This is a genomic window from Vibrio sp. V04_P4A5T148, assembly GCF_963875605.1.
Lineage (GTDB): Bacteria > Pseudomonadota > Gammaproteobacteria > Enterobacterales > Vibrionaceae > Vibrio > Vibrio anguillarum.
Genome location: NZ_CAWNMS010000019.1, coordinates 1 through 57,671 on the forward strand (window position 1 = coordinate 1; position 57,671 = coordinate 57,671).

Sequence of the window (57,671 nt, forward strand, 5' to 3'; positions counted from 1 at the left end):
TCAATGACCCTTTGAATAAGTGGCGCGTCCTGGAGGATTCGAACCTCCGACCGCCTGGTTCGTAGCCAGGTACTCTATCCAGCTGAGCTAAGGACGCGCAGAGTTAATGACAGTATCACTAACTTTAAATAAGTGGCGCGCTCAGGAGGATTCGAACCTCCGACCGCCTGGTTCGTAGCCAGGTACTCTATCCAGCTGAGCTATGAGCGCGCAAGATGTGAATTACATCACAAAAATTTTATTTCTGAACAAAAAAATTGACTCATGGTCAATAAATGGCGGTGAGGGAGGGATTCGAACCCTCGATACGGCTATAAACCGTATACTCCCTTAGCAGGGGAGCGCCTTCGGCCTCTCGGCCACCTCACCGCATTTTCACATTCAATCTTACGAAAGAATATGGCGCGTCCTGGAGGATTCGAACCTCCGACCGCCTGGTTCGTAGCCAGGTACTCTATCCAGCTGAGCTAAGGACGCACATTGTTCTTTATTTGGATGCTAAACCAAATAAGCAAGAATGGCGGTGAGGGAGGGATTCGAACCCTCGATACGGCTATAAACCGTATACTCCCTTAGCAGGGGAGCGCCTTCGGCCTCTCGGCCACCTCACCGTCTTGCGGAGGCACATATTACTTTTTACCAAAAATATGTCAAACACTTTCTTGGTAAAAGCGACAAAAATCAAATCAACCGTTGGCTATTTAATCAAAGCGCTGTGAAATTAAACTTTTCTGTCATATCAGTGACTTCAAAGCATAAAAAAGGCCAGCAAAATTCGCTAGCCTTCCTTGTGATAATTAGTAGTTGCTAGGTGCAACACTACCATTACCTTTTTCAGCTTGAATGCGCATGTAGATTTCTTCACGGTGGACAGAAACCTCTTTCGGTGCATTCACACCGATACGCACTTGGTTACCTTTTACACCAAGAACTGTTACTGTCACTTCATCACCGATCATTAGTGTTTCGCCAACGCGGCGAGTCAAAATTAGCATTCTTTGCTCCTTGAGTAATCTCTGTATTATATTGCAACTGCGCTATTATCCACTAAAAGTTATATTTTCGTAAACTATCTATTAGTGCGCTCTCACCCTAAAGAGACATGTTTTAGGTGAAAAGCTAATAGCTCATCTGACGTTATATAGGCCTCATGTAAAATATTGGCTGCCTTATCAACATGTTGTGGCTGCATAACTAGCATTAACGATTGTTTATCAACCGAAAGGGAACTCACTTCGATCCCTTGTTCTGCAAGTAATTCACATGAGCGTTCAACTAATTCCTGAGCCAGCAAACCTACCGTGGTCAATAAACTAACGGGTTCACTATTACGGATTTTGTCATTGAAAACCAGAGCTAATTTAGCACAAGCGTCTCGTTTTATAATGGCACCTGTCCATTCTGCATCTTCGATCACACTCCACACTTCCACACCGAGCATTTGGCACTGCTTGGCTAAACTCGGGAAATGATCATGTTGCACAGTAATAAGCGCCATGTCGCGTTGAATCGCAATGCCACATACTGCTTTATGACACTGCTCACCTTTGATTAGACTGCCTGCGTTTACATCAAAAGTAGACAATACGCGTAAAGGAACTTCATTTTCCCACGCATATTGCACACAAGGTAAATGCAGAACTTTAGCGCCTTTACGTGCCATTTCTTCCATTGACGGGAAATCAACGATCTCTAATTTTTGAGCTGTTGCAACCACACGTGGATCACATGTGTAAACACCATCCACATCAGTGAATATTTGACACTCATCGGCTTTAAGAGCTCCCGCTAGCGTCACAGCGCTAGTATCAGAACCTCCACGTCCTAAAGTGGTGATATCCCCATTCTCATTCACACCCTGAAAACCCGCTACCACCACAATATGATCTTGTGCCAGCAACTCGGTAATCGTTCGAGTATCAATCATTTTAATCGTCGCGTCATTGTGTTGATTATCGGTCACAATGTTCGCTTGAGCTCCGGTTAGTGAGCGAGCTGAATAGCCTAATTTATTGAGTGTCATCGCTAATAGCGCCATAGACACTTGCTCACCAGCAGAGAGCAAAACATCAAGTTCCCTTGCAGTTGGTACACTATCGATTTGTTGTGCTAAGCCCAACAGTCGATTGGTTTCTCCTGACATTGCAGAAACAACTACAACCACTTGATTACCATCATTCTTCGCCTTAATGATGTGTTCAGCGACGGTATGGATTCGTTCTATTGAACCCACCGAGGTTCCGCCAAACTTTTGCACGATAAGGGGCTTTTTCACCTATCTTCACCTTCCCAAGACCAAAGTCTCATTAGGACCAAATCGAAAGCAGAGCACTATGTTGAGTATCGATTCAGTAGTTACAAAAACAAAACCAAGCAGATAACTGGCTCGTATCCTATTGCGCCAATTAGACCACTTGGTTTGGTAAATAAAATTACGCCCAATCAAAAAACAGTGATTGAGCGTGACTTATTACAACGGTTTATAGATGCTCAGAAATCCAAGCATCTACGGAAGCTAAAGCGCTAGGCAAGGCATTAACATCCGTACCTCCCGCTTGAGCCATATCCGGACGGCCACCACCTTTACCACCCACTTGCAAGGCAACCATATTGACCAGCTCCCCTGCTTTAACTTTGGCGGTAAGATCTTTGGTCACACCCGCAATCAAACCCACTTTATCATCAGCCACATTACCCAGCATGATAATGCCACTGCCTAACTGATTTTTTAGCTCATCAACCATACCACGCAGCGCTTTGTTATCGGCGCCATTAAGTTGAGCAACTAGTACTTTCACACCCGCAATTTCTTTTACATTGCTGATCAGATTGGCACTTTCTTTCGCTGCAAGCTTATCTTTTAACTGCTGCAACTCTTTTTCCAAAGATTTCGCTTTAGCCGCCATTTCAGCCACTTTGACTTCATATTGAGCCTGCTGTTGATCCAATAGATCCAGCGCGCCTTCACCCGTCACCGCTTCAATACGACGAATGCCAGCAGCAATACCGCCTTCAGAAACTATTTTGAATAGGCCGATGTCACCGGTGTTACTTGCGTGAATACCACCACACAGTTCGGTTGAGAAATCACCCATCGACAATACACGAACTTCATCATCGTACTTTTCACCAAACAGTGCCATGGCACCTTTGGCTTTTGCCGATTCGATGTCCATGATATTGGTTTCAATCGTGTGGTTACGGCGAATTTGCGCGTTCACTAGGCGTTCCACTTCTTTTAGCTCTACGGGCGTCATTGCTTCTAAATGAGAGAAGTCAAAACGCAAGCTTTCCGCTTTTACCAATGAGCCTTTTTGCGCCACGTGCGAACCTAATACTTGGCGAAGTGCAGCATGCAACAAATGTGTGGCAGAGTGGTTCAGTGAAATTGCAGCGCGGCGCTTAGCATCAACAATGGCTTTCGCTTCATCGCCTTTGGCGAGTACGCCCTCGATGAGTTCACCGTGATGAGCAATGGCGTTGCCGAGTTTTTGTGTATCTTCAACTTTAAACAAGCCCGTGGCCGTTTGAATAACACCCGCATCACCACATTGACCACCGGATTCAGCGTAGAAAGGTGTTTCGCCCAAGATCAAAATCGCTTTATCACCCGCAGATAGAGTGTCAACTTCATTGCCGTCAACAAACATAGCGGCAATGCGGCTCTCGCCTTGTGTCGCGCTATAGCCACAGAAAGCGGTATTGGTATCAACTTTAATGATTGCATTGTAGTCAGTGCCAAATTGGCCCGCTTCACGCGCTCGTTGACGCTGCTCTTCCATCGCTTTTTCGAAACCTTGTTCGTCAATGGTCAGCTCACGTTCACGTGCAACATCATTAGTTAAATCAGCCGGAAAACCGTAGGTATCGTAAAGTTTAAAGACAGTTTCACCATCCAGTACGCTGTCCTCTAAATTATCGAGTGCATCATTGAGGATCGCCATACCGCGTTCAAGAGTGCGACCGAAGTTCTCTTCTTCAATGCGCAGCACTTTTTCTACAAGCGCTTGCTGCTTTTTCAGTTCTTCACCAGCCGTTCCCATCACTTGTGCTAATGGGCCAACCAGTTTGTGAAAGAAGGCACCTTGTGCGCCCAATTTATTACCATGACGCACCGCTCGACGAATAATCCGACGCAGTACATAGCCACGGCCTTCATTCGATGGCATCACACCATCCACAATCAAGAAAGCACAAGAACGGATGTGATCAGCAACAACGCGTAGCGATTGATTGGAAAGATCGTTATAACCCGTTACATCAGCGGCGGCTTTAATCAAGGCTTGAAACACATCAATTTCATAGTTTGAGTGAACACCCTGCATGATCGCAGAAATACGTTCAATACCCATACCGGTATCAACGGAAGGTTTTGGAAGTGGCTCCATCGTGCCATCGGCATGACGGTTAAACTGCATGAAGACGTTGTTCCAAATTTCAATGAAACGATCGCCATCTTCCTCTGCAGAACCTGGAGGACCACCCCAGATATGATCGCCATGATCATAGAAAATTTCAGTACAAGGACCACACGGACCCGTGTCACCCATTTGCCAGAAGTTGTCTGACTCATAAGCTTTACCACCCGGTTTATCGCCAATGCGAATAATGCGCTCAGCCGGAATGCCTACTTTTTTATTCCAGATATCAAATGCTTCATCATCGGTTTCATACACAGTAACCAGTAGACGATCAGCGGGCAACTTGAGTGTTACAGTAAGAAACTCCCACGCGTATGCAATAGCGTCTTCTTTGAAGTAATCACCAAAGCTGAAGTTACCCAACATTTCAAAAAAGGTATGGTGACGAGCGGTAAAACCAACGTTTTCCAGATCGTTATGCTTACCACCAGCTCGCACACAACGTTGCGCCGTTGTTGCACGTGTATAAGCACGCTTTTCTAAACCAAGAAAACAATCTTTAAATTGGTTCATTCCTGCATTTGTGAACAACAGGGTTGGGTCATTAGCTGGGACTAATGATGAACTATCAACAATTTGGTGTCCTTTACTTTCAAAGAACGAGAGGAACGCGCGGCGAACCTCATCAGTGCTCATAAACATGCAGCTCTTCCTGAAATACTCAAGTTAGAATTTTGCGTTATTGTAAAGCATGGACAAGAGTTCGACTAGTTTTCTTATAGAAAAGGCATGGCAGGAAATAAATTGCGGATCAGACGAAGAGTTAAGCTTCCGATGATGATAAAGCGTAGCTAATTTGCTCGAAGCTAAAGCCTCGATACTGCAAAAAACGCACTTGTTTGGCATGTTCTTTTGAACCTTTTTCCGCAGGTTCTCTGAATTTTTTTTCAGCCACCGCTTTTGCCAATTCAAACCAATCTTGAGGCTCTTGATATAAAGCGGTTTCAATATCATCGCTACTGACTCTTTTTTGGCTCAGCTCTTGTCGAATGCGCCGCTCACCATGACCTTTAGTGACATGTTGTCTTATTTGACTTGCGGCATAGCGCAGTTCATCCAAATAATGGTTCTCAAGGCAGTAACTCATTGTTTGAACGATAATTTCCGCATCATACCCTTTACTCATGAGCTTTTGCTGTAGCTCATGCTCGCTGTGATCTCGTCGGCTCAGTAATTGCAATGCGCACTCTTTGCACGATAACGTCGATTTGAATTTAGAGGAATACATACTGTCCCTATTAGTCATGGATAAAACAAAGCCCTGCATTGCAGGGCTTTGTTGAAATATAAACGTGGAGAAGATTACAACTCTTCTTCTTGAGGCATTTCGCTCAAAATAGGTTCTTCAACAATTAACTCGGCTGGATTGAGCAGCATTTCACGTAACTTAGTATCAAGAGCCATAGCTGCAGCTGGATTCTCTCTCAAGAATTTACAGGCGTTTGCTTTACCTTGACCAATTTTATCACCGTTATAGCTATACCAAGCACCCGCTTTCTCAACCAATTTATGTTTCACGCCAAGATCAACCAATTCACCTTCACGGTTAAAACCTTGTCCGTAAAGAATTTGAGTATCCGCTTGTTTAAAGGGAGCCGCGATTTTGTTCTTAACCACTTTAATACGCGTTTCGTTACCCACGACTTCGTCACCCTCTTTAATAGAGCCTGTACGACGAATATCTAAACGAACTGAAGCGTAGAATTTAAGGGCATTACCACCTGTTGTGGTTTCAGGGTTACCAAACATCACACCAATTTTCATACGGATCTGGTTAATGAAGATGCACATGCAGTTGGACTGTTTTAGGTTACCCGTTAACTTACGCATCGCTTGAGAAAGCATACGTGCTTGGAGGCCCATGTGGCTATCGCCCATTTCACCTTCAATTTCAGCTTTTGGTGTCAGTGCAGCCACAGAATCAATGACGATAACATCAATGGCACCAGAACGAGCCAAGGCATCACAAATTTCAAGCGCTTGTTCACCCGTATCAGGTTGTGAAACCAACAGCTCATCAATGTTGACACCCAGTTTTTTAGCATAAATTGGGTCAAGGGCATGTTCTGCATCGATAAAAGCACAGGTTTTACCCACTCGTTGTGCTGCTGCGATCAATTCCAGCGTTAAGGTTGTTTTTCCTGATGATTCAGGGCCGTAAACTTCAACGATACGTCCCATTGGTAAACCGCCAGCACCCAATGCAATATCCAAAGAAAGTGAACCGGTAGAAATGGTTTCAACATCCATTGTACGGTTGTCACCAAGGCGCATGATCGAACCTTTACCAAATTGCTTTTCAATTTGACCCAGTGCTGCGGCTAGCGCCTTCTGCTTATTTTCGTCCATTACTTTCTCCAAACTGTCGCTGTGGGTAGCGGCTCGTTAAATTTTTTATCGACTCTTTAGTCGCCAATTGGGGTTAATTATACTGTTGATTCATACAGTGTCTATAGCTGTGTCGAAAAAATTTCGACTAGGTTCAATTTGGCTGCGATAAAAAGTGACTCACCACTTGTAATGCATGAGTAATCGCCTGCTTGCGCACCTGTGCGCGATCGCCTTTAAAACAAAGCGTCTCAGCTCGTTCCCAGCCCTGCTTAGAAGCCCATGCAAAGCACACGGTTCCCACTGGTTTTTCTGCGCTACCGCCATCAGGACCAGCAATGCCACTGATCGCGACACCAATAGTGGCTTGGGAATGCAAAAGTGCCCCTTGCACCATTTCGCGCACCACGGGTTCGGAAACCGCGCCAAAATCCACCAGTGTCTGTGCTTTGACGCCGAGCATCTCTTGTTTAGCGAGGTTACTGTAGGTCACAAATGATCGTTCAAACCAAGCCGAACTTCCAGCAACCTCGGTAAGTGCAAATGCCACACCACCGCCAGTGCATGATTCAGCACTGGTGAGGATCTCTTTTTGTGCTAACAATTGCTGACCTAATTGCTCACTTAATGCAAAAATCGCCTTCATTACGCCTTCTCCAAAACCACGTTATTTTCGCTTGAACCTTTATAGCAGATTGAATCTCCAGAAAACAGAATGGGCACGCAAGCGTACCCATTCTCAATCGTTCGTCCGTTGTATTTAGATCTCAAACATCAAACTATCTGCGTCTAAGAATGGCCAACGAATGGTGTTCGGAGTGCTGCTCTCCCCACCAAAAAAGTAGCCCACTTGCGGCGTAGCAAAGGTTTTGTCGCCTCGTGTGAGTGGTTGTTCACTCAATGCTCTATGGGTTAATTTTGCTTCCCATAATTGCTCACTCTCCCAGCCGACTGGCGCGAGTTCCACTCGCACTTCCGCGCCAACAGGATTGACAGAGACCACTTCAAAAGGCAATGAAGCTTGGCTATTTTGTTTGTTCGATAGGCTCAACTCATGGCTGCGCACATACAACTTTCCTGATTGATTAATCGCGTGATCTTTCGGCGGTAAGATAAACGATTGGCCATTGACCCACTGCTCGTTATTCCAGTTGGCTTGGAATACATTCACATTGCCAAAAAAGTCAAAGACGAAGCGACTGTTCGGTTGAGCATAAAGCTGCACTGGCGAGTCGATCTGTTCGATGCGGCCATTGCTCATCACGACCACGCGATCAGAGAGTTCAAGTGCTTCATCTTGATCGTGGGTGACAAATACGCTCGTAAAACCGAGCTCTTCGTGCAAGCTGCGCAACCAGCGGCGCAATTCTTTACGCACTTTGGCATCCAGTGCGCCAAAAGGCTCATCCAGCAGTAGCACTTCCGGCTTTGTTGCAAGAGCGCGAGCCAAGGCGATGCGCTGCTTTTGCCCGCCGGACAGTTGTTCAGGATAGCGCTCAGCTAAATGGCCAAGTTGCACAATATCCAATAGCTGTTTGACTCTTTTGGTGATTTCCGCCGCCGCTGGTCTATGACGGCGATCCATCACTTGCAAACCAAACGCGACATTGTCAGCCACCGTCATATGACGAAAAAGTGCGTAGTTTTGGAACACAAAGCCAACTCGGCGCTCGCGAACGTGGACATGAGTCACATCGCGATCTCGAAAATGAATGGTTCCGCTATCGGCTCCTTCAAGGCCGGCAATAATGCGCAACAAAGTGGTTTTGCCTGAGCCTGAAGGACCAAGTAAGCCAATCATCTCGCCATCATCAATCTGTAACGAGAGCGGAGAGAGCGCTTGAAATTGACCAAATTGTTTGGAAATGTTGTCTAAACGTATACTCATACCGTCTCTTGCTCTCTGTTCGTTTTTGTCTGATTGTTGTGTTGACGCCATTCAACATAAGCTTTAAAAACTAGGGTTAATAATGCAATGAAAGCCAATAGCGAGGCGCTAGCAAACGCCGCTTCCGATTGATAATCTTCATACAGTAGCTGCACGTGTAGTGGTAAGGTATTGGTTTCACCACGAATATTGCCCGACACAACCGCTACTGCGCCAAATTCACCAATGGCACGCGCATTGGTTAAGATGACACCGTAAATCAGTGCCCACTTTATATTTGGTAAGGTGACGCGACGAAATAGTTGCCACCAAGATGCCCCCAAAATAACCGCCGCTTCTTCATCCGAGCGGCCTTGCTGCTGCATCAGCGGGATCAGCTCACGCGCGACAAACGGGCAAGTCACAAAAACCGTGACCAATAAAATTCCCGGCCAAGCAAACATCACTTGCAGATCGCGCTCAAACAACCACTCGCCCAACCAACCGCTGCTGCCGTAAAGCAGTAAATACAGAAGGCCTGCAACAACCGGTGATACGGCAAACGGAATATCAATTAAAGTGGTTAATATTTTTCTACCCGGAAATTCAAAACGAGTCACTGCCCAAGCCAATAACACGCCGAACACTAAGTTAATTGGCACCGTGAGTAGCGCAACTAGCAGTGTTAAACCAATGGCATGACGCGTATCGGATTCAATTAAATGACTAATATAAGTCGATAAACCACTGGCAAAGGCTTGTTTGAAAATGCTCACTAGCGGGATAATCAGCAACAATGCAACCCAAAACAGCGCAAAGCCAATCAAACTCCACTTCACCCAAGGTGCTTCACCGACTCGTAACGGTTGATGTACTTTCATCATCGGTTCCTTAACGTCCATGAATTCGACGCAGGTATGCGCCCTGCCATAGATTGATCAGTAGTAGCAGCGATAACGATGCCATCAATACTACCGAAGCAATGGCACTCGCCGCCGGAAAATCAAATTCTTGTAAGCGTACAAAAATCATTAATGAGGTAATTTCACTGACGTAAGGCATATTGCCCGCAATGAAAATCACTGCGCCAAACTCGCCCAAGCTGCGAGTAAATGAGAGTGCAATACCAACCAATAGTGCTGGACGAATCGAAGGCATGATCACTTTCCAAAATACGGCGCTGTCTGATGCGCCTAACGTCATACCCGCTTCTTCCTCTTCTTTGGATATCTCTTCCAAGACGGGTTGTACCGTGCGCACCACAAACGGAATACTGGTAAACGCCATCGCGACAACAATCCCCAAGGGGGTATAAGCCACTTTAATTCCAAGCTCGCCAAGTACGCTGCCCACCCAGCCATTGGATGAGTAAAGCGTCGCCAACGTGATGCCTGCAACGGCGGTAGGCAAAGCAAACGGTAAATCGACTAAAGCATCAAGAATACGTTTGCCATAAAAATCATAACGAACCAACACCCAAGCGAGCAATAATCCTAGCAAGCCATTAAACAATGAGGCGATGAGTGCCGCGCCCACCGTTACTTTGTAACTGGCCAGTACACGAGGGTCCGCCACCACCTGCCAATACTCGGTGAGCGACATTTGGCTCGTCTGCATAATCAAACCACTGGCGGGCAATAGCAGCACTAAGCTGACAAAAAACAGCGAAGTACCGAGGCTAATACCAAATCCGGGTAGCACCCTTTTATGGCGTGGGCGAGATAAAGAAGCGGTGAAGGAATGGCTCATAAACCCTCGAAACAAAACGGATGCGTAAGAAAACCACCCACACTCAGCGCAGGTGGCGATGACGAATTAACGACGTTGAAGTTGGTCAAGCTTCGCGCCATTGGCAAAATGAAGTTTCATGGCATTTTCCCACCCACCAGCAATGCTCTCAACTGTTAGCAATTCAACTTCAGGGAAGCGATCAGCAAATTCTGCGTTCACTTTTTCATCATGAACGCGGTAATTAAACCCAGCTAGCAAACGTTGTGCTTCTTCACTGTACAGATAAGCGAGATATTCGTTGGCTACCTCAAGCGTGCCTTTACGCTTGGCATTTTTTTCCACCACGGCCACGGGAAACTCGGCCAAGATAGAGGTCTTAGGTACCACAACTTGATATTCATCCACGCCATACTGCTGACGAATATTGTTCACTTCAGATTCAAACGTAATCAGCACATCGCCAATGCCACGTTCAACAAACGAAGTAGTCGCACCACGGCCACCAGTATCAAATACCGCGACATTAGCTAAAAATTGTTTGAGGAATTGATCCTGCTCGGCTTGGTTTTCTTTGCCAAAAGTCTTTTGTGCATAACCGACCGCGGCCAAATAGGTATAACGTGCATTACCTGAGGTTTTAGGATTGGGGAATACAGAAGCCACATCAGCTTTAGCGAGATCGCCCCAATCTTGAATATTTTTTGGATTCCCCTTGCGCACTAAAAATGCGGTCGTGGAGTAGTAAGGTGAGCTTGCATTGGGCAATTTTTCTTGCCAATTAGCATCGATAAGCTTGCCACGATCGTGCAGCACCTGAACATCCGTTACCTGATTGAATGTCACTACATCGGCGGCTAACCCCTGCAAAATTGAGCGAGCTTGCGCAGATGACCCACCGTGCGACTGTTTGATCTCCACTGTTTGGCCTGTCTTTTGTTGCCAGTGTTTTTCAAACACTGGGTTATAAGAAGCAAACAGCTCGCGAGCGATGTCGTACGATGAGTTGAGAATGGTTTGATCCGCGGCCGAAACATTCAACGATCCTACGGCTAATAAGCTGGCTAAGGCTGACTTGATGAACTTCATATATTGCTACTCCCTAATCACTACGGCCAAAATGGCGTCCTTGGCAATTAGAGTATGAGGAAAATGAATTATAACAAAGAGGATAACTAGAACTTTTTGGAATAAACTCTAGCAATAAATTGTATGCCAATTACCAGCACGACTTTATAGTAGTGTTCGGTAAGGTGGATACGTCATCTTACTCTTCCGACTAAAAAAATTAAGGACAACATGATGGCGGACTTTCCAACGATTGAAGCATATGTCGGGCAAACGCCTTTAGTTCGCTTGCAGCGACTGGCGGCTCACACCTCAAGCACCGTATTGGTCAAGCTAGAAGGCAATAACCCAGCAGGTTCAGTCAAAGATCGCCCAGCACTCAATATGATAGTGCAAGCAGAGCGTCGCCAAGAGCTCCAACCGGGCGATACCATCATTGAAGCGACCAGCGGCAACACGGGTATTGCGCTGGCAATGGCGGCCGCCATCAAAGGCTACAAAATGATTTTAATCATGCCAGATAATGCCACCCAAGAGCGTAAAGACGCGATGAAAGCGTATGGTTGTGAGCTCATTTTAGTCAGCAAAGAGCAAGGCATGGAAGGAGCGCGCGATTTAGCATTAAAAATGCAAAGTGAAGGCAAAGGAAAAGTACTCGATCAATTCAATAACCCCGACAACCCGCAAGCTCATTTTGATTCTACTGGCCCAGAAATTTGGCAACAAAGCCACGGGGAAATCACCCACTTTGTCTCAAGTATGGGCACAACGGGCACCATCATGGGCACTTCTCGCTATCTAAAAACGCAAAATCCAGAGATAAGCATTGTCGGTTTACAACCAGCAGAAGGCAGTGCAATTCCGGGCATTCGCCGCTGGCCTCAAGCTTATTTACCCGGCATTTTTGAATCATCACGTGTTGATGTGGTACTCGATATCGAAGAGCAAGATGCCATCAATACGGCTCGTGCTTTGGCAACTCAAGAAGGCATTTGCGCTGGCGTCAGCTCCGGAGGCGCCGTTTTCGCTGCGTTACAAATCGCGCAACAAAATCCCGGAGCGGTGGTTGTTGCCATCATTTGCGATCGAGGCGATCGTTATCTCTCATCCGGTCTTTTTTCTTAGATCAAATCTCCACCCCAACGGGCTAATCAGTGCTGACGCGCTCATCATTCTTTAGCCCTTGGCTTTGCTTCCACATCAGCATCCCTTGATTGCTCAGCAATAGCGAAGTTTGTTATCCTCTCCAACTATTTAAATGCATGTTCTGACGATTCTTTCTAACTCATGTCAGAGCTAAGGCCGCTGCCATTCCTGTAGTGTGGTCATTTTCACAGTCAGCCATTGATAATCGAGTGACGAATAACATGAGCAAATCCAGCGCATCTTCCGCCGAGTCTTCACCACAGCACACCCCGATGATGCGGCAATATCTGCAATTGAAAGCCGAAAACCCCGATATTCTGCTCTTTTATCGGATGGGCGATTTCTACGAGCTGTTTTACGATGACGCTAAACGCGCATCGCAATTGCTGGAAATATCACTCACCAAACGCGGTGCTTCTGCGGGTGAGCCTATTCCAATGGCGGGTGTTCCCTATCACGCCGTGGAAGGTTACTTAGCGAAATTGGTACAGCAGGGCGAATCCGTCGCGATTTGTGAACAAATTGGCGATCCTGCCACCAGCAAAGGCCCCGTTGAGCGTAAAGTGGTGCGGATTGTCACACCCGGTACGGTCACGGATGAAGCCTTGCTCTCTGAGCGAGTCGATAACTTAATTGCTGCCATCTACCACCACGATGGTCGCTTTGGCTACGCAACCTTAGACATCACTTCAGGGCGCTTCCAACTGAGTGAGCCAGAAACCGAAGAGGCGATGGCCGCCGAACTGCAACGCACCGCACCGCGAGAACTGCTCTTCCCTGAAGATTTCACGCCAGTCACTTTAATGGGCAATCGCAAAGGAAACCGTCGCCGCCCTATTTGGGAGTTTGAGTTAGAGACAGCAAAACAGCAGTTGAACCAACAATTTGGTACGCGTGATTTGGTCGGTTTTGGCGTAGAACAGGCTAAACTGGGCTTATGCGCCGCTGGCTGCTTGATTCAATACGTGAAAGATACGCAGCGTACTGCATTACCTCATATTCGTTCGCTGACGTTTGATCGCCAAGATCACTCGGTGATCTTAGATGCCGCCACACGCCGTAATTTAGAGATCACGCAGAACTTGTCCGGTGGCTTTGATAACACCTTAGCGGAAGTGCTCGATCATTGCGCCACCCCAATGGGCAGCCGCATGCTCAAACGCTGGTTACACCAACCGATGCGCTGTATTGATACGTTGAATCAACGCCTTGATGCGATCGGCGAGTTGAAACAGCTTGCTCTGTTTAGTGAATTACAACCTGTGCTGAAACAGATTGGCGATATTGAACGTATTCTTGCTCGTTTGGCATTGCGTTCCGCTCGCCCAAGAGACTTAGCACGCCTGCGACATGCGATGCAGCAATTGCCGCAGCTCAGTGAAATACTGCAACCCTTGTCGCAACCCCACTTAGTTCAGTTAACTCATCATGTACAGCCATTGGATGAGCTGTGCACACTGCTTGAGCGAGCGATCAAAGACAACCCACCAGTTGTGATTCGTGATGGTGGCGTGATTGCCGATGGCTACAGCGCCGAACTGGATGAATGGCGTGATCTAGCCAACGGCGCAACCGAATACTTGAATAAATTAGAAGCTGAAGAGCGCGAACGTCACGGCATTGATACGCTCAAAGTCGGCTACAACGCGATTCACGGTTTCTACATTCAAGTCAGCCGTGGCCAGAGTCACCTTGTTCCTCCCCACTATGTGCGCCGCCAAACGCTGAAAAATGCCGAGCGTTATATTATTGCCGAGCTAAAAGCGCATGAAGATAAAGTGCTCAACTCGAAATCAAAAGCACTAGCAGTGGAAAAGCAGCTTTGGGAAGAGTTATTTGACTTATTGTTGCCTCATTTAGAGCAGATGCAAAACCTTGCATCTTCGCTATCGCAGCTCGATGTGTTGCAAAACCTTGCCGAGCGCGCTGAAAGCTTAGACTACTGTCGCCCGACCTTGAGTAAAGAGCCAGCGATCCATATTCAAGCGGGCCGTCACCCTGTCGTTGAGCAAGTGATGAATGACCCCTTCATTGCCAACCCAATTGAGCTCAATCCGCAACGAAAAATGTTGATCATTACCGGGCCTAACATGGGCGGTAAATCGACCTACATGCGCCAAACTGCATTGATTACTTTATTAGCGCATATCGGTTGTTATGTGCCAGCAGAAGCAGCACACATCGGTTCGATTGACCGCATCTTCACCCGCATTGGTGCATCGGACGATCTCGCCTCTGGTCGCTCTACTTTCATGGTTGAAATGACCGAAACTGCCAACATTTTGCATAATGCGACACAAAATAGCTTGGTATTGATGGATGAAATTGGCCGCGGCACCAGTACCTATGATGGGTTATCACTGGCTTGGGCAAGTGCACAATGGCTCGCAAGCCAAATTGGCGCGCTAACGCTATTTGCCACTCATTATTTTGAACTGACCGAGCTGCCAAACCAGCTACCTCACTTAGCCAACGTGCATTTAGATGCCGTGGAACATGGCGATAGCATTGCCTTTATGCATGCGGTTCAAGAAGGGGCGGCAAGTAAATCTTACGGCCTAGCAGTGGCAGGTCTTGCTGGCGTGCCTAAAACAGTGATCAAAAACGCGCGCGCTAAACTGTCGCAGCTCGAGTTATTGAGCCAACAGCAGCCCAATGGCAGCAAAAGCTCAACCGTAGATATTGCTAATCAACTCAGTTTGATCCCAGACCCAAGCGAAGTCGAACAGGCATTAGCAGCTATTGATCCTGACGATCTAACGCCTCGCCAAGCATTAGAAGCGCTTTATCGCTTGAAGAAGCTAATGTAACAATCTGATATTAAAAATAAAAAAGGCATCGATTTTAAGTCGGTGCCTTTTGTGCTTTTATGCAATAGTTTTATAAATCAACGGTTTTATAAATCAATGGTTTTATGAATCAAGGTATTGTTGAGCCAACCTTTAGTCGTATTCAACATTAAACAGCGCTTCCATGTTCAAGCCTTGTTTAACCAAGATCTCTCTCAAACGACGTAGGCCTTCCACTTGAATTTGACGAACTCGTTCACGGGTTAAGTTAATTTCGCGGCCTACCTCTTCTAAGGTGGACGGTTCATAACCTAATAGCCCAAAACGGCGTGCAAGTACCTCTTTTTGTTTTGGGTTCAGTTCATCTAACCAATTCAGTAGTGATTCACGAATATCATCATCTTGCGTAGAAATTTCAGGATCAGAGTTGTTCGCATCTGGGATGATATCGAGTAGTGCTTTGTCACCATCGCCGCCAATCGGTGTATCAACAGAACTGATACGCTCGTTAAGACGCAGCATTTTACTGACATCTTCTACTGGCTTATCCAGTTGGAACGCAATTTCTTCTGCGGTAGGTTCATGATCTAACTTCTGCGATAGCTCGCGAGCCGTGCGAAGGTAGATATTCAACTCTTTAACGACGTGAATTGGCAAACGGATAGTGCGCGTTTGGTTCATTAATGCACGTTCAATGGTTTGACGGATCCACCAAGTAGCATAGGTTGAGAATCTAAAGCCACGTTCTGGATCAAATTTTTCTACCGCGCGGATCAAGCCTAAATTACCCTCTTCAATTAGATCGAGTAAAGCCAAGCCACGATTACCATAACGGCGAGAAATTTTAACGACCAAACGTAAGTTACTTTCGATCATGCGTTTACGAGCAGCTTCATCGCCTCTCAGTGAACGACGAGCATAAAGTACTTCTTCTTGAGCTGTTAATAATGGAGAAAAACCAATCTCGCTAAGATACATCTGTGTTGCATCTAAGCTTTTTGTTGACGCATCAAATCCTTCTTTGGCATCTTCGATTTGAACATCGTCATCGCTTTGGCTTTTAGTGGTGGTGAGTTCTTCATCAACCTCAATCGAATCCATGATCTCTTGGTCTTCAAACTCTTCGACTTTCGTTACTGCATTGCTGATACTCATAGCGCCTCCCCCTGGCGAGCTAGCAAGACATTACTACTTTCTAATGTCGCTACATGACTCTTTCAAGTATGTTTACGGTAAGTAGCGTTTTGGATTCACCGACTTACCTTGATAACGAATTTCAAAGTGTAAACGAACACTACTGGTTCCTGAGCTGCCCATGGTTGCTATTTTTTGGCCAGCTTTAACACTTTGTCCTTCTTTTACCAGTAACCGATCGTTATGAGCATAAGCACTGAGGTAGTTATCGTTATGTTTAACAATCACAAGATTGCCGTAACCTCTTAATGCATTTCCCGAATAGACAACGGTTCCTGCAGCAGTTGATAAAATGGATTGACCACGCTGTCCTGCGATATCGATCCCTTTATTTCCTTGATCGCCTGCTGAAAAGTTTTTAATTATTCTCCCTTGTGTCGGCCATAACCATTTTGAAACTTTATCATCTTTTGGTTTAGCAAAGGTTACATTAGCATTAACATTTTGCTTACCTTTTGAATCAACATACTCTTTTGATTTCGATTGTTCAACTACCTTAGGAGGATCTTTCTTTGCGACTTTGGTCGAAGAACTTGCGGCATTAGATCCACTATTTTGATTAGAGTTTTTACTCACTCCGTCTACAACCATTGGGGGGGAAACTAAGCCAGCCATTGCACTCGAAGGGGTTGCAGCCACAATGACTTCTGTTACACCACTACCACCGTAAGCAGGCGGCGTGTAATTGGGGATCCATAATTTGAGTTTTTGACCGGGATGAATGGTGTAAGGTTTTTTTAAATTATTGAAACGGATCAAGTCGTTTACATTTTTATCTGTGACGTAAGATATAAAATAGAGCGTATCGCCTTTTTGCACTTCGTAAAAACTGCCGCGATAACTACCACGAGGAATGGCATTATAGTCTTTATTGAGCCCAGAAACGGGTGCAGGAGTATGAGCAGCACATCCGATAAGGACGCTACTCATTAGCACCATTATTACTCTGTTTCTTAGGTTACTCATCATCACTAAGCTAAATCACCGGCAACTAAAGGAACAAAACGCACCATCTCAATGGTGTTAGAAATAAAATCATCGCCTTGGCGAACTATTTTCAATAACTGTTGCTCACTACTGCCGACAGGGATCACTAAACGGCCACCTTCCGCAAGCTGATCAAGCAGCGCATTTGGGACAAATTCGGCTGCCGCCGTAACAATGATCGCATCAAAAGGAGCTTTAGCATCCCAGCCCAACCAGCCATCACCATGCTTAGTGGAGACGTTATAAATATCAAGTTGCTTTAAACGACGCTTCGCGTCCCACTGCAATGACTTGATCCGTTCAATCGAATACACGTGCTCAACCAACTGGGCAAGCACAGCGGTTTGATAACCCGATCCTGTGCCAATTTCTAAGACCTTACTCTGCGGCTCAAGTTCTAAAAGCTGCGTCATTTTTGCCACAATGTAAGGTTGTGAAATCGTTTGTCCTTGGCCTATCGGCAAGGCATTGTTGTCATAGGCTTGATGCATCATCGCCTGAGAAACAAAGCTTTCTCTTGGCAAACAATGAATGGCATCCAAAACGGTTTGATCTTGGATACCATTCGCGATCAGAAATTCAATTAATCTGTCGGCATGTGGATTGGCCATTACCCTTTTCCCTTCAACCAGTTATCCATACTTGGCAGTGACTCATGAGCCGTGAGATCAACTTGCAACGGCGTCAAGGAGACATAGCCATGCTCAATCGCATAGAAATCAGTCCCTTGCCCTGCATCTTGCTCTTTACCCGGAGGACCTAACCAATAAATATCATGCCCACGAGGATCTTTCTGCTTAATCATACTTTCTGCGTGATGGCGAGCACCTAAACGCGTCACTTGAATACCCGCTAACTCCTCAAATGGACGATCTGGTACGTTCACATTCAATAATCGATTGGTTGGGATCGGGGCATTGAGATGCTGTTCGACCAACTGGCGCGCTATCTGCGCTGCCGTAGTAAAATTAGCCGTCCCGACCAGTGAAAACGCGATCGCTTGCACCCCAAGAAAGTGCCCTTCCATCGCCGCCGCAACCGTGCCCGAATAGAGCACGTCATCGCCCAAATTCGCACCATGATTGATGCCTGTCAGCACCAAATCAGGCAGATCATCTTTGAGCAGTTCATTGAGTGCAAAATGCACACAATCGGTTGGTGTGCCTTGCACTGAATAGGTATTGGGTGCAATGAGATCCACACGAAGCGGCTGCTCTAATGTCAGCGAATTGGAGGCTCCTGACCGATTACGATCCGGCGCGACAATCACGATCTCAGCGAGATCCGCCAGCGTGCGTGCTAGGGTATTTAAACCTTGCGCGTATACACCATCATCATTGCTTAATAAAATCTTCATCGAGTTTTTTCCTTAGAACTCGCGTTCAACCGCTATCTCTTCAACCAATTCGCGAATGACTGAGGTAGCAAAACTTCCTGCATCTAAATCAAAACGTAACGTCACATTGTCTTGTTCAACTGTCCAAGAAAGATTCTGAGGCTTAAGCATCACCGCCCTGCGCTCATGACGCATACGATTGCTGCGGATCAGTGCCATCAAGTCAGGTTCAGCATCAAGGTGAACTTGTTCTAAATCTAAAGCCTCACCTTGCGTCGGTAGTGCGTTATCGCCCGCCAAAGCAGCACTTATTTGCACTTCATTCAATGCCAGTTTGTTATTGAGATCGGTAAGATTCGCCAAGGTAACTAAGGTCGTTTTCTCTCCCTCAAGTGCGATATCTCCTTCGATAAATTGGTGTAACTTATCTTGCTCGATACGGGCAGAGACAATTTGGTTGAAAATCCACGAACGGGCCGCCGAAAGATACAAACTGCGCTGATTTTGGTTACGTGAACGCACGTTCTCTTTTCCCCAGCGACGCGCTTCACTGAGGTTATTGCCGTGATTGCCAAAACGTTGGCTACCAAAATAATTAGGCACACCGTGCGTGGCGATGTGCTCTAATCGCGTCACGACTTCGGCGGTGTCGGTGACTTCAGAAAGCGTGATTTCAAAATGATTGCCGACTAAATCTCCGGGGCGCAACTTTTTATTGTGACGCGTAGTTTCCAGAATTTCGATGCTCGGATATTGAGCCAAAAACTCGGTGAAATCTGGCGTCTCACCTTTTGGTAAATGTACACTGAGCCACTGCTGCGTAACCGCATGACGATCTTTCAGACCAGCCCAACTCACATCTTTTGATTTCACACCACATGCTTTAGCCAATTCATTGACCACAAAACTGGTATTTTCACCAGTTTTACGAATATGAACCATTAAGTGTTCACCACTTCCTGCTAGTTCGAATCCTAAGTCTTCAATCACTTTAAAGTGCTCTGGCTTGGCTTTTATTTTGGCTTTAGCGGCTGGTTTACCACAAAGGTAAGCCAATGAAGATAATATATCTGACATGTTTTCATCCGTCGCTGACGCGAGTTGGCGGTAATAATAAAAACAGCGACGCATGAGCCGCTATTGCGCGTTACTGAGCGTGCCATTCGTTGGCGGTAGTCCATCAATAACGTGTTTTTACATAGAAGGAGAGGCAAGTGAATTGCCATTACCTCTTCAATTTGCTGGGTCGTTTTATTAAGGCAATATTATGCTTTGATCAACCGTGCATTTAATCTGTAGTACATTTGATCAATAAGACAACCGCTTCGCAAGCAATACCTTCTTTGCGCCCAGTGAAACCAAGGCGCTCGGTTGTGGTTGCTTTGACGTTAATATTATCTAGCGTCGTTTCAAGATCTTGCGCAATGGCAGCGCACATCGCTTCAATATACGGCGCCATCTTCGGCGCTTGCGCGATAATGGTGACGTCGGCATTGCCTAAACGGTAGCCTTGCGCTTTCACACGGCGATAGACATCTTTCAATAATTCACGGCTATCTGCCCCTTTCCATTTATCATCGGTATCGGGGAAATGGCGGCCAATATCACCTGCGGCAATCGCGCCAAGCAGCGCATCACTTAAAGCATGCAAGGCGACATCACCATCGGAATGAGCAATTAAGCCTTGCTCATAAGGAACGGCAATTCCCCCAATGATGACTGGGCCTTCACCGCCAAACTTATGAACATCAAAACCGTGGCCAATTCTAATCATGGTTATTTCCTATTGCGGCTAGTGAGGAAGTACGACCTAAGTAAAACTCAGCTAAAGCGAGATCTTCGGGTTGCGTAATTTTTAGATTATCCGCCCGCCCAGCGACCAACGCTGGATGTAACCCTTGCCACTCCATTGCGGATGCTTCATCGGTGATGATGACTTGCTGATCTAACGCATCCGATAAAGCCTCAAAAAGCGGCTTGGCTCTAAACATCTGAGGGGTGAGTGCATGCCATAATGCGACGCGATCAACGGTATGATCAATGTTGTTTTCGCCATCAGCACGCTTCATTGTGTCTCGAACGGGTGCAGCTAAAATCGCACCTACAGGATGCTCTTTAGCCGTCGTAATCAATCGGTCAATATCTGCAAAAGTAAGACAAGGCCGCGCTGCATCATGCACGAGAACCCATTCACCTAGGGAATTAGCTAAAACATATTGCAGCGCCGAGAGCACTGAGTCGGCTCGCTCTTGACCACCGCTGACACGAATAACATTGGGGTTAGTGGCTAATGGCAGAGCAAAATAGTAAGGATCATCGTCACTGACGGCGACAACAACGCGATCAATATTAGGGTGCGCGAGCAGCGTCGCTATTGTGTGTTCGAGAACGGTTTTGTTGTGTATGGTTAAATACTGTTTCGGACGATCCGTTTGCATTCGGCTGCCAACACCAGCAGCCGGTACAATCGCGGTAAGAGAAAGCGTACTGTGCGGCATTTATTGACTATCCTCACCGACCAATCGATAGAAAGTTTCACCTGCTTTTATCATTCCTAATTCATGACGCGCTCGCTCTTCAATTGCGTCCAATCCTTGTCGTAAATCATCAATTTCGACGAACATTTCCGAATTTCGTAGCGTTAGGTTTTCGTTTACTTGTTGCTGCACGTCAATTTCATCGACAATGGTTCGATAATCAGCAATGCCATTTTTACCGAGCCACAAATCGTACTGTAATAAACCGAATAATAACGCCAATGTCACCGCAAAAAGTCGCATCACATCTATAACCATTCAAAACGCTCACTATGAAAGAGAACGTAAACGATAAACAAAGCGTGCTGTTTAAAAAAAGTGACGCTTTAACACAGCACGAAAATGATGGCTATTTATATCACAAGCCTTTATTTAACTCATCATTAGGAACGCAAATAAGCCGCCACCCAGAATTAAACGGTAAATGACAAACGGAGTCATACCCATTTTAGAAATCAGTTTTAAGAAGAAATGGATACAAATATAAGCACTTATAAAGGAGGTCAGGATACCCGTCATTAAGAAACCAAAATGCACAGGTTCGCCACTGGTCACCAGCTTTAACCCTAAATAACCACCCGCCAAAACAATGATAGGAATCGACATCAAGAAAGAAAAACGCGCGGCCGCTTCACGAGTAAAACCAAGATACAACGCCGCAGTGATGGTCGCTCCTGAGCGAGAAGTGCCGGGGATCACCGCAACCGCTTGTGCCAAACCGATCATCAACGATTTTTTCCAATCAGCTTGATATTCATCATCCACTAATGGAGCGTTTTTATCGACATACCACAGTAATAGACCAAAAATAATGGTTGTGGTTGCTATCACCCAAGCACTGCGTAGGTAGAGTTCAACAATATCTTTCATAAAAAAGCCGAAAATACAGGCAGGAATGGTTGCTAGTACGATCATCCATGCCAGTTTCGATTCTTTACTGCGCTCGCCTTTAAAAATCGAGGCAAAAAAAGCGCGCAGTAAAGTCACGACTTCTTTCCTAAAATAGATAACCACTGCAGCTAATGTGCCGACATGCACCGCCACATCAAAGGCAAGACCTTGATCTTCCCAACCTAAAATGGCTGAAGGCAAAATCAAATGGGCAGAGCTGGAGATAGGTAAAAATTCGGTTAAGCCTTGAATCAAAGCCAAAAAAAACGCTTCTAAATAACTCATTACTGACTCTTATTAATTAATGTCGAACCAAAGTTTGACAGGGGTGAGCGATTCTAAGTTGATCGCCTGTTGCCATATTTGACGCACACTACGACCATCATTGGGAACAATCCGTTCCGGTGACAAATCGTAAAGTGGTTGTATGACAAATGGATATTTAAAGATATCACTGCGTGGCAGTTCAGGATCTTGCGCTGAAATTTCTTCACCAAACAAGATGATATCGAGATCTAAGGTGCGATCTTGAAATTTTTTCGCCTGCGGGTCGCGCCCCCATCGAGATTCAATCGCTCGAAGTTGCGCCACGAAATCACTCAACGAAAGCCTTGTTTCCAGCGCAACGACTAAATTATAAAAGGCCGCACTATTGAACCCAACCGATGCACATTCATAAATGGTCGAGATCTGTAGATGATTTCCGATGGTCGACAATTCCTCGATGGCCACTTCGATATGTTTACGTCTTTCAATATTAGAACCGACGCCAACATAGACCGTCGTCATGCATGGCCTCGTTCAATGATAACGCCAACACTGGATGCCTGTGCTACCGCGCCGGGCTTTGCTAAGCGAATTTTGACCCAAGGAACGGAAAAACGCTGCATCAGAAGCTCTGCTACTTCTTCTGCAACACGCTCTACCAATAAAAAGCGACCATTTTCAATATGTGCGATCACCGCTTGACTCACTTGTGCGTAGTCTAATGCATCGCTCACATCATCACTTTTAGCTGCGGGTTGATTGTCGTGCGCCATTTCGATGTCGAGCACCAACTTCTGCTTAATCTCTTGTTCCCAATCATACACGCCAATGGTCGTAATTACCGTCAGCTGTTCAATAAAGACTTTGTCCATTTTTGCGTCTCTTCCTCTAGAGGTCGGATACCCTAATTACGTAAAAAATCGTACTATTTTGCCTAATCGCGATATCATATACCCAAACTGAGTCGAGATGCGAAATCCAAAACATTTTTTTGCTTTTCATCATGGTTAACAATGGCTTGTGAACTTGCTTTAGGGCATTTCCACTGCAGAGGTACTTATGACACCACTCGCACTGATAATGATCATTTCTGCCTATTTACTGGGTTCGATCTCAAGTGCGGTGTTGATCTGCCGTTTATTACGCCTGCCCGATCCTCGCAATATGGGCTCAAATAACCCCGGTGCAACTAACGTATTACGCATTGGTGGAAAAAAAGCCGCCATCGCGGTACTGCTGTGTGACATGCTCAAAGGTACTATTCCCGTATGGGGCAGCTACTATTTGGGGATTGACCCCATTCTATTGGGCCTAGTCGCCATCGCCGCTTGCCTTGGCCATATGTATCCTATTTTCTTTCATTTTAAAGGCGGAAAAGGTGTTGCAACAGCACTGGGAGCCATCGCACCGATCGGTTTAGATCTCACCGTACTTATCATATTGACTTGGGTCAGCGTTGCATTTTTATTTCGCTATTCATCCTTAGCGGCTTTGGTTACCGTGCTGCTCGCTCCGTTCTACACTTGGTTGATCAAACCACAATATACCTTACCGGTAGCAATGCTGTGCTGCCTTATCGTGTTTCGTCATCACCAAAATATTAAACGGTTATTGGCTGGCACAGAGCCGAAAGTGGGTGAGAAAAAAACACTTGGTTCTTGAGCTAGCTTGGATGATGGATAAACCCGCTTGCAAATAACGTCAATGACGAATAAGCAAAAGGCCTCTTACGAAGCCTTTTTTGATTAAGCATGACCCGGTAATTAGAGAAGACTAGCTAAGCGCTTTTTTCAAGAAACGGGTCAACATGGCGGTAACGTATTCAGGTTGCTCTAAGTTACTGATATGTCCAGCATTAGCAATAACCTCTAACTCACTGCCGTGAATGGCATCATTCATTAAGTAAGCCTCAAGAGGCGGACGAGGCATATCTTCAGCGCCAGCTGCAATCAGCACTGGCAACCTCAATTGCTCCACCTCTTCAATCATGTCACGACGACCGAAGATCATTTTCCCCAACCGAGCCACTTCCACCGCTTGTTGACCAGTAAGCGCCGATAAATGTTGCTTGAATCCAGCCACTAATGCCGGAGATTGCTGCTCGCCATCTTTTGCAAAAAACATCGGTACAACTGCATCAACAATCGGTGCTGGCACTTGCTGCATCGCCGCAATCGCATCGAGCATGGCAAAATATTTTGTATGGCTGACTTCAGGCTCTAGACCAACAAAGGTATCCATCATCACTAATGATTTCACGCGCGCAGGCGCAAGAACGGCTAACTCAGCCCCCCACATTCCGCCTACAGAAAGACCAATGATAGAAAACTGCTCAATCGATAAGTGGTCCATCAAAGCCAAAATATGCTGAGCATAATCTTTTAGTGTGTTCATGGATGACGGTGCGAAATCTGACTGACCATGCGCCCATAAATCAGGCACGATACAGCGGTAGTGTTGACTCAACGCTTCCACCTGAGGTGCCCACATTGCGCTATCCCACAGATAGCTGTGACCGAAAACAAGCACTTCACCTTGCCCTTGATCCAAATAACGCATCTGGCAATCATCAATAACAAATGTCTTCATTGTGAATCCAATATTAGTAAAGTAGGTTGGCATTGTAGCATTGATATGAGCGATAACAGCTCAGAGCAGAATGTAAGCAATGGCTAATTAAAATCAATACAGAACGCCACAGAAACGGAAGTACCAAAGAACAAAACGGCCTCTAAAAAGAGACCGTTGCGACACCCGCTAAATAATGGGTTTAAGTTGATCAATCGGCCAGCGAGGTGTTGCCTGCACCGCTAAATCGACTGTTTCACCATTTTTTAAACGCTGCATACCCGCATAAGCAATCATTGCACCGTTGTCGGTACAAAACTCAGTACGTGGGTAATACACTTCGCCACCAATTTTTTTCGCCAGTGCGCCAAGCTCTGCGCGTAACTGTTTATTGGCACTCACGCCACCGGCAATAACAATACGTTTCATGCCAGTTTGCTCAAGGGCTCGCTTGCACTTAATCACTAAAGTGCCACACACCGCCTCTTGAAAGGCATACGCAATATCTGCTCGGGTCTGATCATCATTCTCATTAGCTGCAATCGTATTGGCTGTAAATGTTTTTAAACCAGAGAAACTCATGTCTAACCCTGGTCGATCCGTCATCGGACGCGGAAACTTAAAACGCCCTGGCGTTCCTTTTTCAGCCAAACGAGCCAACAATGGACCCCCGGGATAATCAAGCCCCATCAGCTTCGCGGTTTTATCAAACGCCTCACCGGCCGCGTCATCAATAGACTCTCCGAGGATCTTATATTCACCAATCCCTTTCACCTCTACCATCATGGAATGACCACCGGAAACCAGTACGGCCACAAACGGAAACGGAGGCGGATTATCTTCAAGCATCGGAGCTAAAAGGTGCCCTTCCATATGGTGAACAGGCACCGCTGGCACATTCCACGCATAAGCCAAACTACGGCCAATCGTCGCGCCAACAAGCAGCGCACCCACTAAACCAGGACCTGCGGTGTAAGCCACGCCATCAATATCCGCTGGCGTCAAATTCGCTTCAGCCATCGCTGCTTTTATCAGTGGAATGGTCTTTTTAACATGGTCTCTAGAAGCAAGCTCCGGCACCACACCGCCGTAATCGGCGTGCAGTTTTACTTGGCTATACAATTGATGAGAAAGTAAGCCTTTCTCTTCGTCATAAATGGCGATTCCAGTCTCGTCACACGAGGTTTCAATACCAATAATGCGCATAATTCTCTCAGCACGCTTTCATCAACAATTGGAAATGGCCGCCATGTTACCCCGCCTTGGCTCCGTAAACAAATTTTGTACAGACTATAATCGACAAAGTGCTTTACAAAGCTATTGCGATCGGATTAAAATTCCGCACCATTTTTGATCAAGCTGATAACCGAGCAAACAGACAAGAAATCTTGTGGTTTAAGCCTCAAAATATCAGCGTTAACGAATAACCCCTGAGGTGAAAGGCATATGCCAATAGTTAAAGTACGTGAAAACGAACCGTTCGATGTTGCATTACGTCGTTTCAAGCGCTCTTGCGAAAAAGCAGGTATCCTTTCTGAAGTGCGTCGTCGTGAGCACTATGAAAAACCAACTACCGTTCGCAAACGCGCTAAAGCAGCAGCTCAAAAGCGTCACGCTAAGAAGCTAGCTCGCGAAAACGCACGTCGCGTTCGCCTGTACTAATAACCTTTTTCCATTAAGGAACAAGAGTTATGGCTCTAATTGATATCCTCAAAGAAGAGCAAAAATTAGCGATGAAAGCCAAGGATAAAGTACGCCTTGGCACTATTCGTTTAGCCTTATCCGCGATCAAACAACGAGAAGTCGACGAGCAGATCACTCTGAACGACGACGATATTCTTGCTGTGATGGTAAAAATGGTTAAACAGCGTCGCGACTCTGTCGCTCAATATGAAGCTGCCAATCGTCAAGATCTCGCAGATGCAGAGCAAGCAGAAATCACTATCCTTGAGGCATTTATGCCTCAGCCGTTGAGCGATGATGAAGTGAGCGCATTAATTGATGATGCGATCACCCAGTCCGCTGCTGCTGGCATGCAAGACATAGGGAAAGTGATGGCTGTCTTGAAACCGCAAATTCAAGGGCGTGCAGATATGGGTAAAGTCAGCGGATTAGTTCGAACTAAACTCGCTTAAATGCCCGCATCAAATTGCATCAAGCCGTGCTATCCTCTGGAGCGCACGGCTTGTTTGTATCTAATCATTCGTTTTAATCTTTTCTTTTAGGTTTTATGGCAGGACACATCCCTCGCAGTTTTATTGATGATCTCCTTGCTCGACTTGATATTGTCGACATCATAGACGCACGTGTGAAACTTAAGAAAAAAGGTAAGAACTACGGTGCTTGCTGCCCATTCCATAATGAAAAAACGCCCTCATTTAGTGTAAGCCAAGAAAAACAGTTCTATCACTGCTTTGGTTGTGGCGTGCATGGCAACGCCATCGACTTCATGATGGAATATGAACGCCTTGAATTCGTCGAGGCCATCGAAGAATTGGCTTCTTTTGTGGGGCTAGAAGTTCCCCGAGAGCAACGCTCTAGTGGCCATTTCTCATCAGCCCCTAAAGCCAATAGTGAAGAAAAACGCACCCTTTATGACTTAATGGGCAGCATTGCGCAGTTTTACCGCAACCAACTCAAAGTTCCGGGTAATCGTCATGCCATCGAGTATCTGAAAGATCGCGGTCTTTCTGGCGAAATCGTGCAGAAATTTGGTATTGGCTATATCGCTGACGAATGGGATTTAGTGCGCAAAAACTTCGGTCAGCAACAAGAAAGCCAAGAGATGCTCGTCACTGGCGGTATGTTGATCGAAAATGACAAAGGCAACCGCTACGATCGTTTTCGTGGACGTATTATGTTTCCCATTCGCGACCGCCGCGGACGAGTGATCGGCTTTGGTGGACGCGTTACGGGTGATGGAACGCCAAAATACCTGAACTCCCCAGAAACCCCCATTTTCCATAAAGGTAAAGAGCTGTATGGCCTATACGATGTCATGCAAGCCTATCGTGAACCCCCGCAAATATTAGTTGTTGAAGGTTATATGGATGTGGTGGCACTGGCGCAATATGGAGTGGACTACTCGGTTGCTTCGCTAGGAACCTCAACTACTGGCGATCACCTGCAACTGCTTTTTCGCCAAACCAATACGGTGGTCTGTTGCTATGATGGTGACCGAGCAGGACGAGAAGCGGCGTGGCGCGCACTGGAAAATGCGTTGAGTTATCTCAAAAGTGGCAATATTCTTAAATTTCTGTTTTTACCTGATGGTGAAGACCCAGATAGCTACATCAGAACCCATGGAAAAGCGGCCTTTGAACAGTTAGTGCAAGATGCTGAACCCTTATCCAAATACCTATTTACCAACCTACTGTCACAAGTTGATGTCGGTAATAACGAAGGGAAAGCAGCGCTTGAGGCGCTGGCATTACCACTGATTAATAAAGTGCCAGACACATCTCTACAAGCGCAATTGCTCAAAATATTAGGGCAAAAAACTGGGATTTATAAAAAGCCATCACTGCCAGAATCAGACAAACACCGCTCACAACCACACAAAGAGCTCAAACGCACACCGATGCGTGAAGTGATCGCTTTGCTTATTCAAAATCCAAGCTATGCTGAAATGGTACCTGATATTTCCAGCGTTCAATCCTTGCCCATACCCGGTTTAAGTTTATTAATTGAGGTACTTGAGAATTGTCAAGCGTACCCCAATATTACTACAGGCCAATTGCTTGAACACTGGCGCGGTAATAAAAACGAGACCCTTCTGTCTCGCCTCGCAAGTTGGGAAATTCCACTTGTTGAAGACAACCAAGAAGAACTATTTTTAGATTCATTGGACAAAATATTGGCTCAATGCATCGAAAAGCAAATTGAAAACCTGCAGGCAAAAGAAAGAAGCGTCGGTTTATCAGCCGAAGAGAGACGGGAGCTTCAAGACTTAATGAAAGACTTGAAAGCGTAACCCAGTTTAAATAGTCAGCAATGAATAAATTTGTTAGTATATGTGGTTTGCATTTCGCATACTAATTCCTTCACCAGATATGAAGTTGGATACCGTCTATGGATCAAAATCCGCAGTCACAGCTAAAACTACTTGTCATTAAAGGCAAAGAGCAAGGCTATCTGACCTACGCCGAAGTAAATGACCACCTACCAGCAGAAATCGTAGATTCCGAGCAGGTAGAAGATATCATTCAGATGATCAATGACATGGGCATTAAGGTGGTAGAAACTGCCCCTGATGCCGATGATCTTGCTCTAAATGATGACAACGCAATCACCGATGAGGATGCTGCCGAAGCTGCAGCCGCTGCATTATCCAGTGTAGAAAGCGAAATTGGTCGTACTACCGACCCTGTGCGCATGTATATGCGCGAAATGGGTACCGTAGAACTGCTGACTCGCGAAGGTGAAATTGATATCGCTAAGCGTATTGAAGATGGTATTAACCAAGTTCAACGCGCAGTGGCTGAATATCCAGGCACCATTCCATACATCTTAGAGCAATTTGACAAAGTTCTTGCTGAAGAACTTCGTTTAACAGACCTGATCTCAGGTTTTGTTGATCCTGACTCAGATGCAACGAACGCCCCAACAGCGACCCATATCGGTTCAGAGCTTGCTAGCGCTGACCTTGCTGATGAAGACGACCTCGATGATGACGACGATGACGACAGCGAAGATACTGACTCTGAAGAAGATGCAGGAATCGACCCTGAGCTTGCGCTAGAAAAATTCACCGAACTACGCAACAAGTATCAAAATCTTCAACTCGCGAAAAATGAGCATGGCTATGACAGCAATAAAGCCGCCCAAGCCACCGAGTTGATGTTGGATATTTTCCGTGAATTCCGACTCACGCCAAAGCAATTTGACTACCTAGTCAACAAGCTTCGCACCTCTATGGATCGTGTTCGTACTCAAGAACGTCTGATCATGAGAGCTGCGGTCGAATACGGTAAAATGCCTAAAAAATCATTCATTGCCTTATTCACTGGCAATGAATCAAGCGATGCATGGTTAGATGAAGTACTCGCTTCAGAAAAACCTTATGCAGAAAAAATCAGACAGCAAGAAGAAGACATTCGTCGTTCAATTCATAAATTGAAAATGATCGAAGAAGAAACGTCTTTGAATGTACAAAACATTAAAGACATCAGCCGTCGCATGTCTATCGGTGAAGCGAAAGCTCGTCGAGCGAAAAAAGAGATGGTTGAAGCAAACTTGCGTCTGGTTATTTCTATCGCGAAGAAATACACCAACCGTGGCCTGCAGTTCTTGGATCTTATCCAAGAAGGTAATATCGGCCTGATGAAAGCGGTAGATAAGTTTGAATACCGCCGTGGTTATAAGTTCTCAACTTACGCCACTTGGTGGATTCGCCAAGCTATCACACGTTCAATTGCAGACCAAGCACGTACTATTCGTATTCCAGTGCACATGATCGAAACGATCAACAAACTGAATCGAATCTCACGTCAGATGCTGCAAGAGATGGGCCGTGAGCCTCTGCCAGAAGAATTGGCAGAACGCATGCAAATGCCAGAAGATAAAATTCGTAAAGTACTGAAAATTGCTAAAGAGCCAATCTCTATGGAGACACCTATCGGTGACGACGAAGATTCGCATCTTGGTGACTTTATCGAGGATACAACCCTTGAACTACCACTTGATTCTGCTACGGCCACCAGCCTAAGAGCAGCGACTCGTGACGTTCTTGCTGGCCTAACCCCTCGTGAAGCGAAAGTACTGCGTATGCGTTTCGGTATTGATATGAATACAGACCATACGCTAGAAGAAGTTGGTAAGCAGTTTGACGTAACGCGTGAGCGTATCCGCCAAATTGAAGCGAAAGCACTGCGTAAACTGCGTCACCCAAGCCGCTCTGAAACATTGCGCAGCTTCCTAGACGAGTAATCGCAACCTATCCAATCTAAAAGGTGAGCACAAGCTCACCTTTTTTGTATCTCATGGTTTAAGTGGATAAAAACTAAGCGCATTTACCCTATTTTGCGGGTAGACACTCATAACTCCATCCCCTATAATCACACACCTAATTTGGCCCCTTAGCTCAGTGGTTAGAGCAGTCGACTCATAATCGATTGGTCCCCAGTTCAAGTCTGGGAGGGGCCACCACTTTCTCTACGATAACATCCATCAAAACCTACAAAGCCAATTAAATCAATACGTACCAAATTATTCAGCATTCATAGTCTCTTGTGACATCAATGGTTTAATGTACCATCGAATGTACTAACGGCTAAATATCGACTGTTCTGGTGGTACATCATGGCGAAAAGAATAGCCCCTTAGCTAACACTCAAGCCAAACAAGCTAAAGAATCTAGAGTCCATCCTATCCAACATGGGGTGAGCGCCTATAGGATTATTGGCTTGTGACTAAATCGAATAATCGAAAACGATGATCTCTTCGAGCAAAGGACGAAAGACATCCTTTAGCACGTTATGCTCTGGATGAGGTAGGTAATTTTGGCGTGCTTGCTCATCGGTAAATGTCATTAAAACGCTGTGGGTATAACCTTGGTTTTTACCTTCTGGGCTGTCGTTCACGCCCCACTCAACAGCGGAGACCCCCTCAATTTTCTCTGGCATGGCTTCAAACAGCGACTTGAGCTGTTGGATGTCGGCAGGCTGAGTTTGTGGTTTGAATTTGATTAATAAGATATGGCGGATCATTGTTCGCTCCGTTTCTGGCCGTAGAATTTCTTTTCATAAAGAGGGATAACGCTGGCTCACTGGTGCTAAAGCTGCTGTGCTTAAAACAATAAAGCGGCACTCAAGATTTGAAGCGCCGCTTTATTGATTAAATGGGCTACAACCCTAACCAATATTGACCGATGAACCACCAATAATTACGCCACCACAGTCAACGGCATCGCCTACTCGCGCGGCGGGCTTGCCATCAATCATAACGCTACCCGAGCCGCCTTTAATTGCACGTGGATGGCTTGGGTTTTTCGGTTTGTCATGAGGCTCTAGCGGGTCGCCCTGCCTTGCCACCGCTTTGCCATCAATTTTTACCGTCGGTGACCCAGCGGTGATCGGCGTCGGAGGAAAACCATCATGATCGGATCCGATATCTCCTACTAATGCACCATTTGCCATTGATTTGCTCCTTATCAGATTCGTTGATTAAGCTTGTTGCGATGTTGCTTTTACTTTAGGGGTTTAGGTAGTTTATGCTTTTGCCGTGTAGGCTATGAATTTGCCATTAACTTCGATGAATTGCGCAACACAGAAAGGCGACGTATTCATCAAAACCACAGTAAGACCAATAGCGCACCACCATAAGTACAGACGAATTAGAACAAATCAATCGAGGTTTCATCCAAAAATAGATTAGGCTTAATGTCTTTTACAAATTCAGCTACTTGTTTATCCATTTCAGCCTGTTCTTGCTCAGTAACGAGAATTTCAAACACAGGTTCACCATTTTCATCAGCTAAAGGAATCCCATCTTTATCATGTACAGGCTCCTGAGTAATTAAACGCGCTAATTTTTCTTCGCCACCTAATGCTCCTGTTAACCGGTTGTAGAAATAGGCCTTTTTAGGGTCTGGTTGAAGAATGACATTACCATCACGGTCTTTTTCACCTACTCGATAGGCAAGGTATAGCGTTCTCGCCGCTTCCGCATAACCTAATTCGATCGCTTTATTAATCCATTTCATAGCTTCATCATAACCAATGGTATTGATCCGATAATAAAGTGTTTCCATTGCCGGTGCATAGCCTTGATTGGCGGCTAACTTGAGGTATTTAATTTCATCCTCGACAGATATATTACTAAATCGACTCACATAAAGAACGGCATTTAAACTACCGAGCTCAAAAGCTTCGATATATTTTTTATCAATAAGATAACGCCCTAAAAATGGAATATAATTGCGCCATTGGTTTGTAAAAAACTGTAGTTGCAATAGCGCCTTCCCATTTCCTTTTTCAACTTCTTTCTTCCAGCCCTTTATCGCCAAGTCGTACCATTTTTTATCACAAGGCCACCCCAAATAACCACAAGGATGGTTAACGTAATACTCATACTCAGATAACACCCCCATTGCCCATGGGTCGCCCATCTCTGCCGCTTTTAAAAAAGTATCTCCAGCCTCAAAGTGCTGGCGATTTTTGTACTGGGTAACGCCCAACCAAAACGTCGCATAAGCACTGCCAGAATCCGATTGCTGCTGAAAAATTTGCTGCGCTTGTTGATACTCTTTTTGATTAAACAAGCGAATGCCCTGTTCAACAGATTCCATCGCCCAAACGGCGCTATGTAATAGAATCAGGCAGATAAAGATAATTTTTTTCATGTTTATTTCTCTGGTAACCAGTTAACAAGTCGATAGCCCTTGGTTTTTAGGTATTCAAGCTGCGCCTTATCACTAGCAGGCAGTGCGGTATAGTCGGTACTTAAACGAGCACGGCGTGCTGAGCTCAGGGTGTTTTTTACTAGAATCTTACTATCTTTAGTCAGCCAATTAATATTTCTACGGAAGTCATTATACTGATCCCCAAGGTCTCTCATATATTTACCTTTATCTTGATCATTTGGATTCTCATACGGTTGAGAAAAACCTTTGCTAAAGAAATCGCGTAAACTTAATACATTTTTTGCATAACGCGGCCACTGCTCCGCTTTATCTAATTGAGTAGGATCTGCTAGCCCCATGCGCTGCAGCGCATTTTCAAAACGGCGCATACCACTTTGATTAGCCTTTTCTCCCCCTAACCAGAGTAATATTTGGTTGATCGCCTTACGCTGATTTTCATTACGAGTAGCCGCTCTCAGTCTCGATGCATCTCCCCAAAAAGGAATATCATTGTAATGGACCAGTACCGACAATAGCTTAGCTAACGTTTCAGCGGGCATATTGGCGATCCATTGTTGGTTTTCTCGCTGATGCTCCTTCGAAAGTAAAAAGTTCGCCACAAAATAAGCATTATCTTTATCACTGGCTTGCTTTTCCATATTGCTGATGATGTTAAAAGGTAACATCATCACTTGCCCAACCGTAAGACCAAAAGCTGCCGCCACGGTCAATATTGTGTTAAACGCAGCAAAGGTATTCACCTCTCCTGATTCATCAAAAAATTCAAAACGTTGGAAGCCCGAATTTTGCATCACCGCGAGTAAAGCGGCGAAAAAATCGTTCGCAGCCGCTGGGTTAAGTTCGGTGGCAAACTTACCCCCAATTCCCAGCCCGGTACTGGCACCCAGCGCCGTGATAAAAATAAAGCGGCCATTTTGAAAAGTGCATTGCAACACACCATCATAGCCAATGCCTAGGCTCATTTTAAAATCTTGGCTGACTTTAAACAGGTTTTGCGGTGGCGATTTTTGATCTTTTGTCCAATCGTATTTGCAGCTCAGCATACCGCCCGCTTCAAGCCCAGCAAAAGCAGAGGCTTCCGCTTTAATACCAGCTCCAATCGCATTGTCATTGCTGCCGCGTGTACCCAATGATGATACAGCGTAAGAGCTGTAATCCGCTCTATTCGGTACCGTCCCCTTGATGCCAAGCGGCTTGACTTGTTGGGCTCCAAATCCTGCACGAGCTTCTTCGATATTGCCAATATTCAGCTCCGTCCCCAACTTAAGGCTGGCTCCTAATACGCCATAGACTTTGCCCTCAATCACTAAGACGGCCGTGCCTATGTTTTTGATTCGACGTTCGTTACTCTCTCTGACACGATACGGAATATCTAATGGTAAGGATCCCGAATTAGGGAATCGTATCGTGAAGCAGCGCTCAGCACTGGCTAATGAAAAACCAGCATTCAGATCGATTTTCACTAGCGTAGAGGAATCGGCTTTGATCAGTTCATGATCAACTTTTGCCTCAGCGCTGTAAACATAACGGGCAAACTGTACACCACCGCTGGTTTCGTAAGCAGTATTAATGCCAAACATTTCATTTTCAAAACGTTTTGTTTGCCAAGGAAACACAATGTCTTCAACGTTAGCCCAAGTTGCGGTTTGCTCAAACTTCAGACTTTTCAATACCGATTCACTGCCCAGTGCCTTTTTGAGTCCTGCCGTGATTTTGCCTTTCTCCCGTGCAGCTAATGTCGCTAGGTTTAACGAAATCACCGAAGTACATTTTTTATTTTCAGCCACATTGGAAGAAAGCACTGGGCTATCAGACAATATATAAAGCGCGGTCTTTGGATCGGAAGAGAGGGCACATTCCACTACGGTTCGCTGATTAATACCACTATTGGCAAAAATCTGGTTATTGAGGTTTTGAGGTTGCCAGTGAGTTTCGCGGACCAATACCGTACGGGATGAATCATCCATAACAGGAACATCGCCGATAAAGGTAATGTCTCTTTTCAAGTAATCCCAGCGGGGGGCTTTGACCTTTGCTAAGAGACTTTCACGACGTTGCTGCGCCGCTTCCGCGTAGCGCAATAAACTTTTAACATATTGAGCGTACTGCGCATTCTCCCCCAACCGCTCAGCAAAATTTTCTACTCGCAGCGCGACCTCTTGCAGTAAAAGCAAGTTCAGTACATAAACGCAATAATATCCCATTGCACTATCAATGGGCGTCTGCCGCTCAATGCTATTCAACAGCTTTTGTAAATCAGCAATACTGGCGCGCTGCTCTTTAATCGCAATCCTTACTTGCTCTACCTGCTCCCAGCCTTTAAAGAGTTCATCTTCCGTTAAGCACTGCTCTTTAAGTACCGTTCCGGTCTGATTAAGCTGGTATACCGCAGCATAAAAATCACGATTCTGCAGTCGGTTATCACTCTTAGTACTAGTGAAAAAGGCGCTAGGGTTCCAATAGTCTCTTTGACTCATTAGACGATTTAAAACCGTATGCGCAGTGCCTTGCCAATACTGATAACTTTCATACGCGGTTTTTAATGAGGGTATCGCGGTAGAAATGGTTAAATCTGCACTGTCGATATCGTCACATAACCCAAGCTTTTTACGTTCTTTTTTGATGGTTTCTAATGCTTTATAAATTTCAAGATCAACGTTTGAGGTGTAATAGGCATGCTTATCAGAAAATTGGTAATGTTTACCTTGCTCCTCAAGGCTCGTTTTGGCAGCAAAATCCATCGCCTCTTTTTCAAAGCGTTGAATGCTTTTTTCGAGCTGCTTTATCAGAGACTTCTGTAATTTTTTGAGTTGTGCAACTCGGTGATTCTCAGCTCCGGCAATCGCATCTTTAGTTAACATTATTTCTCCCATCATTCCTCCGATGGGAAGCCAGTTTGAACCTTGGGAACGTTGTTCAATATCACGTAATGCGTCTTCATATCGTTCTTCAATTTTTTGCTGACGTGAATTGATACTACTGAGCCCTATACGCTCATTGTCTAAAGGAAATTGCAGGACATCGTTTTGGTAACAGTAGGATAAGGCCATGTGTTCCAACAGCGCTTCTCGGTAATCCTTGGCTTTTTGCTCATCAATATGCTTTAAAAACGCTTCATGGGCGATGCTATTGAATTGATCCATCACCCCCAGTTTAGTGAGCTGTTTAAGAACGGTTTCTTTATCCCCTTGCAAAGCGGCCTTACAACGCTGGTTATCTTCAAGCACATATTTTTTGGCCTCTTCGGTAAGTAATATCAGCATCTGCTTTCTGGTATTCGGATGCTCAGGAACATATAAAGCATCGACAAATTGCGGAACACTGCATTCAGAGAGAGTAAGCCGATCATTGGATAAGATTTGCTTAGCCTCTCGCTCACCACTAGCCAAATCGTAGACTTCCGGTAAAACCAAAGTATTACCGTTGTAAATGAGATCAATATCTTTGATCTGTTGGGCATTCAACCGCTGTAAAGTCTTGATATCGGTATTGTAACGTTTGGCTAATACAGAGAGCGTATCTCCGGGTTGAATTATATGGGAGCTCATTGCAATAATTCCTCAATAAGTGCGCTAGGAAGTGAAAGCGGAGTTTGCTGGCTATTGAAACGGGTATGTTGAACGTTCTCCATCCCGTACTCCTGAGAAATAAGCGGTGATAAATAAGCCGAACGAGCAGCGCCTAAAACAGCATTAGTGACCGCCTCATCACCATATTTTACGATAACTGATAGAGTGTAAGGAGAATAAAAGCGCAGCAGAAATAAACGCCCATCCGCGCTTAGCGCGGTAATGTTATTCTGCAATGAGGTGACAATATCGTTGAGCTCTTGGTTATCAGAATATACGAATATCACGGCGCTCGTTGCCCAAGTTTGGTCATTTTCCCACAACTGCCACAAAGGATCATCTGGTGTCACTTTGACCCAGATGGGGCTGTTTTCCAATTGTGGTTGCCACTCCGTTCCCAAATAAAGAGGCCCCCACTCGTTATTGTCTTGTGTACAAATTTGTTTGGCATCGGTCACTCTAAGTGCATCAACCACAAGCAAATATTGGTTATCATCGCTCTTCATCAGACACACTCACAATTAGGTTTTGGACAACTGCCATCAGCCTTCTTTTGACATAGCTCTGTGATGGGTAAATCTAATGTAGCCAACGCTGGTAATAGGCTGGTCATTGATGCAGAAATTGGAGCAAGCAATATTTCATCCGGCGCACTTGGCGCTGCCAACCCCATAGGCAACGCCGCTACAACACCGCCATAACCCGAGCCACTGCCTGCGCTGCCGCCGGAGTTAAGGTTGATCGCAGGCCCGACTAGGTGCACGCCGCCGCCATCCACTTTGATAAAACTGCCCGCAGCTTTGATGGTGATCTCATTACCCGCATCTAACACCAACTTATTGCCTGCTTTAAGGTGCACTTCATTACCTGAGTCAAAAACCGTTTTTTCACCGATTTTTTGGTGCAGTGAACCACCCACATCAAGGCTACGATCTAACGCTATTTTCTGACGGCTTTCGCCCTCGACCGTTAGGTGTTGGTTATTTTTAATGTGGCTGAACTGGTCGTTATCCACTGTCAGGTGTTTATCGTGTTTGATGTGTGTGGTGGCATCATTAAGCACTAGCGCTTCATAGTCTTTTTGCGCGTGCAGGTAGATTTTCTCTTGCCCTGCTTGATCTTCAAAACTCAGCTCATTAAAGCCTTCACCTTGATGCGTTTCACTGCGCAGTACGGTTTTGGTTTTGTTATCTGGCAGTGTGTAGGGCGCTTTATTGGTGGCGTGATAAGCGCGGCCCGTGACGATGGGTTGATCCGGATCGCCATTTAAAAAATCGACAATCACTTCATGGCCAATTCTTGGGATAGCCATCATGCCATATTGGCTGCCAGCCCAACCTTGCGACACCCTCACCCAACATGAACTGTGCTCATCGCCGTTGGAATATCTGTCCCATGGGAAATGCAGTTTAACGCGGCCATACTCATCGCAGAAGATCTCTTCGCCATCGGGGCCAACCACATGGGCGATGCATGGGCCATCCACTTGCGGCTTCGTGTACGGTGTTGCGCGCCACGTTACATCGGCCGGGATCAAGGTAAATTGGTTACTGTAGGTTGTTGCACCGCTACCGCCAGACTCTTCTAATGCTTGCGGCTGCTGGCCTTGATGGTTTACTTGCACCACAACCCAATCTCGGTTCGCGCTGTCGTCTAAATGCTCGACCAAATCAAACAGGGTTCCGGCTTGCAAACGCGCTTCATTGCTTTGACCTTGTGCAGTACGCGCCTGCCTTCTTAGGTACTCTAAACGAATTTGGTTAAACGCTTTACCGCTCTCATCGTCTTTAAATCGACCCGGGAAATCAAAATGTTCATAGTGGGTCTGCTGGTAATCCATCGCGGTGCCGAGTGCACTTTGCTTAAAACCGTAAGTCGGTTTTTTAAAGCTGTAATCCGCCAATTGGCTTTCCGCCACTTGCGATTGCGTATGACTGATTAAGTTGGAAATGTAAGGCGTGTCAGCGATACCACCGGACAGCACATTGTAAGGGATCGGTGTATCGAGCTTCGTTAAGCTTTGGCTATCATCACTGAAAAAGAGTATGTGTTTACCTTCTTCATGCAGGAGGTGATAGACCAAGCCCTCTTCGGCGGCTAAGCGGTGTAAAAAGTGGATATCGGTTTCACGGTACTGTACGCAGAATTCGCGCTGAAGACATTCTCGTTTAAGTGCGAAGGCATAGTCGTCAATGCCCATCTCTTGCAGCACAATGGAAAGAATTTCAGGTACGGTTTTAAGCTGGAAGATGCGGCTATTTTGGCGCAGCGACAAGCGCTCTAATGCAGGCACTAAAGTGAGTGAGTAAAAGGTGTGATGATGACCAATATCGCCTTTACTAAACTGGCGTACGATGCCATGCACGCGCTGCACCACCCCGCCATTACGAAAAACCGTTAGCTGAGCCGTTTTGTCGACGACATCGATTGCACTCAAAGTTGATTGACGGCTTGCTAGCTCAATGTGGTAACGAAACCCATAACAAGGCTCGCCATTGGCCAGCACACTCTCCGATAAGGATTCTTGTCCTTGGTATTCTCGCACCACAAATGCATCGTCGGCGAGCCCGTCAACCTTTAACGTAAAATTCAGCGTGGCCATCTTCCATCCTCTTTACACTAGAAACAGCAAAGCCTTAAGCAAGTCACACTCATTGAATGCACTTTGCTTAAGGCTAAAAAAGGTAGCTGGCCTGATTGGCTTTGCTTACGCAACATCAGCCAGCCACCCAAATCAAAGCTTACGCTTCTACTGGTTTGCGCCAGTCATCTGAACCTGAAGTACCCGCGTTCACGTGATCCCACAGGATTTTACGGTAAGACATAGAAACCGTAACGTTTTGCGTGAAGTCGCCATTCGCAGGATCTTGGCAGTGTGGCATTTCGCAATGAATATCGACGATAGACGCGCTTTCAAGTTTAGTGGTGAAGAAGTTCTCTTGTTTACCTTCGATAGAAGTGCGGTACCATTTTAACTCAACCGATTTCATCTTCTCGCCAGACGCCAACGCGTTATAAAGAAGAGGAACCGCTTTATTTAGCGCAACGGTGAATTTGAATGGTTTGTGAACACGTTGACCAGAAGGCTGACCTGATTGTGGGTCAGTCGGTACTGTCACAACGTGGTCAAACATTTGAACCAACATTTGATCTTCATGACCTTCAACGAAAGCATCGCCGATAGAGTCAGTAGAAAGAGCGCCTGCAGTGATGAGACCCTGAGTTTCGCCTTCGATAGAGATATAACATGGAGTTGGCATGACTTAATCCTTATTCAGTAAGAAAAAGCGATGGAAATTGCATCGCGTTATGTAATGTTTCTTAAAGCAAAGGGGATGCCAAAACAAAAATAGTTAAATTTCAATAAATTAGATTATAAGCTTTCATTTTCGAGCAAGAACTTGCTCGTCCGGGTAGAAACTTGCTCGTATCAAGCAAGTTTTCGCTGCGATTTCGCAATACGTCACTCTGTATTGCTTTTCCTAATCTAGCCACAATCTGCGGTAGATAACCTTAGCCACCTCAACTAGAATGCGGATTGAACACATTTTTACTTTGGTTGTATGCTCAAACTATCCAACACTATTGAACTGGCAGACTGGGAAATCGAACTTACTGCGATTCGTGCAGCCGGAAATGGCGGGCAAAACGTCAATAAAGTCTCCAGTGCGATCCACTTACGTTTTGACATCAGACGCTCAACGTTACCGGACATCTACAAACAAAAATTACTCGAAAGACCAGATTCCAGAATGACCAAAGAGGGCGTTATTGTCCTCAAAGCGCAATCTCACCGCACCCAAGAGCTGAATAAAGAAGATGCACTCAAACGCCTCAAAGAAATTATTCTTTCTGCGATGGTGATAGAAAAACCGCGCCGGGCAACCAAACCGACAAAAAGCTCTCAACGTCGGCGAGTTGACGAGAAAAAACGGATAGCGGCCAATAAATCATTGCGCGGTAAAGTCTCTTTTTAAATGAATGGATTGGCAGCAAGGCAAAATAAAGAAGAAAAGAAATAAGCAACCTCGCGCTAAAAACAGCAACGGGAGCACGAAGCTCCCGTCTATTCCAGATCAGCAAAACAAAGGTTCAATTGACATTTTTATATTTTTTACAGCCATTACAAGCTAACACCAAAAATGTCGCATCAACACAAATTTGCTTCATTTTGTGAGCAATAAATTATTTAGTTTTACTAAAAAATCATTGTTGCATCCAAGATTCTAATTTATCTCCAGTTTGAGACGGATTTCATTAAACTGTAAAAAAACAGCCATCAATTACTCACTTAATCGCAGCCAGATTGTCATCTTCCCTCTCTAGCATAAGCACAAAGCATAAAATGCGAGGTTGCTATGCTCACGATAAGCCCTTTTAAATTACCGAGAAAAACGCCGTTTGGACTAGGCGAACACTTCACTGAGTGGGCGACAGGCCTAACTCGTTTAGATAAGTTTTATGCACAACGCCCACCCCATTGCGATACCGCAACATTTTTGCGTTTTACGTTAGAGGTATTGGGTATTGACTACCAAGTGGTGAAAGGATCATTAGCTCAAGTTCCCACTCAAGGCGCGACAGTCGTTGTTGCAAATCACCCACTTGGTTGTGTGGAAGGCGTTATTCTGGCTGAGATGCTGCTTTCAATTCGCTCAGACGTGCAGATATTAGCCAGTCACTATTTAAAAACCGTACCAGAGTTAGATTCGCTGTTCATTGGTGTGGATGTTTTTGAAGACAAAGCCGCGCAAAAAGCGAATATGCAAGCCTTGAGAGCTGCCAATAAACACCTTGCTCAAGAAGGGCTGCTATTGATGTTTCCTGCGGGCGAAGTGTCACAATTGGTTGATAGTAAAACGCAGAAACTGGAAGACAAACAGTGGAGCCGTTCAGTCAGCCGACTGATACAAAAGCATCAAGCGACGGCGTTACCTGTGTTCATCAACGGGCAAAATTCGAAACGCTTTTACATGGCCGGAAAAATCCACCCGCTACTAAGAACGTTAATGTTGGGCCGTGAACTGCTCAATAAAAAGCATCAGCGTATCGAAATTGCTATCGGAGATGCGATCAATCATAAAGAAATCCAACATCTGTGTGATGAGACGCTGGTCAGCTATTTAAGGCTCAACACCTACCTTTTAAGTCACATCACCCCAACCAAGCGCAATAAAACCAATGATGAGCCGTTACAACCCATTGCACAGCGGCTCCCCCTAAGCGCTTTGTTACACGATATTGAGCAGCTTTCTTTTTCTGATCATCTATTAAGGCATAACGAATTCGATGTGTATTGTACCAGCGCAGAAAACATCCCCTCGTTACTGCACGAAATAGGACGAGTGCGAGAGCACAATTTCAGGCTAGTAGGTGAAGGCACCGGCACCGAGCTCGATATCGATCAATACGATCGCAACTATCTGCATCTATTCATTTGGGATCGCGAAGCGCAGAAATTGGTCGGAGCTTACCGTTTAGGCTTAGTCGACCGTATTGTGCCGATAAGCGGTATTGCAGGTTTGTACTCACGAACGCTGTTTCAGTATGACCACCGCTTTCTCAATACCATAGGTAATGCAATTGAAATGGGGCGTTCAGTCGTCGACATTGAGTATCAAAAAAGTATGGCTCCGCTATTGCTGCTTTGGAAGGGAATCGCAACCTATGTGCACCGAAACCCGCACTATACGCACCTATTTGGACCCGTAAGTATCAGCAATGATTACAGTGAAAGTGCGCGCCGTTTATTAGCCGACACAATGACGCAGCACTACTACAATAACCAACACGCCCATTTGGTTGAGGCAAGTAACCCACTCCCCAAGCAACAAGCTCCTTGGAATGCCAGTTTGCTGAGTGCATTGGCTGATTTACAGCTGCTTTCAAAAGTGATTGCCCGGTTGGATGAAGGGAAAAGTGTACCGGTACTACTGCGTCAATACCTCGGTTTAAATGGAAAGTTAGTCAGTTTTAACGTAGACCCTGATTTTAATGATTCGTTAGATGGCTTGATTGTGGTCGATTTACGCAACGTTCCGGTGCGCAGCTTAAGCCGCTACATGGGCACCAAAGAAGCATACGAATACCTCACCCATCACGCGCTTTAACCCTGTGGTTCGGGTTGTTTATACCTCCTCTTTTTAAGGGGAGGTATCCCTATAACACACTCCCCCAACCTAGCACTCCTTTTGAAGAAAACAGAGCTGAGTTTCGCATATTGGATAGCACTATCAGGGGCGCTTTCAAATTAAAAATGGCTTACTCCCAACGCTCACAAAACTAATTCCCTCCCCTAAAAGGGGGAGGAATAGAACCGTTATGAGTTTCTACTTTAGAAGCATTAAGTGGCAGAAGCGGGTTTGTGCCGAGTCGCTTGTTTACATCACCTCGGCCAAGTGTTTGAGCAAAGAAAAACGATGGGACTTAACCTTGGTGGAAAGTATTACTTAAATTATGATAAATAGTTCAAACTCTTAGCCAGCAAGGCCTAGAGCTACATTAATCAGTAGTCATATTTTTAGTCATAAAAAACACAAAAGCATGGTCGATTTGCAGGCAAATAAGTCATAATTTTGGCTGTTTTACCCTATGTTTTTAGTATCTCAAGTTAGCTAGAAACTAAATTCCTCAAGTTATTTGAAAGCTTTTCTATAACCACTTCTCGAGAACCCCCCCAATCATTCGACAAATACTCGATTACACTTTTAACATTCGAAGGGAATAGGATGCTCCCATCAACTTTTGCAAATGGGCCGTCCGTTTCTAACAGAACCCTATCAGTTGGCAACCAATGAATCACTTTCCTTGCTCTAGCTGAAGTTAACATGGCAGGCCCGATTGAAAAGTAACAACCAAGGTCGATTGCTTTTGATACCTGTTTCTTTGTCGCTAAAAACCAGTGAAGGATGGGGGTGCCAGCTTTTGGGTGCTCATTTAAACACCCCAAAACCATATCGACTGCATTTAGGCTATGAATAGTTAATATCTTGTCGTTGTAAGATTCACACTTTTTAAGGATGTGGTTAAAGACATATAACTGATCATCAATATGTTCTTTAAACCCTTTTGAACCATCAAGACCAATCTCACCAATATACCGAGTTTCCCCGATCAACTTATCAAACAGAGCAAGCTCATTTTTCCGGTGGTGAGCTAACTGTGGGTGCAACCCTAAGGCTGTTCTGCAGTGCCTTATTCCACGAGTTAGATTACAAGTACCTTCGAATGCCGAAGGTACTGTAGTAACTGATAAGACATAGGCCCCAGTATTAACGATGTCTTTTAGGATTAAGTCATGATCGGGGTAAAGATCGACATGACAATGCATATCCATCATTAGACTTTATTCGCCTTGAGAAACGTTTCTACTTCTTTCAATCCTCGTTTAATTGTAGATTCCAGTTTTCTTCTCGTGGCTTGATCATCAGGTAATGAACCATTTTGCCTTATCCAGCCCTTGTAGTCTTTGGTTTCCTCCAGCCTGATAATCGCAGTCTGCACCGCGTGCAGATCATCCCTAGTATCTTTCTCTTTATGGACAAATTTTAAGTTCTGGCTGACATATAGCGCATCTTTAGTGAACCCTGCATGATAAACCGAAGAGCGTCTGATTAAGCAAGGAACACAGTGACCGCATTGCATATGCTTGCGGTGCCAATGACTACAGGACACGCTTAATGGTATTGCTTTGGCAACTGCCGCTTGATCAACACATTCCGCTAACATTTCACCTTTCGTTTTGAATTGGTATGGGTTAATAAATTTTACGTGGAAGCCTGCGTCTTTTAAGAGCTCTTCAAGACGGTTTAAAAAATACGGGTGGGTAGTTCGAGTGCTGTGACTTCCGATTCTTCGTCTTGTAAGCGGGGGATTGATAGAGATATATCCATTCTCTGGCACAATAATTGTTGAAATACTGTCATCATCATTAACGTTTCTTAGAGCTGATATACCCAGAACAGCCATAGCTAAAAAATTGAAACTTCTTCCACGCATCGTGACATCAGTTTTACCTTTTAGGCGTGGCATTAAACTAGGAGAAATACTATAAGAAAGCTCACCATACTTCGATTTTAGAAGTTTCTTAATATTTTTTTGCTTAACACCATCGCCACGGTACGCATGGCTTAGCAACAATGGTTTATATTTAGATTGACCGTTTAATATATCTATTGCTCCAACCGCACTATCTAATCCACCAGAGAAGAGACAGACTGAGTTTAGCCCTTTAAGGCTATTCAGCTTAGCTTTGGATTTATTGCTAACAATAGGTTTTGGCATTTGAAGCAATGTTTTAGAAAACGTAAACTTCCACTGATCGCCTGTTAAGAAGTTCAAAATGGAACTCAAACGATCCGATAACATGTTCCACAAGTTATCGTCGGTGACCGGAATATGAAGGTGCATTACCCTTGACCACGCATCAGCTGCATTGCCTCTACGTTCAAAAGTCTCTGCAGCCGTAACCGCGCTGGCTATCGTTATCAAATCTATAGCGTCTGCATCTACACTAATACCAAGTTCACGTACTCGTTTTAGTAAACTACCAGAAGCCCTACTATGCTTAGAGCTATCATGTGGGTGCGTATTAAAAAGCTGAACTGGGTGACAAGTTTCTGAGTAATCAGGAAGCTGAGATGGGTCATTGTTAAAATAGAAATTAACCATTGAACGTCTCCCATTCATCTACAGTCTGTGATATCGCATCAATTTGTATCTTAGTGATATTGTCTTGCGATATATTCCCTCCATTGGCACTCGTCACTTTTTCTACTTTAGATTGAGTTATCACTTTTATTAGGTCCCTTAATTCTTCTTCCATTCTGTGATGTTTACTTGGGTGTTCAGCATGAAACCAAGCCTTACCCATGCCATTTACTACATCTTGAAAAATAAGATCAGTTAAGTAGCACGAGATAGCTTCTTGAACGACTTCATCCGTAAACATGGACTCATCAAATGTGTCTTCTTCGGGTAAGACTTCTGCTAATGCGAAATCTAGAGCCAATCGTACAGAGTTAGCATCACCATTTTCAGGCGTTAAATGCTCGCTGATACGGTCGATTGCTTGGTCGGTAGATAGCCCATTAAGATCGGAAAGAGAGAGAGTTCTATCATTAACTCTAACGCTATCACCTTGCATCATTCCTAATAAGCCGGAACCCGCTGTGATCCCGCTTGCTAATCGGCGACTTGTTCCTGAGCCTCCGCCGGAGCTTTTTGCATACTTCTTAAGAGAACCTCTTAAATTAGAGCTATTTCCACCTGGTTTTGCGTAATCTCCGAATGCTCTTCTTGCACCCGTCAGACGATTTGGTGATGGGATATTTGGAATAGGTCCCGGAATCTGTTCTTGCACCTGTCCATTATCGACTTCCTGCGATGGTTCATTGCTTTCCGGCGCTTGCTGGTCAGCTCCTCCGTCTTGACCACTTCCGTCACCAACTCCCACTTGCACTGGATTGCCTTGCTCTGCCCATGGGGGCAAAAGTGGACTCTTATTATTCGGCCCAGTACTTGATGCTGAAGTTCCCATTATTTAGTTCCCTCTAAATCTTTTATCATTGATGCTAACCATGGTTTTTTTGGAGCCTTCTTCACGAAGGCCAGGAAATTAGCCTTACATCTCTCATCTTGCATAGCAAGCTGTCTAGCTCCATATAACCCAGGTGTTTTTAACTTCCAATCTTCAACTTTGCGCAGTTCTTCGATGAGGCTATCCATCACTGAAATGTATTCTTCACTTGCTGTAAGCTCTATTAACTCAGCACTTGCTTTGCTAGAAGAAACTTTTTGTTTTAATAACCCTTCTAGCATCTTTTGTGCAGCGCCAGACATAACAGTATTAAATGAGCCCATCGGAATGTTTTGTCTGCTTAGATATGCTGCGGCAGTTAAATCAACACCTGTGAACTGAGGTTTTAATCGAGACCATTTCTGTAAAAAGCGTAAATCTTTCTTCCACTCATCAGGCAACTTATTTACGTCAAATTCGTTATCTGTATTTTCTAGTTCAGCTATTAGGGCTGGCTCACCATTCTCAGTATCGATAAGTTCATATAACCTATTCGTTGCTTGGATGCCCATGCAACGTTCAAAAATCACTAACTTAGTTATTGTTTTTTCATCGAGTTGCATACCTCTGCGAAGAGCTGTCTTTTTCCTCATCCTAACTTGATTCAGTAACCGCTTAACGATTCTAGGATTACCGTTAATATTTGCCGACTCCGCCAGTAATGAGGCCATTTGCTCTGCAATCTTGAACTCTTCTCTTAGTTCAGCAACATAATCAAGTTCACATCCTTCCAGCAAGTCATCCACAGAAACCTGCTCCTGCTTCCAAGAAAACTTAAGCGAATCTTCTAGCCCTTGTCTTAAACGGTCGAACTCTTTTTCAGGGATTTTTCTATCTTGTGCAATTAGCATCATCAGATATGCCCTAACCTCAGCAACGCCGGGTTTTGGAACATGCACAGGGATCTGTATAAGCTTATCTAAGTAGTCGGTTTGATGACGTGCTGATGCACCTTTATGAAAATGTGGAATTGCCAAGCGGATCATGTCTGGATCAGCCGCAACAACAAATGCCGTGTTAGGCATAAATAAGAACAGTCTAATCGCTTCTAGCGTGGATATTGTATTTTCAGGTAAACATCTGTCTAGGTTATCAACATAGACGATGACGGGCTTTTCGAAAGCCTCTAATAACGCCATGTACGATTTTCTGAACTCTCTAATCTCTTTTGGAGGTGAGAATTTCTTCTGGGCTTTGATAAGTCCTTTAGCTTTTTTACTTACTTTGCCAAGTTCTTCGGCATCTTTCTGGAGGTCTTTAAGATCTAAATCGTCATTTTCATCATCAGTGGCATCACTGGCCCATCCAAAAATATTTTGAATTGCGCCAAAAGTTGGCATTCCAGATATCGCGGCAGCGCCTTCAGCCATTAAGCCCATGAACCTTACTTTGTCGATTCGTTTTGCAAAATCGAGCGCCTTGGTCAGTAGCGCTTCATCATCTTTTGCAGTTTCAACGAGCTGTGCAGCTATAGTTTCTAATAATGCGGCTTTTGCATCGTCGTAACCCTGAAATGTCCATGCGTCAAATTGGATTTGGATATAGTCTTGTTCTTCCTGTTCTAACGCTTTAGCCGTTAACTCTAAAATTGTAGACTTACCCGCGCCCCAATCACCAAATACACCAACAGATATAGGCATTAACTCTTTCTCAGTAATAAGATCTTTTATTGATTCTGCAATCTCATTAAAGTTAAGAAAGTCAACTTTTGATTCTTTATCTGACCACATTTGCTGTCCTTGCTTTTTATCCTACTTATTTTGCTTTTAGCATGTATAAATTAGGACGGTTTTATTGTTATTTAATTTTTAGGAGGTTATTACTAAGTCACCCATCTTTGCGGATACAACTTGTAAGCTTAATTAGACAGCAGTATCAATGACCTGCTTACTGGCTCTAGCAATTACCCATTCCTCTAAACTATTGGATCAAAGTACACTACTTTGAACGTGACTATTAATCTTTTTGCGACATTATTCACAAGGTTATAGTGCCGAAAGTGCCCTAAATTCACTAACACGACCATCCCATCATAGTTACATTGCTTCTTGAAGAATAACGTCTCTCATTTGATTCTAATAACTTTGGGTTTGAAATCCTGTAGCAAACGAGCTTTGTCGTCGATATCCAGGAGGTTAAACATCGCCATCTGCTGCATGGTTTGTTCTGCGTATAGCTTATCTAGCTTTTCATTGGCCTCGTCAAGTGCTGAACGGTACTTCTCTTTCAGGGCCTTCTCTTTGGCTTTTTCTTCTCGTAGCCTTTCTAAGTCCGTTTTAACCGAGCGCTTCCTGATATCACGCTTAGCAATAGCAAGCTTTTGCTCTTCAATCGCATCCATCACTTCAGGATAGCGATAAGCGGAACCAAGGCTTAAGCCAGCCTCTTCTTGAACTGACTTTACGTTAATTTTGTACTTACCAGAGAGGCGCTCAGGCTTCTGATCAATAAGGCGCTGTAAAGCACCCAATAATTTTTTCCTGGTTACTTCAGGATTTCGAGTTTTGGTCATAAATCACACCTTTGAAGAAATGAGCCCGCAGCTCTCATTACCCTGTAATTGGTATCGTTCAAAATCCAGGCCCATGTCTGCCATGATCTTTTCTGCAGCTTGTATACGTACCGTATGGAAAGCGACAATATCCGGTGACAAAGCATTCTGAGTCTGCAAAGTTTCCAAAATTGTAACACTTTCCGCTCTGGCAGCCTGCGCATATGCCGAGCTTTCGACGATTGACCAGTCACAATCCGAACATTCGGATAGCTCGATACCAATCCTCATACTGCACATACGATTGATACAGTACATACCAGGCGCCAATGCGTGAATATGCTTTCTGCCCGACTTAATCTCTTTCTCAAAATATTCGGGCGATATATCTCTTCCGGAGAGACTCTCTGAAAACATGTTTTTCCCTTGGCCACCCCCCATCTTGATACCATTCATAGCCTTTTGCGTAAGGGCTGAATATAGCCGACCTTGTTGCCTAGCTTTTTCTTTTTCCAAGTCATGATGCATCTTACTGAAAGAGCTGGCATTTCGAGCATAATACATGGTCATGGCTATTGAGTAATGGCTAAATTGTTGTTTCAGCTGAGGGTAATCCGCCAGTTGCATCCCAACTAGGTAGTATGCCAAAGAGCGCCTGAGCTGATGTGGGGTAAGGTGCCATTTATCACCGATATTGAATGTTTTTTCAGGATCGCTACGCCGGAGCATTTCAAGGTCGTCTGAATTCAATTCAACAGAAAAACTATGCTCCTGATTGGAAAATAACCGCCTTAGGGATCTAAGAACATCTCCTGAACTGTGGACACTTCGAGGCTTCCTGAAGTGAGTTAAACCATTCAACAACCAGACTTTACTGCCTTGATTCTCAAGCCAAGTACGAACCGGCCTATTAAGTACGTTCAGAAGGTCATACGCAAGATGCCCATTGCGCGTCGTTACATACACATCATTTTGTCCTTGATAACCTGGTGTGATTTTCTGCTGCTTAGTATGAAAAAGATGTATAGGCAGACCATCCAGTTCAATCGTCTGTGCGCCAAACTCTGGGGTGATTTGTAGTAATTCATTACTTCGCATACCGCTCAGACAAAGCACCAAATACCTACATTTACTATCAAGCTTCCTACAAAAATCCTTCACTTCATGATGAGAGCCAAACCGTATATTCCCAATTACTTCGGCAGGGAACGGTTCATAGAAATCAGTTCTAAGTGTTGGATTGCTTTTCTTCCATATGTCATCCCATAGTTCGTTTTTTCCATAGTCGACTAATGGAACCTTATGCCTTTTTAGCTCAGAAACGAATTCAAAATACTTTTTGTCAGCATTATTAAATAGTTGGCCAACACCACATTGTCCGTGGCGTAGCTTCTGGATCATCCTTCTGGCCTGAGATATTTCGTATTTTAAAGCAACTAGAACAACTTCCTCTAACTGCCTTTTATATTTGTGCCAGTACTGTATTTCTTCGGTGAAAGCGTTTAATGCTGACAGGTAAATTCTCAAAGGTATTACCGGGTGCTGTTCTTTCGCCGGCTGTTTTACATTGAGCTTTCGTAGCGTTAATCGCTCAGACAAATTAACATTGAAAGGTAAAAAATCGGCTAAATCGTTGAGGCTGTTAATCACGCCAATATCAAGTTCTCGGGGAATAAAAGCACCTGTTTTAATGAGGCTCTTCAACGTTTCAATCGTCAGGCCTTCAAACGAGGATGTACCCGATTCGTGTAATGAATAAGCAAGTTTTTTCAAACAATCAATCTTGGAGCGTACCGAATTGATGCGATAGGCATCACGTGAGTGGTATATATAAGCAAGTGCAACTGCTTTAAGTTCCTGGATAAGTCGAATGGGTACCGCACAATCTGGAAATCTAAAATTCACCAGCGTTAGTTCCGTCCCAACTTTGTGGGGTTCAAAGTCCCAAACATCATCGTCAAATAACGAAATAGACGTGCCGTCTAGTTCGAAGGATACGGCTTCCAGCCCTAAGTCTTTCCATAGTCCATGTCGCGCTAAATAACGCAATCGTTCCACAGATGCGTCAATCGTATTGGTGCTTGTTAATTGCTTACTTCCAATAATCATCCTAAATTCCTTTTACGCCAAGAGAAGATAGTTCCAGATTATCCCAGAGCATATGTCGACCTTCAGCATCAAGCCTAAACTGGGCCTGTTGGACGATATCGGGAGAAACAGTGCTAGAAATAACCTTTTTATAAAGCTCAACCGTCTTACCCAAGTTTCTTGAAAAACGTTCCGGATAGTAAAGCCAACTCTCTTCCATGCATTCTAAAAAGGACAACAGCCGATATAGCGGCTCTACATCATTGACCAGTTTTGCGTGCTGGCATTTGATACAGCTTTCATAATCGAAGCATGTTTGACTGTCGGCAAGTTTACTCTTTTCACTCTGCTCCTTCTGCTGAAAACACGCGACACCAACACCATTCAAGTTTGCCTTACTGCCTATCAACTCATCAAACTTGATAACTGGTACACCCAACTCAGAGGCTAACTCGGCTTTCGATTGTTCCAGGGAAGCCCCTGAGCTCATTTTTTCAATAACAGCCAGCCCTTGTGACATGATCAGTTGATTGTCATAGCTGTTACCTTCACTGTAATGCTTGAGCACTGTGCGGTATTGATTATTTAATATCTGTGAAACGTGCAATTCAGTTCTATTCGCTTTTCTCCTTGCAAGCTTTGCAGCGGTTTCCCTAAACCGGCTGGACGTCAAATTTGCAAAAAACTGCCCGACATGAATCCCATAGTCGCCTAATTGCCCCAAGTTAGGCGCTAAACCTTCCCACTGGCTGGCCTCTCTTTCACTACCCAAAGGCAATAGATAATGTATCTTTGATACGTTTTTACGCTGCCGAGTTATTGCATACGCCGCCAAACGTTCTAAGAACTTTTCGTATTTAGTATCAATAATGAAGCTGCCTTGATTTCCATTTTCGTAGTGAAAATCAACTCTTAAGGTCCCATCCTCCAAGCTCTTTTTTAACGGCAGAATTATGTGCTTCAGATTCACGCCTTCTGAGCTATTTTTCGGGTGAGCAACAATGATGGCATGCAATATAGCAAAGCTAAGTGTCGTCACTCGTCTGTTGCAAAATCGACGTATAACCCTTTTGTTCTTTATAACCGTTCTGTTTACCAGCTTCACCTCATCGAATTCGATATAGCCTTTTGAGCTTGTCTCTATAAAGTGAGCATGGATACCCATTAGATATGGGATGGATTTGAATACTCCGTCTGACATTAACAGAAGGCGGCCGGATAGCTGGGTATTAATAAGCAATGCCGAATTTAAAGCTCGCTGCTCACCATCTCTATCTAACCAATAAAGAAATTTGTCATTTGTTCTAGTGGCATATTTAAGGGATAGGGCCAATAGTGTTTCGATGAACTGTAAAGATTTCTTATGCACCTCCCCACCAACGAGCGACAGCACTTCCTTGTTTGCTCTTCGTTTGAGCGCGGTCAGTCTGTAATACTCAGCACTTTTATCTTCTATCCAAGTAACCGGGTGGCACAAGTCTAACAACTGGCTTGTATTAAACGCGGTAAAGTAACTGAGGAGGTAATACCCGCACGCCATGGCTTGGTTAAATGCGGTGTCGACATTCATCATCGCGTCCTTGGCCCGTCCCTTTTTATTCTGAGCCTTTACTGGAACATCAAAAAACGCCTGTTTTATTTCAACGGATATCACGCAGGGAGGCGATTCACTTAACAGTGGAATAGCTAACTGAAAAAAGTAAGAAGATAATCGGTTCAGGATTATTGGCAGTTCCCGCTCTGAATAGGCTTCATAGGACTTAGGCTTTCCGGAGCGAAACCGTCGCAGTTGTTTCCCCCACTGAAAAGCATTTTCACCACACCATGTTAAGGCTTGCTCAGTTGTAGAAAATATATAACCTGCCGTTCGCTCTTTTAATCCCGTTTCTTGCCCTTCTGACATCTGCCATATAGGTGCGGAAGCATTGCCAAGCAAAACAAGCTCCCATAGATGGCGGTGATATTGTCTCCAGGTGGTTTCAGAGAAAGGGTATAAGCTATTTTGGTCGCACCATACCAGATATTGTTTGAACTTTAGAAAACTGTTATACAGTGTCGCATGGGCCGTTTGGCGATCTAGTTCCTGCTTAAAAGCATAGGCATATCTGGTGACTTGCGGTTGTCTATCCTGCTTTTTCTTTGTCAGATCACATAAATAATGCGCCAGTCCTTGCAGGTCAACTGATGTGACGAAATTGTCGATTAGTAATTCATAGCTCCAGGTAGGAAAGGTTGTAACCGCACTATCTTCTGGTCGCCTTAACCGTGAACCGCTTAAACTACTTTTCGCCATCAGATCCACCGAACAACTGGAAAATGTCACTCATGTGATCCGCATGCTCCAGCATCAAGGCATTGGATTCGATGAACTCGACATACTTAAAGGTTGAAGTAAAACTGTTATGGCCCATCAGTTCTTGAAGTATTGAAGCAGCAGCCCGCAGGCTACCTTTCTCCTCCCAAAGCTTATGAAGCGTGTAGGTTGCATAAGTTGATCTCAAGTCATGAATGGCATAGTTAAAATCTCTGTACCGCCCAGAAATCACCTTTCGTATGTCTGAAAATGACTTCTCTATCGTATTGGAATTAAACGGTTTACCCTGGCGGCTAATAAATAGCTTTCGCTCGTCATTTTTACCCTTTGCGGTATATTTTTGTCGGGAGGGGGACCATAAGTATTGATAGAGTTTAAACATCAGCGATGCCGGGAATTCGACATAACGCTGTTTACTGAACTTTGTTTTCACCCCATTTTTCGGCCCTATAGACACTGGAATTGCATATGAACTATCCGGATTAAAAATGATCGACTCAGGTATGGTGAGAACCTCTTGCAACCTCATTCCTGTGGCCAATCCAACCTCAAAGATTAGCGCCTTATCTTCTGGGATTTCTTTTATGTGCTCTAAAAATGCCTCAAGGTGCTCTTGAGTTAAAGGCGATAGTGTCCGAGTTACATGTTTCTTTTGTTCCCTGGGAAGCTTTTTCATTAAATTAGTCGTCTGTACACTAATAACCCGTTGGGAATGAGCCAGCATCCCCGACTGACGCAGAGACACGATTTCAAAATCAAACGGCTTGTTCCTTTCTGAAAACTCGATGAGGTTGTTCCGACCAAGAAACTTGTAAAAGTTTACAATGACTCTTAAGTACGTCTTGGCTGTGGATATTGCAATATCATCCGACTGGATAGCGCTGACGAGGAAATCTGCGAACCTAAATGTTTGCTTGCGGCTTTTTGAATGGGGAAACTGCCAGTAGTTTAAGTTGTTCTGATGAAGAAACCTAAAATAAAGAAGTAGCGCTTTTGCATCCGTTGCAGTGCTTTTAGCCTGCTCTTCATCTTTCTTCCAGAAGAGATATAGGCATACGGGTTTGACAAGTGAACCATCTGGATCAACCAACACATGGACGGCAATCTCTTCTTGGTTTTCACGTGCAGCAAGCTTTAAGGTTTCTTCGCCAGTTTCTTTGTCTATGGATAGAGACAGTTCGGGATCTCTATAGACATTCACTTCACGGATACAAAAATCGTTATCAATCATGGTGACTGAAATTTCTCCTCATTTGACTTACTGCAGTAGCATACTAAGTCATATTAATTTGAAAATACAATCACCAAGGTTAAGGGGCTACTCCATCAGCCCAAGGATAGAAACTTTATTGTCTTCCGACAATATGCGCTCTAACCACCTTGTATCACTCAACCGTTACCGCTTTGGCGAGGTTACGAGGTTGGTCGACATCCGTACCTTTGATTAAAGCAACATAATAAGAAAGAAGCTGCATTGGAATGGTGTAGTAGATCGGCGCGGTAATTTCACTCACGTGTGGCATGGTGATGATTTTCATTGTTTCATCAGCCGCAAAGCCAGCGTCTTGATCGGCAAACACATACAGCAAACCGCCACGAGCACGTACTTCTTCAATGTTCGATTTTAGCTTCTCTAACAGCTCGTTATTTGGCGCGACCACGACAACGGGCATGTCAGCATCAATCAGTGCTAATGGGCCGTGCTTTAATTCGCCTGCCGCGTATGCTTCAGCATGAATGTAAGAGATTTCCTTCAGCTTTAATGATGCTTCAAGCGCGATAGGGTAAAACTCACCACGACCTAGGAATAGAGTGTGGTGTTTATCTGCGAAATCTTCAGCCAGTGCTTCAATCTGCTTTTCATAGGCAAGGGCTGCATTAATTTGCGCAGGCAGTGCATGCAGTGCTTCAACAATTTCCGCCTCTTTTTCTTTATTAATGCACTGCTTTTGTTTACCAAGAGCGGTCACTAATATTAGCAAGGTTGCAAGCTGAGTAGTGAAGGCTTTGGTTGACGCCACACCAATTTCTGTTCCAGCGCGAGTCATGAATGCAAAGTCAGATTCACGAACCAGTGAAGAACCCGCTACGTTACAAATAGTCATCGCGGCCATGTAACCTTTTTCTTTCGCCAAGCGCAAAGCGGCTAAGGTATCTGCCGTTTCACCGGATTGAGAAAGCGTGATCAACAAGCTATTTGGACGAGTGACAAATTTGCGATAGCGAAATTCAGAGGCAATTTCCACATCGCAACTCACGCCTGCCAATGCTTCAAACCAATAACGCGCTGTCATGCCTGCGTTGTACGACGTTCCGCAAGCGACGATTTGTACATGTTCCACTTGGCTAAGAATTTCGGCAGCGTTCACGCCAATGCTTTCTGTCACTACGCTGTCTTTGGTGATGCGGCCTTCCATGGTGTTAATCAATGCCGTTGGCTGTTCAAAGATCTCTTTTTGCATGAAATGACGATATTTACCTTTATCGCCAGCGTCGTGCTCTGCGTTAGATTCGCTAATTTCACGCGTCACCTGTTCGCCGTTTGCAGCAAAAACCGTCACATCGCGGCGCGTAACTTCCGCGACATCACCCTCTTCAAGATACATAAAGCGGCGTGTAACATTCAGCAAAGCTAATTGGTCTGAAGCTAAGAAATTCTCACCGACACCAAAACCGATCACGATCGGGCTACCAGAGCGAGCAACCACAACACGGCTTGGATCTTTGCGATCAAGCACCACAGTACCGTAAGCACCCTCGAGTTGTTTAACCGTTTTTTGCACCGCTTCAAGCAGTGAACTGGACGTGCGCAGTTCCCACTCAACAAGGTGAGCAATCACTTCAGTATCGGTTTGCGATTCAAAAAGGTAGCCGCGTTCACGCAGAACATCACGTAGCGTTTCATGGTTTTCGATAATGCCGTTATGCACAACCGCAATATCGCCCGACATGTGTGGGTGAGCATTAATTTCGGAAGGTTCACCGTGTGTCGCCCAGCGCGTGTGCGCAATGCCTGTGCCTCCGGCAACATGTTGCTTTTCGACTGCATCGGCTAGCTCTTGCACTTTGCCTAAACGACGAACGCGCGTTAATTGACTCGCACTATCCACCACAGCAACACCGGCTGAATCATAGCCGCGATATTCCAAGCGGCGTAGTCCTTCCACTAAAATTTCAGCCACATCTCGTTGTGCTACTGCACCGACAATTCCACACATAAGGTTTTTACTCCATTTTAGATTTATGCTTCATCCCTAAAGCCGCAAGCGAAGGCCTTTATTTAGGAATGGTTGAATAGGGGTTAATTAAGCTCGGATCACTCGCACTTGGTGCGATTCAATCAATGCGGCATCTTGAACGGTTAGATCGTTATCGGTCACTAACACGTCGATATGCTCCCAAGCGAGCTCAAGGTTGGGAATTTTTCGGCCAACTTTGTCTGATTCGATCATCACGATCACTTCTCGTGAGACTTCGGCCATCACTTTGCTCAGGCCAATCAGTTCATTGAAGGTGGTGGTGCCACGTTCAAGATCAATACCGTCAGCGCCAATAAACAGTTGGTCAAAATCGTAAGAACGCAGTACCGATTCAGCCACTTTGCCCTGAAAGGACTCGGAATGGGTATCCCAAGTACCGCCCGTCATTAATAGTGTCGGTTCACTTTCTAGTTCATTAAGGGCGTTCGCTACGTGCAATGAGTTGGTCATCACAACCAAACCGCGTTTATCATTCAGTTGCTGAATTAATGCTGCCGTAGTACTACCACAGTCAATAACGATGCGATTGTGGTCTCGAATTAACTTAGCCGCCGCTTTAGCCAGCTTTATCTTTCGATTCGAAACTTTAGGATTAAACTCATCATTGACCACCTCTTTAGGCAGTGCAATCGCACCGCCGTAACGGCGTAAGAGTTGACCGTTTTTCTCTAAAGAGGCCAAATCCTTTCTAATCGTCACCTCTGAGGTTTCAAACTGAGCAGAGAGTGCATCAACACTGACCTCACCCTGTTCATTCACAAGGTTAGCGATGGTGTGTCTTCTCAGTTGTGTATTTCGTTTCGACATTTATATTTTTCTTAAAGATTACGAATCGAAAGCAATAATAATCGAATCGAAACTTTACTGTCTATTTATTTCGATC

At 44.9% G+C, this 57,671-nt stretch carries 49 protein-coding genes and 6 tRNA genes; 10 read left to right on the forward strand and 45 right to left on the reverse strand.

Annotation, left to right across the window (positions count from 1 at the left end):
* Positions 1–20 precede the first annotated feature (20 nt).
* The 15 genes from AACT18_RS01650 to cysP all read right to left on the reverse strand — a co-directional run bounded on the left by AACT18_RS01650 (position 21) and on the right by cysP (position 11,433).
* Positions 21–97 (reverse strand) — tRNA-Arg (locus AACT18_RS01650).
* Positions 98–133: 36 nt separating this feature from the next.
* A tRNA-Arg gene (locus AACT18_RS01655) sits at positions 134–210 on the reverse strand.
* A gap of 66 nt (positions 211–276) precedes the next feature.
* Positions 277–369, reverse strand: a tRNA-Ser gene (locus tag AACT18_RS01660).
* 31 nt (positions 370–400) lie between these two features.
* Positions 401–477 (reverse strand) — tRNA-Arg (locus tag AACT18_RS01665).
* A 41-nt stretch (positions 478–518) separates the two neighbouring features.
* Positions 519–611: transfer RNA gene (locus AACT18_RS01670), tRNA-Ser, on the reverse strand.
* A 186-nt stretch (positions 612–797) separates the two neighbouring features.
* Positions 798–995 carry a carbon storage regulator CsrA gene (gene csrA / locus AACT18_RS01675; protein WP_010320440.1) on the reverse strand — a complete coding sequence of 66 codons (198 nt, stop codon included), beginning with the start codon at positions 993–995 and terminating at the stop codon, positions 798–800.
* 92 nt (positions 996–1,087) lie between these two features.
* Positions 1,088–2,275: an aspartate kinase gene (locus AACT18_RS01680; protein WP_094125528.1), complete on the reverse strand. Its 1,188-nt coding sequence runs from the start codon at positions 2,273–2,275 to the stop codon at positions 1,088–1,090.
* Positions 2,276–2,480: 205 nt separating this feature from the next.
* Positions 2,481–5,063 carry an alanine--tRNA ligase gene (alaS, locus tag AACT18_RS01685; RefSeq protein WP_094125529.1) on the reverse strand — a complete coding sequence of 861 codons (2,583 nt, stop codon included), beginning with the start codon at positions 5,061–5,063 and terminating at the stop codon, positions 2,481–2,483.
* A gap of 121 nt (positions 5,064–5,184) precedes the next feature.
* The gene (gene recX / locus AACT18_RS01690) at positions 5,185–5,688 is read right to left on the reverse strand and encodes a recombination regulator RecX (RefSeq protein WP_081265451.1); all 504 of its coding nucleotides are present in this window, start codon (positions 5,686–5,688) and stop codon (positions 5,185–5,187) included.
* Positions 5,689–5,723: 35 nt separating this feature from the next.
* Positions 5,724–6,770 carry a recombinase RecA gene (gene recA / locus AACT18_RS01695; protein ID WP_010320444.1) on the reverse strand — a complete coding sequence of 349 codons (1,047 nt, stop codon included), beginning with the start codon at positions 6,768–6,770 and terminating at the stop codon, positions 5,724–5,726.
* Positions 6,771–6,903: 133 nt separating this feature from the next.
* Positions 6,904–7,395, reverse strand: coding sequence for a nicotinamide-nucleotide amidase (gene pncC / locus AACT18_RS01700; protein ID WP_013857707.1), 492 nt, complete (start codon positions 7,393–7,395; stop codon positions 6,904–6,906).
* A gap of 114 nt (positions 7,396–7,509) precedes the next feature.
* A complete protein-coding gene (locus tag AACT18_RS01705; protein ID WP_094125530.1) occupies positions 7,510–8,637 on the reverse strand; it encodes a sulfate/molybdate ABC transporter ATP-binding protein in 1,128 nt (375 codons plus the stop codon).
* Positions 8,634–9,497, reverse strand: a complete 864-nt coding sequence (gene cysW / locus AACT18_RS01710; RefSeq protein WP_094125531.1) for a sulfate ABC transporter permease subunit CysW — start codon at positions 9,495–9,497, stop codon at positions 8,634–8,636. Before cysW ends, AACT18_RS01705 begins: the two co-directional genes overlap by 4 nt.
* Before the next feature lie 10 nt (positions 9,498–9,507).
* The gene (gene cysT, locus AACT18_RS01715; RefSeq protein ID WP_017046719.1) at positions 9,508–10,365 is read right to left on the reverse strand and encodes a sulfate/thiosulfate ABC transporter permease CysT; all 858 of its coding nucleotides are present in this window, start codon (positions 10,363–10,365) and stop codon (positions 9,508–9,510) included.
* Between the two features lie 66 nt (positions 10,366–10,431).
* Positions 10,432–11,433 (reverse strand): thiosulfate ABC transporter substrate-binding protein CysP, encoded by a 1,002-nt coding sequence (gene cysP, locus AACT18_RS01720; protein WP_010320449.1) that lies wholly within the window; start codon positions 11,431–11,433, stop codon positions 10,432–10,434.
* 213 nt (positions 11,434–11,646) lie between these two features.
* On the opposite strand from cysP, the gene cysM reads away from it, so the two are divergent.
* Positions 11,647–12,537, forward strand: coding sequence for a cysteine synthase CysM (gene cysM, locus AACT18_RS01725; RefSeq protein WP_026027976.1), 891 nt, complete (start codon positions 11,647–11,649; stop codon positions 12,535–12,537).
* Between the two features lie 242 nt (positions 12,538–12,779).
* Positions 12,780–15,368: a DNA mismatch repair protein MutS gene (gene mutS / locus AACT18_RS01730; protein WP_094125532.1), complete on the forward strand. Its 2,589-nt coding sequence runs from the start codon at positions 12,780–12,782 to the stop codon at positions 15,366–15,368.
* A gap of 132 nt (positions 15,369–15,500) precedes the next feature.
* Here the strand turns inward: mutS and rpoS are convergent, their stop codons facing one another.
* The 11 genes from rpoS to folB form a co-directional block, all read right to left on the reverse strand.
* The gene (gene rpoS, locus AACT18_RS01735; RefSeq protein ID WP_017047531.1) at positions 15,501–16,502 is read right to left on the reverse strand and encodes an RNA polymerase sigma factor RpoS; all 1,002 of its coding nucleotides are present in this window, start codon (positions 16,500–16,502) and stop codon (positions 15,501–15,503) included.
* A gap of 72 nt (positions 16,503–16,574) precedes the next feature.
* Complete coding sequence (gene nlpD, locus AACT18_RS01740) at positions 16,575–17,507, reverse strand: murein hydrolase activator NlpD (RefSeq protein WP_176428374.1); 933 nt, start codon at positions 17,505–17,507, stop codon at positions 16,575–16,577.
* 5 nt (positions 17,508–17,512) lie between these two features.
* Positions 17,513–18,139, reverse strand: a complete 627-nt coding sequence (locus tag AACT18_RS01745; protein WP_013857716.1) for a protein-L-isoaspartate(D-aspartate) O-methyltransferase — start codon at positions 18,137–18,139, stop codon at positions 17,513–17,515.
* Positions 18,139–18,885, reverse strand: coding sequence for a 5'/3'-nucleotidase SurE (gene surE, locus AACT18_RS01750; RefSeq protein ID WP_094125534.1), 747 nt, complete (start codon positions 18,883–18,885; stop codon positions 18,139–18,141). Before surE ends, AACT18_RS01745 begins: the two co-directional genes overlap by 1 nt.
* A 12-nt stretch (positions 18,886–18,897) precedes the next feature.
* Positions 18,898–19,941, reverse strand: coding sequence for a tRNA pseudouridine(13) synthase TruD (truD, locus tag AACT18_RS01755; RefSeq protein ID WP_434801590.1), 1,044 nt, complete (start codon positions 19,939–19,941; stop codon positions 18,898–18,900).
* A gap of 211 nt (positions 19,942–20,152) precedes the next feature.
* Positions 20,153–20,638, reverse strand: a complete 486-nt coding sequence (ispF, locus tag AACT18_RS01760; protein ID WP_013857718.1) for a 2-C-methyl-D-erythritol 2,4-cyclodiphosphate synthase — start codon at positions 20,636–20,638, stop codon at positions 20,153–20,155.
* On the reverse strand, positions 20,631–21,362 hold the full coding sequence (ispD, locus tag AACT18_RS01765; RefSeq protein WP_094125536.1) for a 2-C-methyl-D-erythritol 4-phosphate cytidylyltransferase: 732 nt from the start codon (positions 21,360–21,362) through the stop codon (positions 20,631–20,633). Before ispD ends, ispF begins: the two co-directional genes overlap by 8 nt.
* Complete coding sequence (ftsB, locus tag AACT18_RS01770; protein WP_026028366.1) at positions 21,363–21,644, reverse strand: cell division protein FtsB; 282 nt, start codon at positions 21,642–21,644, stop codon at positions 21,363–21,365.
* A gap of 129 nt (positions 21,645–21,773) precedes the next feature.
* Positions 21,774–22,577 carry an undecaprenyl-diphosphate phosphatase gene (locus AACT18_RS01775; protein ID WP_094125537.1) on the reverse strand — a complete coding sequence of 268 codons (804 nt, stop codon included), beginning with the start codon at positions 22,575–22,577 and terminating at the stop codon, positions 21,774–21,776.
* 12 nt (positions 22,578–22,589) lie between these two features.
* Positions 22,590–23,081 (reverse strand): 2-amino-4-hydroxy-6-hydroxymethyldihydropteridine diphosphokinase, encoded by a 492-nt coding sequence (gene folK / locus AACT18_RS01780; RefSeq protein WP_094125538.1) that lies wholly within the window; start codon positions 23,079–23,081, stop codon positions 22,590–22,592.
* A complete protein-coding gene (folB, locus tag AACT18_RS01785) occupies positions 23,078–23,431 on the reverse strand; it encodes a bifunctional dihydroneopterin aldolase/7,8-dihydroneopterin epimerase (protein WP_094125539.1) in 354 nt (117 codons plus the stop codon). The genes folK and folB overlap by 4 nt, the downstream gene beginning before the upstream one ends.
* Before the next feature lie 187 nt (positions 23,432–23,618).
* Between folB and plsY the strand changes: the two genes are divergently transcribed.
* Positions 23,619–24,221, forward strand: a complete 603-nt coding sequence (gene plsY, locus AACT18_RS01790; RefSeq protein WP_017046708.1) for a glycerol-3-phosphate 1-O-acyltransferase PlsY — start codon at positions 23,619–23,621, stop codon at positions 24,219–24,221.
* Positions 24,222–24,332: 111 nt separating this feature from the next.
* On the opposite strand, the gene AACT18_RS01795 is transcribed toward plsY, so the two are convergent.
* Positions 24,333–25,181, reverse strand: a complete 849-nt coding sequence (locus AACT18_RS01795; protein ID WP_094125540.1) for an alpha/beta fold hydrolase — start codon at positions 25,179–25,181, stop codon at positions 24,333–24,335.
* Positions 25,182–25,316: 135 nt separating this feature from the next.
* Positions 25,317–26,333: a tRNA (adenosine(37)-N6)-threonylcarbamoyltransferase complex transferase subunit TsaD gene (gene tsaD, locus AACT18_RS01800; RefSeq protein ID WP_017046706.1), complete on the reverse strand. Its 1,017-nt coding sequence runs from the start codon at positions 26,331–26,333 to the stop codon at positions 25,317–25,319.
* A gap of 240 nt (positions 26,334–26,573) precedes the next feature.
* Here tsaD and rpsU point away from each other — a divergent pair, with 240 nt between their 5' ends.
* From rpsU to AACT18_RS01825, 5 genes are all read left to right on the forward strand, one after another.
* Entirely contained in the window at positions 26,574–26,789 is a 216-nt protein-coding gene (rpsU, locus tag AACT18_RS01805; RefSeq protein ID WP_004396009.1) for a 30S ribosomal protein S21, read from the forward strand.
* Positions 26,790–26,818: 29 nt separating this feature from the next.
* The gene (locus tag AACT18_RS01810; protein WP_094125541.1) at positions 26,819–27,262 is read left to right on the forward strand and encodes a GatB/YqeY domain-containing protein; all 444 of its coding nucleotides are present in this window, start codon (positions 26,819–26,821) and stop codon (positions 27,260–27,262) included.
* A gap of 95 nt (positions 27,263–27,357) precedes the next feature.
* On the forward strand, positions 27,358–29,100 hold the full coding sequence (dnaG, locus tag AACT18_RS01815) for a DNA primase (RefSeq protein WP_013857726.1): 1,743 nt from the start codon (positions 27,358–27,360) through the stop codon (positions 29,098–29,100).
* A gap of 98 nt (positions 29,101–29,198) precedes the next feature.
* Positions 29,199–31,055 (forward strand): RNA polymerase sigma factor RpoD, encoded by a 1,857-nt coding sequence (gene rpoD / locus AACT18_RS01820; protein ID WP_013857727.1) that lies wholly within the window; start codon positions 29,199–29,201, stop codon positions 31,053–31,055.
* Between the two features lie 143 nt (positions 31,056–31,198).
* Positions 31,199–31,274: transfer RNA gene (locus tag AACT18_RS01825), tRNA-Ile, on the forward strand.
* 263 nt (positions 31,275–31,537) lie between these two features.
* Here AACT18_RS01825 and AACT18_RS01830 read toward each other — a convergent pair.
* The 7 genes from AACT18_RS01830 to AACT18_RS01860 form a co-directional block, all read right to left on the reverse strand.
* Positions 31,538–31,834, reverse strand: coding sequence for a Dabb family protein (locus AACT18_RS01830; protein WP_094125542.1), 297 nt, complete (start codon positions 31,832–31,834; stop codon positions 31,538–31,540).
* 144 nt (positions 31,835–31,978) lie between these two features.
* Positions 31,979–32,263: a type VI secretion system PAAR protein gene (locus AACT18_RS01835; protein WP_010318209.1), complete on the reverse strand. Its 285-nt coding sequence runs from the start codon at positions 32,261–32,263 to the stop codon at positions 31,979–31,981.
* A 197-nt stretch (positions 32,264–32,460) separates the two neighbouring features.
* Complete coding sequence (locus AACT18_RS01840) at positions 32,461–33,468, reverse strand: sel1 repeat family protein (RefSeq protein ID WP_094125543.1); 1,008 nt, start codon at positions 33,466–33,468, stop codon at positions 32,461–32,463.
* Positions 33,469–33,470: 2 nt separating this feature from the next.
* Complete coding sequence (locus AACT18_RS01845; protein ID WP_094125544.1) at positions 33,471–37,037, reverse strand: LysM peptidoglycan-binding domain-containing protein; 3,567 nt, start codon at positions 37,035–37,037, stop codon at positions 33,471–33,473.
* Positions 37,034–37,564, reverse strand: coding sequence for a DUF4123 domain-containing protein (locus AACT18_RS01850; RefSeq protein WP_010318201.1), 531 nt, complete (start codon positions 37,562–37,564; stop codon positions 37,034–37,036). The genes AACT18_RS01845 and AACT18_RS01850 overlap by 4 nt, the downstream gene beginning before the upstream one ends.
* Complete coding sequence (locus AACT18_RS01855) at positions 37,564–39,660, reverse strand: type VI secretion system Vgr family protein (protein ID WP_094125545.1); 2,097 nt, start codon at positions 39,658–39,660, stop codon at positions 37,564–37,566. Before AACT18_RS01855 ends, AACT18_RS01850 begins: the two co-directional genes overlap by 1 nt.
* Positions 39,661–39,799: 139 nt before the next feature.
* Positions 39,800–40,318, reverse strand: coding sequence for an Hcp family type VI secretion system effector (locus tag AACT18_RS01860; protein ID WP_013857791.1), 519 nt, complete (start codon positions 40,316–40,318; stop codon positions 39,800–39,802).
* A gap of 303 nt (positions 40,319–40,621) precedes the next feature.
* Here AACT18_RS01860 and arfB point away from each other — a divergent pair, with 303 nt between their 5' ends.
* On the forward strand, positions 40,622–41,035 hold the full coding sequence (arfB, locus tag AACT18_RS01865) for an alternative ribosome rescue aminoacyl-tRNA hydrolase ArfB (protein WP_017043428.1): 414 nt from the start codon (positions 40,622–40,624) through the stop codon (positions 41,033–41,035).
* A 381-nt stretch (positions 41,036–41,416) separates the two neighbouring features.
* The gene (locus tag AACT18_RS01870) at positions 41,417–43,168 is read left to right on the forward strand and encodes a lysophospholipid acyltransferase family protein (protein ID WP_094125546.1); all 1,752 of its coding nucleotides are present in this window, start codon (positions 41,417–41,419) and stop codon (positions 43,166–43,168) included.
* A 500-nt stretch (positions 43,169–43,668) separates the two neighbouring features.
* Here AACT18_RS01870 and qatD read toward each other — a convergent pair whose 3' ends face one another.
* The 10 genes from qatD to AACT18_RS01920 form a co-directional block, all read right to left on the reverse strand.
* The gene (gene qatD / locus AACT18_RS01875; protein WP_094125547.1) at positions 43,669–44,397 is read right to left on the reverse strand and encodes a Qat anti-phage system TatD family nuclease QatD; all 729 of its coding nucleotides are present in this window, start codon (positions 44,395–44,397) and stop codon (positions 43,669–43,671) included.
* Entirely contained in the window at positions 44,397–45,728 is a 1,332-nt protein-coding gene (gene qatC / locus AACT18_RS01880) for a Qat anti-phage system QueC-like protein QatC (protein ID WP_094125548.1), read from the reverse strand. Before qatC ends, qatD begins: the two co-directional genes overlap by 1 nt.
* Entirely contained in the window at positions 45,721–46,596 is an 876-nt protein-coding gene (locus AACT18_RS01885) for a hypothetical protein (RefSeq protein ID WP_094125549.1), read from the reverse strand. Before AACT18_RS01885 ends, qatC begins: the two co-directional genes overlap by 8 nt.
* On the reverse strand, positions 46,596–48,365 hold the full coding sequence (locus AACT18_RS01890; protein ID WP_094125550.1) for a KAP family P-loop NTPase fold protein: 1,770 nt from the start codon (positions 48,363–48,365) through the stop codon (positions 46,596–46,598). The genes AACT18_RS01885 and AACT18_RS01890 overlap by 1 nt, the downstream gene beginning before the upstream one ends.
* A 335-nt stretch (positions 48,366–48,700) precedes the next feature.
* Complete coding sequence (locus tag AACT18_RS01895) at positions 48,701–49,147, reverse strand: hypothetical protein (protein WP_094125551.1); 447 nt, start codon at positions 49,145–49,147, stop codon at positions 48,701–48,703.
* Between the two features lie 3 nt (positions 49,148–49,150).
* On the reverse strand, positions 49,151–51,235 hold the full coding sequence (locus AACT18_RS01900; RefSeq protein ID WP_094125552.1) for a site-specific integrase: 2,085 nt from the start codon (positions 51,233–51,235) through the stop codon (positions 49,151–49,153).
* Between the two features lies 1 nt (position 51,236).
* The gene (locus tag AACT18_RS01905) at positions 51,237–53,507 is read right to left on the reverse strand and encodes a hypothetical protein (protein ID WP_094125553.1); all 2,271 of its coding nucleotides are present in this window, start codon (positions 53,505–53,507) and stop codon (positions 51,237–51,239) included.
* Positions 53,494–54,759, reverse strand: coding sequence for a tyrosine-type recombinase/integrase (locus AACT18_RS01910; RefSeq protein ID WP_094125554.1), 1,266 nt, complete (start codon positions 54,757–54,759; stop codon positions 53,494–53,496). Before AACT18_RS01910 ends, AACT18_RS01905 begins: the two co-directional genes overlap by 14 nt.
* A 154-nt stretch (positions 54,760–54,913) precedes the next feature.
* Complete coding sequence (gene glmS / locus AACT18_RS01915) at positions 54,914–56,746, reverse strand: glutamine--fructose-6-phosphate transaminase (isomerizing) (RefSeq protein WP_094125555.1); 1,833 nt, start codon at positions 56,744–56,746, stop codon at positions 54,914–54,916.
* Positions 56,747–56,833: 87 nt separating this feature from the next.
* Entirely contained in the window at positions 56,834–57,595 is a 762-nt protein-coding gene (locus AACT18_RS01920) for a DeoR/GlpR family DNA-binding transcription regulator (RefSeq protein WP_013857797.1), read from the reverse strand.
* Positions 57,596–57,671 lie beyond the last annotated feature (76 nt).

Excerpts from the sequence above, each read along its gene's own strand:
- cysT (WP_017046719.1), bottom strand. The coding sequence starts at position 10,365 with ATGAGCCATTCCTTCACCGCTTCTTTATCTCGCCCACGCCATAAAAGG.
- recX (WP_081265451.1), bottom strand. The coding sequence starts at position 5,688 with ATGCAGGGCTTTGTTTTATCCATGACTAATAGGGACAGTATGTATTCC.
- AACT18_RS01905 (WP_094125553.1), bottom strand. The coding sequence starts at position 53,507 with ATGGCGAAAAGTAGTTTAAGCGGTTCACGGTTAAGGCGACCAGAAGAT.
- recA (WP_010320444.1), bottom strand. The coding sequence starts at position 6,770 with ATGGACGAAAATAAGCAGAAGGCGCTAGCCGCAGCACTGGGTCAAATT.
- AACT18_RS01795 (WP_094125540.1), bottom strand. The coding sequence starts at position 25,181 with ATGCCAACCTACTTTACTAATATTGGATTCACAATGAAGACATTTGTT.
- AACT18_RS01910 (WP_094125554.1), bottom strand. The coding sequence starts at position 54,759 with ATGATTGATAACGATTTTTGTATCCGTGAAGTGAATGTCTATAGAGAT.
- alaS (WP_094125529.1), bottom strand. The coding sequence starts at position 5,063 with ATGTTTATGAGCACTGATGAGGTTCGCCGCGCGTTCCTCTCGTTCTTT.
- AACT18_RS01850 (WP_010318201.1), bottom strand. The coding sequence starts at position 37,564 with ATGAAGAGCGATGATAACCAATATTTGCTTGTGGTTGATGCACTTAGA.
- cysW (WP_094125531.1), bottom strand. The coding sequence starts at position 9,497 with ATGAAAGTACATCAACCGTTACGAGTCGGTGAAGCACCTTGGGTGAAG.
- tsaD (WP_017046706.1), bottom strand. The coding sequence starts at position 26,333 with ATGCGCATTATTGGTATTGAAACCTCGTGTGACGAGACTGGAATCGCC.
- folB (WP_094125539.1), bottom strand. The coding sequence starts at position 23,431 with ATGGACAAAGTCTTTATTGAACAGCTGACGGTAATTACGACCATTGGC.
- qatC (WP_094125548.1), bottom strand. The coding sequence starts at position 45,728 with ATGGTTAATTTCTATTTTAACAATGACCCATCTCAGCTTCCTGATTAC.
- AACT18_RS01835 (WP_010318209.1), bottom strand. The coding sequence starts at position 32,263 with ATGGCAAATGGTGCATTAGTAGGAGATATCGGATCCGATCATGATGGT.
- cysP (WP_010320449.1), bottom strand. The coding sequence starts at position 11,433 with ATGAAGTTCATCAAGTCAGCCTTAGCCAGCTTATTAGCCGTAGGATCG.
- AACT18_RS01745 (WP_013857716.1), bottom strand. The coding sequence starts at position 18,139 with ATGGCCAATCCACATGCCGACAGATTAATTGAATTTCTGATCGCGAAT.
- AACT18_RS01885 (WP_094125549.1), bottom strand. The coding sequence starts at position 46,596 with ATGGGAACTTCAGCATCAAGTACTGGGCCGAATAATAAGAGTCCACTT.
- AACT18_RS01890 (WP_094125550.1), bottom strand. The coding sequence starts at position 48,365 with ATGTGGTCAGATAAAGAATCAAAAGTTGACTTTCTTAACTTTAATGAG.
- AACT18_RS01830 (WP_094125542.1), bottom strand. The coding sequence starts at position 31,834 with ATGATCCGCCATATCTTATTAATCAAATTCAAACCACAAACTCAGCCT.
- AACT18_RS01855 (WP_094125545.1), bottom strand. The coding sequence starts at position 39,660 with ATGGCCACGCTGAATTTTACGTTAAAGGTTGACGGGCTCGCCGACGAT.
- AACT18_RS01705 (WP_094125530.1), bottom strand. The coding sequence starts at position 8,637 with ATGAGTATACGTTTAGACAACATTTCCAAACAATTTGGTCAATTTCAA.
- truD (WP_434801590.1), bottom strand. The coding sequence starts at position 19,941 with ATGTCAGATATATTATCTTCATTGGCTTACCTTTGTGGTAAACCAGCC.
- AACT18_RS01775 (WP_094125537.1), bottom strand. The coding sequence starts at position 22,577 with ATGAGTTATTTAGAAGCGTTTTTTTTGGCTTTGATTCAAGGCTTAACC.
- rpsU (WP_004396009.1), top strand. The coding sequence starts at position 26,574 with ATGCCAATAGTTAAAGTACGTGAAAACGAACCGTTCGATGTTGCATTA.
- dnaG (WP_013857726.1), top strand. The coding sequence starts at position 27,358 with ATGGCAGGACACATCCCTCGCAGTTTTATTGATGATCTCCTTGCTCGA.
- AACT18_RS01870 (WP_094125546.1), top strand. The coding sequence starts at position 41,417 with ATGCTCACGATAAGCCCTTTTAAATTACCGAGAAAAACGCCGTTTGGA.
- ispD (WP_094125536.1), bottom strand. The coding sequence starts at position 21,362 with ATGCCGCACAGTACGCTTTCTCTTACCGCGATTGTACCGGCTGCTGGT.
- AACT18_RS01840 (WP_094125543.1), bottom strand. The coding sequence starts at position 33,468 with ATGAAAAAAATTATCTTTATCTGCCTGATTCTATTACATAGCGCCGTT.
- rpoD (WP_013857727.1), top strand. The coding sequence starts at position 29,199 with ATGGATCAAAATCCGCAGTCACAGCTAAAACTACTTGTCATTAAAGGC.
- AACT18_RS01860 (WP_013857791.1), bottom strand. The coding sequence starts at position 40,318 with ATGCCAACTCCATGTTATATCTCTATCGAAGGCGAAACTCAGGGTCTC.
- surE (WP_094125534.1), bottom strand. The coding sequence starts at position 18,885 with ATGAAGATTTTATTAAGCAATGATGATGGTGTATACGCGCAAGGTTTA.
- csrA (WP_010320440.1), bottom strand. The coding sequence starts at position 995 with ATGCTAATTTTGACTCGCCGCGTTGGCGAAACACTAATGATCGGTGAT.
- arfB (WP_017043428.1), top strand. The coding sequence starts at position 40,622 with ATGCTCAAACTATCCAACACTATTGAACTGGCAGACTGGGAAATCGAA.
- cysM (WP_026027976.1), top strand. The coding sequence starts at position 11,647 with ATGGCGGACTTTCCAACGATTGAAGCATATGTCGGGCAAACGCCTTTA.
- rpoS (WP_017047531.1), bottom strand. The coding sequence starts at position 16,502 with ATGAGTATCAGCAATGCAGTAACGAAAGTCGAAGAGTTTGAAGACCAA.
- mutS (WP_094125532.1), top strand. The coding sequence starts at position 12,780 with ATGAGCAAATCCAGCGCATCTTCCGCCGAGTCTTCACCACAGCACACC.
- plsY (WP_017046708.1), top strand. The coding sequence starts at position 23,619 with ATGACACCACTCGCACTGATAATGATCATTTCTGCCTATTTACTGGGT.
- folK (WP_094125538.1), bottom strand. The coding sequence starts at position 23,081 with ATGACGACGGTCTATGTTGGCGTCGGTTCTAATATTGAAAGACGTAAA.
- qatD (WP_094125547.1), bottom strand. The coding sequence starts at position 44,397 with ATGATGGATATGCATTGTCATGTCGATCTTTACCCCGATCATGACTTA.
- ftsB (WP_026028366.1), bottom strand. The coding sequence starts at position 21,644 with ATGCGACTTTTTGCGGTGACATTGGCGTTATTATTCGGTTTATTACAG.
- glmS (WP_094125555.1), bottom strand. The coding sequence starts at position 56,746 with ATGTGTGGAATTGTCGGTGCAGTAGCACAACGAGATGTGGCTGAAATT.
- AACT18_RS01900 (WP_094125552.1), bottom strand. The coding sequence starts at position 51,235 with ATGATTATTGGAAGTAAGCAATTAACAAGCACCAATACGATTGACGCA.
- AACT18_RS01895 (WP_094125551.1), bottom strand. The coding sequence starts at position 49,147 with ATGACCAAAACTCGAAATCCTGAAGTAACCAGGAAAAAATTATTGGGT.
- AACT18_RS01920 (WP_013857797.1), bottom strand. The coding sequence starts at position 57,595 with ATGTCGAAACGAAATACACAACTGAGAAGACACACCATCGCTAACCTT.
- AACT18_RS01845 (WP_094125544.1), bottom strand. The coding sequence starts at position 37,037 with ATGAGCTCCCATATAATTCAACCCGGAGATACGCTCTCTGTATTAGCC.
- nlpD (WP_176428374.1), bottom strand. The coding sequence starts at position 17,507 with ATGAGTAACCTAAGAAACAGAGTAATAATGGTGCTAATGAGTAGCGTC.
- pncC (WP_013857707.1), bottom strand. The coding sequence starts at position 7,395 with ATGAAGGCGATTTTTGCATTAAGTGAGCAATTAGGTCAGCAATTGTTA.
- AACT18_RS01810 (WP_094125541.1), top strand. The coding sequence starts at position 26,819 with ATGGCTCTAATTGATATCCTCAAAGAAGAGCAAAAATTAGCGATGAAA.
- ispF (WP_013857718.1), bottom strand. The coding sequence starts at position 20,638 with ATGATTAGAATTGGCCACGGTTTTGATGTTCATAAGTTTGGCGGTGAA.